Source organism: Arthrobacter sp. 05T47, from assembly GCF_056395825.1.
Map to the genome: position 1 here is coordinate 1 of NZ_JBFTKG010000003.1, position 56,509 is coordinate 56,509.

Sequence of the window (56,509 nt, forward strand, 5' to 3'; positions counted from 1 at the left end):
ATCGAACGGTACGGCGTTGCGGTTGACGGTGATGCCGATCCGGTGGAGCCGGTCTTCGGCCTGCTGGCCGTCCAGTTCCGAGTTCCGCAGGTCCACCAGGACCAGGTGCACGTCGGTGCCGCCGTTGACCACGGAGATCCCTGCCGCCGCCACGTCGTCCTTCAGGAGCCGGGACGCGAGGATCTTTGCGCCTTCGAGGGTGCGTTCCTGGCGTGCCTTGAATTCGGGGGAGGCGGCGATCTTGAACGCCACGGCCTTGGCCGCGACCACGTGTTCCAGCGGGCCTCCCTGCTGGCCGGGGAACACGGCGCTGTTGATCTTGCGCGCGTATTCCTCCCTGGCAAGGATCACGCCGCCGCGCGGGCCACCGAGGGTCTTGTGCGTGGTGGTGGTGACGACGTCGGCGTAAGGGACCGGGTTCGGGTGCAACCCGGCGGCCACGAGGCCGGCGAAGTGGGCCATGTCCACCATGAGGTAGGCGCCCACGAGGTCGGCGATCCGCCGGAACTCCGCGAAATCCAGCTGCCGGGAGTAGGCGGACCAGCCGGCCACGATCATCTTGGGCCGGTGTTCGAGGGCCAGGGCCTCCACCTCGGCCATGTCCACCAGGTGGTTGTGTTCGCTCACGTGGTACGGGACCACGTTGTAGAGCTTGCCGGAGAAGTTGATGCGCATGCCGTGGGTGAGGTGCCCGCCGTGGGCCAGGGCCAGCCCCATGATGGTGTCGCCGGGTTCCAGGAGGGCGAACATGGCGGCGGCGTTGGCCTGGGCGCCGGAGTGGGGCTGGACGTTGGCGTACTCGGCGCCAAAGAGGGCCTTGACCCGGTCGATGGCGAGCTGCTCGATCACATCGACGTGCTCGCAGCCGCCGTAGTAGCGCTTGCCCGGGTAGCCCTCGGCGTATTTGTTGGTCAGCACCGAACCCTGTGCCTCCATGACCCCGGCGGGGGCGAAGTTCTCTGACGCGATCATTTCAAGGGTGGACTGCTGGCGGCCCAGCTCCCTTGCCACGGCCTGTTCGACCTCGGGATCGACTACGGAAAGTCGCTCGTTCAACTGCTCAACCACGTTCGCTCCTTTGAAATACCACTGTTGCCATGACTGATATATCAGTGTGATGACAATGGTATGATTGGGATCACACCAGAGTCAATAGCAGGAAGCCAAGTGGAACCGGGTTTCCGTTTGGAATCCAGAAACGTTGAAATCCAGAAACGGAGCCGAGCCGTGAATGCACTGACCGTCCTGCCGCCCGCAGAGGACGAAGCACTCTCCCAGGCGGAGGCCGCGTACCGGCAGCTGCGCGACAAGCTGATCATGCTCGAAATCCGGCCGGGCGAACCCATCAACGACGGGCAGCTGGCCGCCGAGCTCGGCTTCGGCCGCACTCCCGTGCGCGAGGCCATCAAGCGGCTGGAAGTGGACCACCTGGTGGTTTCCTACCCGCGCCGGGGAACCTTTGCCACCACCGTGGACTTCACGGAACTGGCCGACGTCTCCGAAATCCGGGAACTGCTGGAGCCGCTGGCGGCCCGCCGGGCGGCAACCAGGGCCAACGCCGCCATGCGCCGCGAACTGCTGGAGGTCGCGAACACCATTGCGGAGCTGGCCCCGAGCCCTGCAGAGTCCAGGGAACTGATGCGCTATGACCTGACGGTGCACCGCCTGATTTACCGGGCCGCGGCCAACCCGCATCTGGAAGACACGCTGATCCGCTACGACAACCTGGCCACGCGCATCTGGTGCCTGGTCCTGGACAAGGTCCCCTCGGTCAGCGGCCACATCACCGAACACGTGGAGCTGCTTAAGGCAGTGGCCGACGGCGACGCGGACAAGGCCGGCGAGCTCGCCCTGCACCACGTCACCAGCTTCGAAGAGACCATCCGGAAGGTCCTCTAGAACGCGCACGCTTCCGGCGACATCGACGACGGCGGGAGGTTGCCGCCGTCGTCAAGAGCCCTTTGCTCCGAGCGAATCAAGGCGCGGCTGGCCGCGCAGGGCGCGGGCTGACCGCCTAGTGCCTGGCGATGCGGAAAATACCTCTCGACGCCCGAATACCGGTCGCGTCAGGTATTTCCCGCGTCGCTGAAAGGAATTCGCCTCGGGGTTAGCCGTTCTTCTTCCAGCGCTTCGGCCACTTCACGTTCATCAGGAGCATGCCAAGCAGGAGCCCGTCGACTGTCATGACTCCCGCCAGGAAGTAGGCCCACCCGGCCATCATGGCGTGCCCGCCGCCCGCGGGTCCGAAGTGCGCGTGTGTACCAGAATGCCCATGACAATCTCCTGACCTGGCCCCCCAGTCGCTCGATAGTTCCCCAAGTGTGACACCGTGCGGCCCCCGAGGGAACCGCAGTTCTGCCCGGCCCAAGCTTTTTGCAAGGCAACCGAACGGACTCCTACTGAATGCAACGCGGTCTCGGTCAATGCAACCGACATGACTCGGCCTGGACGCTTGCCGAACCCCCACGCCCCGGGCATCTGCACCGAATTGATTTTTGGGCTGGAACAAAAAAGCATTGACTGTGTCATGCGTCACCCCTAATCTGGTGCAACAGCGTTGCGCTGATTGCAACTCCAAAACACTTTGGTGGACACATGAGCAATGAATCTTCCTCCCCCGCCACCCTTGCGGGACCAGCCGGCCCGGAGTCGAATAACGGGCATGGCAGAACTTCCTCCGGGCAAACCACGTTGAGCGGCCATGCGGGCCCGGTCGGGCACGATCCCAGCGTCAGCAGGGAAACCCGACGCCGGGTAGTCACCGCCAGTTTCATCGGCAACTTCGTGGAGTGGTTCGACTACGCCGTCTACGGCTACCTGGCCGCAACCATCGGCGCCGTCTTCTTCCCCGAATCCAACCCCCAGACGGCGCTCCTGCTGACGTTCGCCCTGTTCGCCATCTCGTTCCTGGTCCGGCCGCTCGGCGGCTTCGTCTGGGGCCACATCGGCGACAAGGTGGGGCGCCGGACCGCGCTGTCGCTCTCCATCCTGATCATGTCCGGAGCAACCTTCTGCATCGCCCTCATCCCGGGGTTCAACTCCATCGGGATCTGGGCGCCGATCCTGCTGCTGGTGGTCCGCGTGGTCCAGGGCTTCTCCGCCTCGGGGGAATACGCAGGCGCCTCGGCCTTCCTGGTGGAGTACGCCCCGGCCAACAAGCGCGGCCTGTACGCGGCGGTGGTTCCGGCCAGCACCGCCGCGGGGCTGCTGCTCGGCTCCCTTCTCGCGGGGCTGCTGACCATCCTGCTCAGCACCGAGGCGATGCAGAGCTGGGGGTGGCGCCTGCCGTTCCTTCTCGCGGCCCCAATGGGCCTGATCGGACGCTACATCCGCACCAAGCTGGAAGACACCCCGGTGTTCCGCGAACTGGCACAGGAGGACCAGGCCATCAAGGCCCCGGTATCCAGCCTCTTCCGGAACCACTGGCGGATGCTGCTGAAGGCGGTGGGAGCCGTGCTGCTCAACGCCGTCGGGTTCTACGTGATCCTCAGCTACATGCCGACCTACCTGTCCTCGGAGCTGGGCCTCGGCGCTGCCGAATCGTTCCTCGCCACCACCATCGCGCTGGTGACCTACATAGGGTTCATCTTCCTGACCGGGATGCTCTCGGACCGCTTCGGCCGAAAAAAGGTCCTCATCGCCGCATCCCTGAGCTTCATCGTGCTGACCGTGCCGGCCTTCGCCCTGCTGGGCACCGGGAACTTCCTGGTGATCGTCCTGGTCCAGATCCTGCTGGGCGGCATGCTGACGCTCAACGACGGCACCCTGCCCAGCTTCCTCGCCGAAATGTTCCCCACCCGGGTCCGCTACAGCGGCTTCGCCGTCAGTTTCAACCTCTCCAACGCGCTCTTCGGCGGCACCGCCCCCTTCATGGCGACCCTCCTGATCGCCGCGACGGCCAATGAGCTGGCCCCGGCCTGGTACCTGGTCGGCGCCGCGGCCGTCTCCCTGGTTGCCGTCGTCCTCTCCCGCGAAACCAGCAAGGAACCGCTCAGCCACGAGTAGCCCTGCCGGCCCCACATCTTCCCTCCCAAGAAACCGAACCGCAGAAAGGCACCACCACCATGACCATCACCACCTCAGGCAACGCCTCGTCCATCGCCGAACTGGAGCGCGTGAAAGTCCTGCACAACGGGCAGAAGGAAAAGCTGACGTTCTCCAGCGCCGAATTTGAGCGCCGGCTCGCCGGGCTGCGCCGCATCATGGCGGAGAAGGACCTCGACGCCGTCGTCCTGACCAGCTACCACTCCATCAAGTACTACTCCGACTTCCTCTTCACTTACTTCGGCCGTTCCTACGCCATGGTGGTCACCAAGGACGACACCGTGACCGTCACGGCGAACATCGACGCCGGCATGCCGTGGCGGCGCAGCTACGGAGACAATGTGGTCTACACCGACTGGCGCCGGGACAACTACATCTTCGCCATCCAGGAGGCCCTGCGCACCCGCGGCATCGCCCCCCGCCGGCTCGGCGTCGAAGACGATTCGCTCCCGCTGGACAACCGGAACAAGATCCAGGCGGCGTTTGCAGGCGCCACCCTGGTGGACGTGGCCCAGGCCGCCATGCGCCAGCGGATGATCAAGTCGGCCGAGGAGATCGAGGTCATCAAGCACGGAGCCCGCATCGGCGACCTCGGCGGCGAAGCCATCCGCAACGCCATCACCGCCGGCATCACCGAATACGAGGTCGCCCTGATCGGCACCGAAGCCATGGTCCACGAAATCGCCCGGACGTTCCCGGATTCGGAAATCCGCGACACCTGGGTGTGGTTCCAGTCCGGCATCAACACCGACGGCGCCCACAACTGGGCCACCACGCGCAAGATCCAGGAACACGACATCCTGTCCCTGAACTGCTTCCCCATGACCTCCGGCTACTACACCGCACTGGAACGCACCCTGTTCTACGGCGAACCGGACGCCCGCTCCCTGGAACTGTGGAACATCAACGTTGAGGTCCACAAGCGCGGCCTCGAGCTCATCAAGCCCGGAGCCGTCTGCAAGGACATCGCCGCCGAGTTGAACGAGATCTACGTGGGCCACGGCCTGCTCGCCAACCGGACGTTCGGCTACGGCCACTCCTTCGGCGTCCTGAGCCACTACTACGGCCGGGAAGCCGGACTGGAACTCCGCGAGGACATCGACACCGTGCTGGAGCCGGGCATGGTGGTCTCCATGGAACCCATGATCACGGTCCTGGACGGCCAGCCCGGCGCCGGCGGCTACCGTGAGCACGACATCCTGGTGGTCGGCGACGACGGAGCCGAGAACATCACGAAGTTCCCCTTCGGCCCGGAATACAACATCGTGGGCGCCTAAGACGCCACGCCCACCCCTGAAGGGGCATCCCTGAAGGGCCGGTCCGCTGAAGGGCCGGTCCCCTAAAGGGGCGGTCTCCTGAATGGACGCTCCCTGAACGGGATAGCCAGAGAAGCGGCGCCACGTCCACCGTGGCGCCGCTTTCGGCCCCCATGCGGAATGATGGTAGACACCATGACCCCAGCAGAATCTCCCGAAACCACCGGAAACGGCGACACCAAAGGCACGTCCGTCATCGTCAACGCCATCGCCGTGCTGCGGACGTTCACACCTGATGAACCGCTGCTCGGCGTCACCGAGATCGCCAACCGGGTAGGGCTGCACAAGAGCACCGTTTCGCGGATCCTTGCCACCTTCGAGCAGGAACACCTGGTGGAACGGGACCCGGAAACCCGCCGCTTCCGGCTGGGACTGGGGCTGATCGCCGTCGCCGGGCCCTTGCTGGCCGAACTGGAAGAACGGCGCGTGGCCTACCCGGTCCTGCGTGAGCTCACCGAACAGACCGGTGAAACCAGCGCTCTCATGGTGTGGAACGGCGCCGAGTCAATGTGCGTGGAGCAGATCGCCAGCCACCAGCAGATCAAGCATGCTACCCCGCTGGGCGCCAGGTACACGGATGCCATGAGCGCCTCCGTCCAGGTCTTCCTCTCCGCCGAGCCGGCCGAACGTGTCCGTACGCTCCTGCGCAGCGGAGCCATCAGCTACCCGGGCCTGGACGACGCCGGCCTGGACGGCTACCAGATCAAGCTCAAGGATGTGGCCGCCCGCGGTTGGGCCATCAACTACGGCGAATCCTCCATCGACGAAGTGGGCGTGGCGGCCCCCGTCTACGACCACCGCGGCGGCGTCGTGGCCGCTGTCCTGATCTCGGCACCCCGGTTCCGCGTCTCCCGGGAACGGCTGCAGGGGCTGGGCGAAGCCTGCGCCACCGCGGCAGGGAAGATCACCACGCGGCTGGGCGGACGCGCTCCCCGCAGCACGGACTAACCCGCCACCGGCCGGCGCAATACGGACCCAGGCGCCTCAGCCGAGCCGGGCCAGCCGGGCGGCCAGGTGCAGCGCCGCGAGCCGGCCGGTGCCCCGCGGGTCGCCGCCGCACAGTTCGAAGATCCGCTGCAGCCGTTGATGCATCGACTGCCGTTCCACGTGCAGCTCCCTGGCCGCCTGGGCGGTGTTGCAGCCGGAATCCAGCCAGGTGGCCAGGGTGCCGAGCAGCCGCGAATTGCGTTGCGCATCGTAATCCAGGACCGCGCCCAGCTGCTGCCGCACGAAGTTGCGCCGCTGGTCGGCGTCCAGGCTCCCCACCGCGAGGCGTTCGACGGCGAATGCCTCGGAATCGATCACGGGGCAGTGCTGTTCGGAGGTCCCCGCCTGTGACCGTCCCAGCGCGCCCGCCAGCTCCAAGGTGAGCCGGGTTTCCGAGAGGGACAAGGGGGCATTCTTAATCCCCTCAGCCAGCGGACCAACGGCAACGAGCGTCCCTGCCAGTGCCGGAAGCGCCCGCAGCCCGGCCAGGAGCGCGTGCCGGCTCTCCCGCGGGCTGTCGCCGGAGAGGACGGCCACCGCCAGAAGCTCGGCGTTATCGACATACGTGGCGCTCGGCTGCGCCCCCCGGGACAGCAGCTGCTCCACGGACGCCCGCAGCTGTTGGAGCATGTCGGACCGGACCACGAGCGCCACGAGAGGTGCGGCGGGCGGAATCCCCGCCGCGGAAGCCAGCTGCTGGAGCCGCCAGGCCTGGCTGCCAGAATCGACCGCGCGCAGCAGCGCCGCCCCGGCGACTTCCTTGAGGCCGGGGGACATCCGCTGCAGCAGGGCGAGGGCCAGAATGTCCACCGAGCGGTTCCCTGCCGTACGGGCAAGGTTCTCGTCCTCACCCGCGGGAACCCGGAGCAACAGCTGCGCCGCAAGGATGCCGCGGATCGGAACGTCGATGCGGATCAGGCGGCCCTGCTCCTGGGGGCCCACGGCTGAGCTGCCGGCCCCGGCGGAGTCGGCGGCCTCGCCCTGCCCCGGCGCTGCGCTGGCCAGGGTGGCACCCGTGGTGGACGTCAAGGTCACCTCGGCATTGGCAATGCCGGCCAGCACGGCGAGAATCCGGTCCAGGCTGCCGCCGTGCGCCAGCTCGACGGCCATGGCGTGGCTGGCCTCGTCCGCCCGCCGCAACTGGGACACGGAGTCACTGACCAGCATGGAGTTGATGGCCTGCATGACACCAACGAAGGGCACCACCCTGCGGAGTTCGATCAACGGCAGTCCGGCCGCTTCGGCGGCCGCCACCATGGATGACGGGAGTGACGGAAGGGCGTCTCCGGTCTCGATGGCTACCGCCGCGACACCACGCTCGGCCAGCTGGCGGACGTAATTGACCCGCCGCTCCTCAGAGGCGAGGGCCAGGGCTTCCCCGCCGGTCAGCAGCAGCTCCCCGCCGGCAAGCAGGGGAGCGATGTCGATGATTTCGCTGGAGTGGATCCACCGCAGCTGGGCCTGGGCTGCGGCCCGTGCCCCGGCCCGGATGACGGGGTCGGCTGCGGCCAAGGTCGGATGGGTCAGGGCGTCTTCAAGGCGAATGGACATTACACTCCGTCGCATAGCTCTACGTTTGTTTAGACACATTGTATATAGTGGGATGTGGCCTGCGACACATAATCTTGAGGAATCCCACACACCCCTCGGAGGCTCCCAATGCGTCAAAAAACCCCAGCGGCCCCCGCCGGCACCGCGCCGGTGGCCAGCGAAGACCACGAAGCCTGGCTTCACCCCATCCCCGAATCCGAGCGGACCCGCAAAGTCTCCGGCCAGTTCTGGATCTGGGCCGGCGCCAACCTCGCCCCGATCAACTGGGTGCTCGGAGCGCTCGGCATCCAGCTCGGCCTGGGATTCGCCGACACCGTCACCGTCCTGGTCCTCGGAAACCTGATCGGGATGCTGCTCTTCGGGTGCTTTGTCCTGCTGGGACAAAAGACCGGAGCGACCGGCATGGTGCTGGCCCGCGCCGCCTTTGGCCGCCGCGGGAACTACCTGCCGGCAGGCATCCAGGCCCTCCTGGTCATCGGCTGGTGCGCGGTCAACACCTGGATCATCCTGGATCTGGTCATGGCGCTGTTCGGAACACTGGGATGGGTTGACCCGGAGGCCCACAACTACGCATGGAAGATCGGCATCGCCACCTTCATCATGGCGACCCAGGTGGCCATTGCCTGGTTCGGCTACAAGGCAATCGCCGCGTTCGAGAAGTGGACCGTCCCGCCCACCATCATCATCCTGACCGTGATGTCGGCCGTGGCCTGGTTCGGCATGCAGATCAACTGGACCTACGCCGGCCCCGCGGGCCACATCCTGGAAGGCTCCGAACGAATCGCCGCGATGAGTGCCGTCATGACGGCCATCGGCATCGGCTGGGGCATCACCTGGTTCACCTACGCCGCAGACTACTCCCGCTTCGTCAGCACCTCGGTCCCCAAGCGCAAGGTCTACCTCGCCTCCGTGCTGGGCCAGTTCATCCCCGTCGTCTGGCTGGGCATCCTGGGTGCCAGCCTGGCCACCAACACCGGTGAAATCGACCCCGGCAAACTCATCGTCCTGAACTTCGGTGCGCTGGCCCTCCCCGTCCTGCTCATGGTGCTGCACGGCCCCATCGCCACCAACATCCTGAACATTTACACCTTCTCCGTCGCCACCCAAGCACTGGACATCTCCATCAGCCGGCGCAAACTGAACCTGTTCGTCGGCGTCTTCTCCCTTGCCGCGGTGATCTTCTTCATCTTCCAGGAAGACTTCGCCTCCGTGCTGGACGCCTGGCTGATCGGGCTGGTCGCCTGGGTGGCCGCCTGGGGCGGGGTAATGCTGGTCCACTACTTCTGGATCGAGAAGCGCTGGCCCGGCAACCCGGCCAGGCTTTTCGACGCCGTCGGCACGAAGCGCCTGCCGGGCGTGAATCCGGCTGGCATCGCCTCGCTGATCATCGGCATCTTCGCCACCTGGCTGTTCATGTACGGGCTGGTGCCGGTCATGCAGGGACCCATCGCCGTCGCCCTGGGCGGATGGGACTTGTCCTGGCTCGCCGGGGGACTGTCCAGCGCCGCGACCTACGCGGTTCTCGGCCCGCGGTTCCACCGCAAGTTCCTTGACACTGCCGCCCCCGGCGAGCAGGCCCTGGAGGCTTCCGAGCCTCACGCGACCGACCTCCCGGTCACGTCCACCACCCGCGCCGCCATTTAGCAGGAGACCGACCCGTGAACTTCCCCGCTTTCGCTGACACCGCCCACCCCATCACCTGGCCTGAGGGCCACCGAGCCGCAGCGTCCTTTACCTTCGACGTCGACGCTGAATCCTGCACCATTGCGCACGACCCGAAGAGCACCCGGCGCATGTCACTGATGACGCACCAGTCCTACGGGCCGAAAGTCGCCGTCCCGCGGATCCTGCAGATCCTCGAGCGCCAGGACATCCAGGCGACGTTCTTCGTCCCGGGTTTCACCGCTGAATGCTACCCGGACGTGGTCCGCCGGATCGCGGACGGCGGCCACGAGATTGCCCACCACGGCTACCTGCACGAACACATGCAGGGCATCGACGCCGCCACCGAAGCGCGGTACCTGGACCGCGGCCTGGACGCGCTTGCCAAGGCCGCCGGCGTCCGGCCGACGGGCTACCGCGCACCATGGTGGGAGCTCAACTGGCACTCCGCAACACTGCTTGCCGACCGCGGATTCCTCTATGACTCAAGCCTGCTCGACGGCGACGCCCCCTACCGCTTCAGCGTTGCCGAAGGGGACCCCCGCGACCTCGTGGAGATTCCCGTCGACTGGGCCCTTGACGACTGGGAGCAGTACGCCTTCTACCCCGGCGTGACCGGCAGCGGGGTCATCGAAAGCCCCGCCAAGGTCCTCGAAATGTGGACGCTCGAGGCGGAGGCGCACCACGCCGCGGGGAGCTGCTTCGTCCTGACCAACCACCCCTTCATCTCCGGCCGGCCGTCAAAGGCCGTGGCACTGGAACAGCTGATGGAGCGGGTTAAATCCATGGACGGCATGTGGGTCACCACCCTGGAGAAGATCGCCCAACACACCCGCGACTCCGTCCAGGAAATCCACAGCCATGCCCGCATTGCCGTACCGGAATTCCCGGATACCGGCGCACGATTCACTCCCGCGACAGTGCGGCAGCCGCAGGGTGCCACGGGCGGCTCGAAGTAAATCAAGGCAGCCAACATCCAGACAGCCTAAATCCAGGCAGCCTAAATCAAAGGGACCGGTCCGGCCCCGGGAAGCACATGTCCCCGGCCTGTCACCTCATCAGCAGGTGGCCGTGCCGGGGACTTGTGCATTTAACCGGTCTTGGCCATGGCGTAGGCGGCAGTGGCGTAGGCCAGGGCGCCTGACATTTCGGTGAGCAGTTCGGGGTTGGTGTTGGCGATGGTGTCGCAGGCCTCGTGGTAGCAGGGGTCCAGGTCTTTGCCGGCTGTCCCGCCGTAGGCCTGGGCCTGGGCCTGGGTTTTCCGTTCCACGTCGCCGGTGAAGAGGCCGCCGCCGGGAATGCCGGCCGAGAGGAAGGCGTCGTAGTCGGACCCGCCGTCAAAGGGCGTGGTCTCCGCCGGCAGGGCGTTCTCCCGGAAGTAGCGGAAGAAAATCTCCTCCATCGCCCCGGACCCGTCGGGGCCGGCGTGGCCGTAGTCCGAGCCGTCCCCGTCGTGGACGGAGCGCACGCCGTTGGGCGAGGCCGCCATGTCCACGTTCAGGTTCGCCGCGGTCTGGCGGACCTCGGCCTGGCTCAGCTCGTCGACGTAGTGCTGGGAGCCGTAGAGGCCGTCCTCTTCTCCGCCCCAGAATGCGAACCGGACCCGGTTGGCCGGGCTGATCCCGGCCTCCTTCAGCCACCGCGCGGTTTCCAGGACCGCGGCCACCCCACTGGCATTGTCATTGATCCCCGGGCCCTCCTTCACCGAGTCCAGGTGCGCGCCGACTACTATGGTGCGCCCGGCATCGCCGCCCGTCTCGGCCAGGATGTTGAAGGACTCCACCTTCGGTTTGCCACGGCCCTCGCCCCGGAATGAGAACGCCTGCCGCACGGGGGCGTACCCGGCCGCGCGCAGCTGTTCCTCGACGTACCGGGCCGACTCCTCATACCCGGACGTCCCCGATGCTCGGTTTCCTCCGTTGGCGTCGGCCACCCGCTGCAGCGCCTGCATGTGTCCCACCATGTCCCGGGACCTGAACGCCGCCAGCACCGTCCGGGCATCCACCGCGCCCACAGGATCCAGCCGCGGCACGGAAGAACTGGGACTGGCCGACGCGCTGGGACGGGCGGACGCGCTGGGCACGGCGGGCGTGGCGGCCTTGCTCGTCGGGCTGCCGGACGGCGTGCCGGCCGCGGTCTCGGAAGTACAGGCCGACGTCGTAAGCACCACCAGGGCCAGAAGCGAGGGGATCAAGGGCTTGCGTGGGGTGGGCTTGCGCAGTTCGACCTTGCCGCGGGTGATCTCGAGTCGAGCGGTCTTACTGAATGTGATTTTGCTGAGGGTGATCTTGTTGCGGGTCATCATGCTGGGAGCCCATCACTAGTCGGTCCACGTTCGCTGGCTTCGGCTCGATTGGCAAGACGCTCGCCACTGGCGCTCCAGTAAGTCGCGGCCACCATCGCCCGGCAAATACTCCTATCAGGTCGAACCATTGTCGGTCCTAAGGCGCCATCTCCCATAGCTTCCAAAGCTGTGAATATGCTGAGGAAACCGGTTGCCGGTCCCGCCGGTGCTAGGAAGGCGCGTACGCCGGCGGCGGAACAGGCGCGCACGCCGGCGGCGGAACAGGGGCGTTCGCGTGCCCGGCGAAGCATGCCCGAAATGCCACCTCGAGCCGCAGAATTCCGGGGAGGGAGCGGGCCCGAAAATCAGGTGTTTCTTAATGCAATACACCTGTTGACTAGTGAGCAACTTCACAGTTAGAGTTGCGAAACCGAAAAGCCGCCGGAAAGCGGATTCGAGAGTTCCAAGTGGAATTGATGGCGTGCGCGAACCGCCGCTGTCAGTTCTTCCCGCTTCCCCGCGCTACACGCAATCGCACGCACCGCACCACTCCCGCAATCCCGACACGCCGTCTTTCGGCGTGCCCGCGTCCATGAGAGGCACTTCCCCCATGACAGCATTCCGATCCACTCCCTTTGACCGCAGGCAGCTCCTCAAAGCGGCGGCGCTGACGCCCCTTGCAGGTCTGGCGCTCTCCGGCTGCGGGACTAAGCCGGCCGAAACTGCGGCCGCAAACAAGACGGTGACGGTCACGTCCTACGGTGGCTCCTACAACGACCAGCTGACCCAGACCATCCTGGATCCGTTCTCCAAGCAGTCGGGGATCCAGACCACGCTGCTGGCCAACACCAGCCTGGCCGCGCTCAAGGCCCAGGTTCAGTCCGGCGACGTGCAGTGGGACCTCGTGGAGATCACCGCGCCGGAGTATGAGGTGGCCGTGGCCGAGGGGCTGCTGGAGAAGTTCGACTACGACATCATCAGCGACAAGGGCCTGCCCGGCTACGCGAAGGCCGAATACGGCATCAAGTACCTGAGCTTCCTGTTCGTCATGGCGTGGGACCAGAAGGTCATCTCGGACGCGCAGGCCCCGAAGGACTGGGCCCAGTTCTTTGACCAGGGCAAGTACAACACCAAGCGTTCGGTGTACAACCAGCTCTCCGACAGCTCCGTCCTGGAAGCCGCGCTGCTTGCCGACGGCGTCCCGTTCGACAAGATCTACCCCCTCGACGTCGACCGGGCGCTCAGGGTCCTGGGCCTGCACCCGGGCAAGGACCGGCTGCTCTACCACGCCGCCAACCAGGAGCCCATCCAGCAGCTCACCTCCGGCGAGGTCTCCCTCTCCACCAGCTTCAACAACCGGATCAACGCGGCACGCAACGACGGCGCGAAACTGAACTTCTCGGCCGAAAACGCCGTCCTGGCGGGCGACTACTTTGTGGTGCCGAAGGGGGCCAAGAACAAGGAAGCGGCCTTCAAACTGATGAACTTCATGTCCAACGACGCCGAGGCCGGCGCCGCGTTCGACAAGGTCACCAACCTGACCCTGGCCAACACCCCGGCCCTGTCCAAGCTGCCGAAGGAAATCGCCGACACGCTGCCCACCAGCCCCCGGCTCGCGGACAAGATCCTGGTCCGCGACGACAAGTGGTGGTCGCAGAACCTGAAGAAGACCGAGCAGCAGTTCAAGCTCTGGCAGGCCAGCTGAGATGACCAACGCAACCCTGGAACGGACCCGGCCCCGCGGCCGCGGTGCGCCGCCTTCCGCCGAATCAGCACCACGACGGCGGCGCACCGGCTGGTGGCTGCTGCTGGCCCCGATCCTTGCCTTCGACGTCGTGCTGTTCCTGACGCCGCTGGGCAAGCTGGTCGGCGCAAGCTTCGCCGACAACGCCTACCAGCGGGTCCTCGAGGACCCGCTGGTGCTGCGCGCACTCGTCAACACCCTGACCATCAGCCTGGCGAGCACCATAGTGACCGTGGTGCTCGGCTACATCATCGCCATGGTCCTGTGGCGGGCCGGCAACGTCACCCGGGTGATCCTGTTCGCCGTCGTCCTCCTGCCGTTCTGGACCGGCATCCTGGTGAAGAACTTCGCCTGGGCGGTCCTGCTGCAGGACAACGGCATCGTGAACGCCTTCCTGCAGGGAATCGGGCTGACGGGTGCGCCGATCCCGTTGCTGCACAACCGGTTCGCCGTGATCGTCGGCATGGTGCACTGTCTCCTGCCGTACGCGGTGTTCCCGATTTTCTCCTCGCTGGCATCGATCGATGACCGGCTGGGACTGGCGGCCCGCTCGCTTGGGGCGCGGGAGGGATCGGTCTTCCGGAGGATCACGCTGCCGCTGAGCATGCCCGGCGTTTCCGCCGCCGGGCTGCTGGTGTTCATCATCAGCACGGGCTTCTTCATCACGCCCGTGGTGATGGGCGGGCCCGGCGACATGATGATCGCCAACCAGATCGACTACTACGCCCGACAACTCACGGACTTCTCCGGGGCCGCTGCACTCGCCGTCATCCTGACCGTGATGGTCAGCATCCTCGTGGCGCTCTACCAGCGCGTCCTCAAGGCAGGAGGCCAACATGAAGACAACTAATCCGCAGCACCGGCTGCTGGTGCTGCTATCCATCCCGGCCTTCCTGTTCCTCGTCATTCCGACGGCGATTGTGGTGCCGGTGGCATTGAACGACAGCCGCTACATCACCTTCCCGCCGGAGGGGATCTCCTTCGCCGCCGTGGCCGGGTTCTTCGCCGACCGGGCCTGGACCTCCGCCCTGACGGCAAGCCTGCAGTCGGCGGCGATCGCCGTCGTGATCGGTGTCCTGCTGGGCGCCACCGCGGCGATCGGCCTGCACGGGCGCAAGTTCACCGGCCAGCCCGCGGTAGTGGGCCTCATCCTCGCCCCTATGATCGTGCCCACCGTGGTGCTCGCGCTGGCGTTCTACCAGTTCTTCATCTCAGTGGGCATGGTGGGCAGCATTGTTCCCATCGGCCTGGCGCACGCTGTCATCGCGACCCCGTACGTGTACCTGACCACCCGCGCCAGCCTCGCCGGACTTAACCCGGCCCTGGTCCGGTCGGCGCAGAGCCTGGGGGCCGGCCCGCTCGCTGTCCTGCGGCACGTGTACCTGCCCATCATCCTGCCCGGCCTCGTCTCGGGGGCGCTCTTCGCGTTCTCGGTCTCGATCGACGAGACAGTGATGTCCCTGTTCATGCAGTCCCCGGGGGCCACAACCTTGCCGGTGAAGATGTTCACGGATATCCAGTTCAACCTGACCCCGAAGATCGCGGTGTCCTCCGCCCTGCTGGTCAGCGTCGCCACAATCGGGCTCCTGCTACAGGTCCTGTTTGTCCTCAAACGCCGCTCTACAACCCGGATGCTGCCGCTGGCCGTGTCCGCCCAAACGTAAGGAAAGTCGATGACCGCTTCAGTGATTTCCGCGGAGTCAATTCCCGGAACGGGGAGGGCCGCCCAGGGCGCCATTGAGCTCCGCCAGGTCAGCAAGCACTACGGCGACGTCGTTGCCGTGGACGAGTTGGATCTGACCGTCCAGCCCGGCGAATTCGTGACCCTCCTGGGGCCCAGCGGTTCCGGCAAGACGACCACCATGATGATGGTTGCGGGGTTTGAAGAACACAGCGCCGGAACCGTCCTGATTGACGGTGCGCCCGTGGACTCGCTGCCGCCCCGGGACCGCAACCTCGGCGTGGTGTTCCAGAACTACGCCCTGTTCCCGCACATGAGCGCACTGGAAAACGTGGAGTTCGCGCTCCGCATGAGGAAGGTGCCGCGGGCCGAACGGCGCCAGCGCGCCTCGGATGCCCTGGACCGTGTAGGCCTGGGCAAGATGGGCGACCGCAAGCCCCGGCAGCTTTCCGGAGGGCAGCAGCAGCGCGTGGCGCTGGCCCGGGCGCTGGTCTTCAACCCGGCGGCCCTTCTGCTGGATGAGCCGATGGCGGCCCTGGACAAGCGCCTCCGCGAGCAGATGCAGGAGGAGATCAAGACCCTGCAGAAGAGCCTGGGCATCACCGTGCTGTTCGTGACCCACGACCAGGACGAGGCCATGGCCATGTCGGACCGGATCGTGGTGATGAAGGACGGCAAGATCGTCCAGTCCGGCCCGCCGGAGGAGGTGTACAACCATCCCACCACCGACTGGGTGGCGAGTTTCCTCGGCGATACGAACCTCATCCCGTGCACCGTTGTCGAGCGGAACGGCGAGGAGGCCGTGGTCGATCTCGGCGGCCTGGGCCTGGCGCGGGTCCGGGACCGCGGGGCAAGCGGCGAGAACTATGCCGTTTCCATCCGTCCCGAACACCTGAAATTCAGGACGCGGGCCTCGGCGGGCAACGGATGCGCCGCGACCCTGGTGTCCTCGACGAACCTGGGCGCCACGGTCCGCCACCGCCTCACGGCCGGTGGCCACGAACTCCAGCTCCGTGAACTGAGCTCAGACCGATCGGACCGGTCTGACCGGGGTGCCGGGGGTGCCGGGATCCTGCCGGATGAGGAGCTGTGGGTGGGCTGGGACGCAGACAAGGCCCAGCTGCTGGTCCTGGAGTCCTGATCCCCGGTGGACATGTCCATTCCGGACGGGGGACATGTCCGTTCGAGCTCCACCCAGCCACGGGACATGCCCTCCTCCGGCGCCCAGGGATGGACATAAACCCACTATGTCCATCCCTGGGCCACACCGGGGGACAAGTTCCTTCCAGACGGGGGGACATGTCCACTCGAGCCCATTCCTTGAAGGGGACATGTCCGTTCAAGCTCCGCCAAGCGAAGGGGACATGTCCACTCCAGGCGCCACGCGCACCCTGCGGCAAAGTCCGTCCTCAACAGGGCCGGCCCTACAATTGTCACAATGATGCCAGGACAAATATCCGCAGCCGACGGGAAGAACGTGCTCAGCGTCGGCGCGGGCATCATCACATCGGTCTGGCAGCCCGGCTCGTTCGTTGACGTCGACGACGCCAAAGACGCCATGCGGGCCGTGGCACAGATCAGCGGCGGAATCCCGATGCCGATGCTCTCCGAAATGACGGACGTTGAAATCAGCGCGGCCGCCAGGTACGAGTTCGCACAGACCACAGGGGTGCTGGCCATTGCGGTGCTGGGATCCAGCACCGTGGATCGCGTCGTCGCCGCGGCCATGAGCCGGCACACCAGGTATCCACACGAATTCTTCACGTCCAGGGACGAGGCCATGGCATGGCTGCACAACTTCGTTTCCGGCCGCGGCGAGCCCGGCGGCTACGGGGACGGCATTTCCGCCCTGGCGTGAGACCACCGGGGTGAGAGACCACCACCGTGAGAGACCCCCGGCCTTAATGAACACCGGCCTGAGACACCCGGGTGAACTTTCCGGCCGGTCAGGTGCGCTTAAGCCTTCTCCGCCGTCGTGACCGTGGTAGCCGCCTCGGCCTCCTTGACCTGCCGGTCGGTCGCGGCCCAGCTGGCCAGGAGATGAAGTGCGTCCTCCGTCGCTGAGCCGGGCTCGGCGGTGTAGACCAGCAGTGACAGGCCGGCGTCGGCCGAGACGTCCAGGGCCTCGAACATCAGGTGGAGTTCCCCGACCACCGGGTGGCGGAAATGCTTGAGGCCCGTGTAGTGCTGGCGGACGTTGTGCGCGGCCCACAGCGTGCGGAATTCCTCGCTGCGGGTCGACAGTTCGCCCACCAGGTCGCTCAGCCCGCGGTCGTAGGGGTCCCGGCCGGCCTCGGTGCGCAGGATCGCGACGGTGTCGTTGGCCGCACGCTCCCAGTCCGGGTAGAAGCTGCGCGAGCGGTGGTCCAGGAAGATGAACCGGGCATGGTTTGCTGGGCGGACCGGACCCGCATACATGTCCGAATACAGGGCGTAGCCCAAGGGGTTCGCCGCGATGATGTCCATGCGCCCGTTCCGGACAAATGCCGGCGCGTTGGTGATTGCGTTCAGTGTCAGCTGCACGCTGCGTCGGACAGATTCAGCGGGACGGGGACGACGGCGGGTTCGGCTTCCCGGGGCAGCTGCCCGGGCCAGATCGAAAAGGTGGGCCCGTTCGGCGTCGTCGAGTTGCAGGGCCTTCGCCACAGCATCCAGCACGTTCTCCGAAACCCCTGACAGGTTTCCCCGTTCCAGCCGCGTGTAATACTCGACGCTGACACCGGCCAGCATCGCGACCTCCCCGCGGCGCAACCCCGGGACCCGGCGCTTGGCGCCGTAGACCGGCAGCCCCGACTGCTCGGGGGTGATCTTGGCCCGGCGCGAGGCAAGAAATTCGCGGGTCGCGTCTCGATTGTCCATGCCATCAACGTTAGGCCTTGCCGCCCCCTGAGGGAGACCCTGCCAGTACCCCTATCAGCAGGGACTCCCTCTGTGCTGCGAAGACCGGTTTGATGGATGGTGTTCCGTTGAACAACCCCCAACGATCAACAAGCAGGAGATTCATTGCTTACCGTCAACGCTTACGCATCACCGTCCGCGACCGAGCCGCTCGCCCTCACCACCATCGAGCGCCGTGACGTGGGCCCGCACGATGTCCTGATCGAGATCAAGTACGCCGGGATCTGCCATTCGGATATCCACACCGTTCGCGGCGACTGGGGCCCGCAGACCTACCCGCTGGTTCCCGGCCATGAGATCGCCGGGATCGTCACCGAGGTCGGCTCCGCCGTGACCAAGCACACCGTCGGCGACCGCGTGGGCGTCGGCTGCATGGTCAACTCCTGCGGCGAGTGCGTCAACTGCCAGGCCGGCGAGGAACAGTACTGCCTGGCCGGAAACACCGGAACCTACGGCGCCGTCGACCGTGACGGCACCATCACCCAGGGCGGCTACTCCACCCACGTGGTGGTGGCAGAAGACTTCGTGGTCACCATCCCCGCGGGCATCGAGCTCGACGTCGCCGCGCCACTGCTGTGTGCCGGCATCACTACCTACTCGCCGCTGAACCACTGGGGCGCGGGCCCCGGCAAGAAGGTCGCAATCGTGGGCCTGGGCGGCCTGGGCCACATGGCCGTCAAGATCGCCCACGCCATGGGAGCCGACGTCACTGTCCTGTCCCAGTCGCTGAAGAAGCAGGAAGACGGGCTGCGCCTGGGCGCGGACCACTACTACGCCACGAGCGACGAAAACACTTTCACGGACCTCGCCGGCACCTTTGACCTGATCATCAACACGGTCAGCGCCCCGATCGACATCAGCGCCTACCTGCAGCTGCTCTCCCTCGACGGCGCCCTGATCAACGTCGGCGCGCCCGCGGAACCGCTTCCGGTCAATGTGTTCTCCCTGATCATGGGCCGCCGTTCCTTCGCCGGCTCGGCCATCGGCGGCATCCGCGAAACCCAGGAAATGCTCAACTTCTGCGCCGAGCACGGCCTGGGCGCCGAGATCGAGGTCATCCCGGCCGCGAAGATCAACGACGCCTACGAGCGCGTCCTGGCCTCCGACGTCCGCTACCGCTTCGTGATCGACACCGCGACCCTGAACTAGGACGCGGCCGCAGGTCGAACCGGCGAATTCAACACCCGAGCAAAACACCCTGTGAGGAAATGACAGTGGAAATCCAAACCAAGAAGCCAAGCGTCAAGGGGCCGGCGCAGATGTTCAGCGGCGACGTCTGGTTCGACGTCATCGCGGCCCCGCAGCCCGAACCGTCCCGCATGCGCGTCAACGCAGTGCACTTCGCCCCGTGCGCCCGCACGGCCTGGCACTCGCACGCCGTCGGGCAGACCCTGCACGTCACCGAAGGCGTCGGCCTGGTCCAGGCGCGTGGCGGCGAGGTGACGGTGATCCGCCCGGGCGACACGATCTACACGCCTCCGGGCGAATGGCACTGGCACGGCGCGGCGCCGGAGAATTTCATGACCCACCTGGCGATGTGGGAAGCCCCCGCCGACGGCGTCGAGTCCGAGTGGGGCGACCTCGTCACCGACGAGGAGTACAACTCCGCCCAGTAGCCCAATCGCTGCAACACGGTTGCCGCAACTGGCACAGTCACGGCAACTAGCACAGCCGCGCTAAAACCCCCGCCGCCGGTGTGGAGCCCAACCGCCCTTGAGGGGCCGGGCCCGCACCGGCACGCCGGGGGGTTTTGCGCGGTTGCTGCCTGGTCGGAGGTTTAATCGGCGGCGGGTCGGCCCCCCGAAAGCCGGGCGCTTTAGGCGGTGCCCCGGCTACGACCCGGGCGCGGCCGGGACGATCCAGAAACCCGCGACTTCACCGGTCCCGGGTCCGGTCATGGCGCGTTCGGCCCGGGCGTGCACCGGGCCGGCCGCAAGGTCCACCTGTGCTTGCACGGCCTTCCCGCATTCGATGGTCAGTTCAAGGTTCCCGCCGTCCCGAAGTTCGTCCTGGGTGATCGAAAGATAGCCCTTCGGCGCACCCGTGCAGGCAGCCGTCACCGTATAGGTCCCCTTCGCCAGGGCGCTGACCGACGTGCGCACTCCGGCGCCGCCCATCCCGCCGGCGCCTTCCAGCACGATCCCGGCCGGCCGGGCGCCGAGGACTGCTTTGAGCTCATCCAAGTTGCGCGTCTCTGCGGTGGCGATATCCGGGCCCGCCGGGACCGGCGGAGGTGCGGCCCGGCCGGTCCTGCTGGGGGCCGCCGTCGGCTCCGTTACGTCGTCGGGATACTCACACCCGGCCACGCCCGCTACCGTGCCCGCCACTGCCAGCAGCAGCGCCGCGGCGCGCATCCAGTGCGTTCCCTGGCTGGCTGCCCCGCCGAATGGCCTGCGCCGTGACTCCCGCTGTGATTTTCCCAGTGGCTTCCCCAGTGACATGCCCCGCCGAATGGCCTGCGCCGTGACTCCCGCTGTGATTTTCCCAGTGGCTTCCCCAGTGACATGCCCCGAGCCTACTGGCAACGGGGCTATTGGTGCTGAAAGGAGAAGGCTGTCACGTAGTAGATCGTCGACGCGAGAGCCAGCGCGGCGATGCCATAACCGATCACGAACACGGCGAGAACCGCTGTGGCCACGACGGCGGCGCGCGTCCGGTGTTGGTGGGGCGAGATCGCGTGTTGGTGGGGTGTGTTGGTGAGGGCAGGGGAATTACTGCCCCGGCGCCCGGTAAGACGGCGTCTTGCTGACTGCCTCGTCGAGGTCCTCCGGCGTCATGAGGGGCTTGAGGTGCAGGTCCACCGCGCCGGTGGAATTGATCATCAGCGACAGTGCTACAGCGCTGGACTGCTCGGGGATGTCGAAGACGCCCACGACGTCGGTCTCGCCGAAGGCGTAGTAGAAGCTGTCGAGTGAGCCGCCCACCGATTTGAGGGCTTCGACAACCGCGTCACGCCGCTTAGTGCCGCCCTCCCGCATGAGGCCCTTGATCCCGTCGCCAACGTAGTTCGCTTCGAACAGATATTTGCTCATGGTCATTTTCCTATCCTGTGACGCCCAGGACATCGGCCTCCCGAATGCGTGGCCGCTCCCGACGACGGAAGGTCCGGGGCTGGTCCCCAGAGTGGGGCTCTGCCCACATGCTAGGCCTTCCACTGCACCCGTACAACGGTTCATTTGCAGGCCTCAGCCGCGCTGCGGGCAGTCCGGCCCTACCGCTGCCCGGGGGGACAGGAACATAATCGCGGTATCAACCCCGTACGGACAATGGAGGCGATCGACGTGTCTGTTTATACGCTTGGAATCTGGCTGGTGCATCCCGGTCGCGAGAACGATTTTGTGCAGGCCTGGCGGGATCTGGCCAGGAAAACGAAGGAGGATTTTCCCAACGCGAAAGCCGTGCTGATGCACGACCGCGACGTCAAGAACCGGTTCATCAGCACCGGTCCGTGGGATTCCCTGGAACAGATTGAGCAGTGGCGGGATTCTGCACTTTTCAAGCAGAGCGTCGAGGCAATGAAGGACATGCTGGAGCATTTCGAGTCACGCACCCTGGACGAGGCAGCAAGTATCGGCTGGGACGCAACCGACATGTGACGTCCCGCAGGCTAGCCGGCCTCGAGCGCCTCATAGACGGCGGCCAGCAACACATCGTTCCGGCCCCAGACGGGATCGAAGATTTCCACGTACCAGGCATCCGCAAGGACCAGGGCCAACGTCTCATTGGACTCCGCCGCCCAGTCCCGGAGCTGGTCTTCGCCGGCGGGCCCCTCGCTGCTCCCCAGCACGGTGACGACGGCGTCGTCCTGAACGGTCACCGGGATGGAGGCGCTGCTCGCCTCGCCAGGGGCATGGGCGACCGTCACCAGGCCGGTCCGGGTGGACAGCGCCAGAAGCGCCGACGCCGTCTCCGGGCTGCAGAATGCCGTCACGTAGGCGCGCTGCGCGAGGCCACCGACCTGAACACCGGGCTGCGATTCCTTGGTGAAGAGCCCGTTGCGGTTGAGCCGGGCAAGCTCTCCGGCGATTGCCGTGGTCTCGTCGTCGAACCCAGGCGTGAAAACTCCCGGCTGGTATTCGCTGTTGCCCTCCAGCCAGCGGGCGGTCAGTTCGCCGGCTGCCGGGATGGTGGTGGCCTGCCGCCAGACTTCGCGGTCCGCGAGAAGCCGGCCGAAGCTGTCCCGTTCCGTCGTGAACCTGTCCTCTGACATTCAGGCCTCCTTTGCGGCGGGCGGCGGGGTGGGCGACGGCGTGGGCTGGGGCGTGGTTTCCGCTGCGGAATGGGGTGTGGGCTGCGTCTGCGGGGCGTGATGCTGCAGGAGCAGGGACAACCGTTCGCAGCTGACCCGGAGCGCCTCCAGTTCACGCCGGCTGTAGTCCTCGATGATCGCGTTGACCCGCCCGGCGAGGTCCTCGTCGTCGACCTCGAACTCATGGTGCAGCGTGACCTCGGTGAGCCCGTCGGCCGGCCGGACCTCCCAGTCGCCGCCGAGTTCCCGGAGCGGGGTTTCGAGTTCCAGCTGGTGGAACTCCGCACGGTGGCTGGCGGCATCGAACACGCGCCAGCTGTGGCTTGAACTGAGCGAGCCGTTGGAAACAACCGACGTACGGAGCTCGTGGGCCACGTCGTCGCCGCTGACACGCTCGGAGTAAACCGTCAGTCCGTCGAGGTACGGCCAGTGCGAGGCATCGCGCAACATGCTGAAGACAAGGTCGGCCGGGGCGTTGATGCTGAGCCGGTGCGTGGTCCGGTGCGTCCTCTGGTGCGTGCTCACTGACAAGTTCATCCCTCCTTTGTCGTGCTGTCACCGTGCAGGTCTTCTTAGCAGGCTAGGCCAGTTGGGGCCCGCCGGGAACAATTCCGTCCCAGCGCGTCACGCAGGGCAATCTTCGGTAACACTGGGGCCTCCGCCGGCCGCTTCCGTGGACGCCGGATGAACAGGTATTACCGCCTGTATCCCTTGGTTTCACCGGGTTTCACGGCGCTTTGACCGGGATTCCGGCGCCCCGGATAGTTGCTGGCATCAGCACCACAGACCACCCCTTTCAAGGAGAATACATGTCCGGTCTTTCATTCAAGTCAGGCGTCAGCCTCGCGTTGGCGGCCAGCACCGTCCTGGGCCTCGCGGCCTGCTCCGATCCCGGTGCCGCCGCTGCCGGCGGCACGCAGGCGGCGCCGTCGTCCTCCTCTGGTGTGAAGCAGTTCAACCTCTCGCCGCAGCAGGACCGGATCAAGGCAACGGTGGATTCCGCGGCCGCCGCGCTGGTCCCGGAGGCCGTAAAGAAGGACGGGAAACTGACGGTGGCTGTGAGTCCGTTCGCGGCGCCGCTGGCCGTTTACGCCACTGACAACAAGACCCCGGTGGGCAACGAGGTGGATCTCGCCGTCGCACTGGCCGAGTCGCTGGGCCTGGAAGCGGACATTGTCCCCACCGCGTGGGCCGACTGGCCGCTCGGCGTCGATTCCGGCAAGTACGAGGCGGTGCTGTCCAACGTCACCGTCACGGAGGAGCGCAAGCTCAAGTTCGACTTCGCCAGCTACCGCGAGGACAAGCTCGGTTTCTACGCCAAAGCGGACAGCAGCGTCACCAAGGTCGAATCGGCCCCGGACGTCGCCGGCAAGCGCGTGATCGTCGGCTCGGGCACCAACCAGGAAGCGATCCTGCTGCGCTGGGATGAGGAGAACAAGAAGAACGGGCTCAAGCCCGTGGAATTCCAGTATTACGACGACGACTCCGCGTCCCAGCTGGCCATCCAGTCCGGCCGGGCGGACCTCACCTTCGGCCCCAACGCCACGGCAGCCTACAAGGCGGCCTCCGACGCCAAGACCAAGCTGGTGGGACTGGTGGACGGTGGCTGGCCGTTGAAGGCCAGCATCGCCGCCACCACCAAGAAGGGCAACGGATTGGCCGCCGCGGCCCAGGCGGGGCTGAACCACCTGATCCAGGACGGCACCTACGCCAAGATCCTGGACCGCTGGGGGCTGTCCGCGGAGGCCGTGGCGAAGTCGGAGCTGAACCCGGCCGGCCTGCCGAAGAAGTAGCCAGCCAATCGATTGCTCCGTAACCGCCCTTCTGGGGGCTGGAAACGGCGGTTACGGAGCAATCGATGGTGCTTGTTTGGGCCTAAGCTTCCCTAGGCCTGTGCTGGGACCGAGCTGGCCTCGATGCCGGCGGCTGCGCGCACCGGGGTGGCCAGGCCGAGGTTCTCCCGCAGTGTGCTGCCCGCGTACTCCGTGGGGTACACGCCGCGCTCCTGGAGCTCCGGTACGAGGTGGTTGACGATGTCGTCGAGTCCGGACGGGATGAGCCACGGCGAGATGTTGAAGCCATCGACGGCGCCGGTCCGGGCGTATTCGGTGAGCCGGTCCGCGACCTCGGTGTAGGACCCGGTGAAGGTGGAGTCACCCCGGCTGGTCTTGGCCGAGACGAATTGCCGGATGGACAGGCCCTTTTCCTCGGCCTCGGCCCGCCACTGGTCGGCCAATTGGCGGGCCTTGGCGCCGTGGAAGCCGCTGCCGCGGGTTTCGGAGGTCTCTTCCACCACGGGGTCGATGTCCGGCAGCGGGCCGTCGGGATCGTAGCCCTGCAGCTCCCGGCCCCAGAACTGCTCGAGGTACGCGATGGCCTGCTGCGGGCCGATCTGCTGGCTCCGGACCCAGGCCTTCTTCTCGAGGGCCTCCCGCGGTGTGGCGGCGAGGATGAACTCGCTGGCGGGCATGATCTTCACGTCCTGGGCGCCCCGGCCGGCCCGGAGCGTGCGCTCCACGATGTCGCGGCGGAAGTCCAGGGCGTCGTCGAGCTGCGGGTGCGCGGAAAAGATGACGTCCGCCTGCCGGGCGGCGAAGTCCCGGCCCTCGGGCGAGTCTCCGGCCTGGAACAGCACCGGGCGGTACTGGGCGCTGCGCGGCAGCCGCGGGGTGACGTCCACGGTGTAATGCTGGCCCGCGTGGCGCACCCGGCGGACGGCACCCTCAGCCGACCACCGGGGCGCCGAGGCTGACGGGGCGATGGCGGCGTCGTCCCCCGCATCCCAGATCCGCTTGGCCGTTTCCACGAAGGCCTCGGCATGGGTGTACCTGTCCGCGTGGTCCAGGTAGCCGCCGCGGCGGAAGTTGGCGCCGGTCCAGGCGTTGTCTGTGGTGACGATGTTCCAGGCCGCGCGGCCGCCAGAGAGCAGATCCAACGTGGAGAGCCGGTGGGCCAGGTCTGCGGGGTCGTTGTAGGTGGTGTTCTGGGTTGCGACCAGACCGATCTTCGTGGTCACCGCGGCGAGGGCCGCCAGCGCGGTCTGCGCGTCGGGGCGGCCGGCGACGTCGAGGGCGTGCGGGCGGCCGAGGTGCTCGCGCAGCCTCAGGCCCTCGCCGAGGAAGAACGCCGTGAACAGGCCGCGCTCGGCAGTCTGGGCGATGCGACGGAACGACTCAAAGTCGGTCTGGGAGCCGGACTCGGCCGCCTTCCAGACGGTCCCGGAGTTGACGCCCTGGAAGAAGACGCCCAGCTGGATCTGGCCGGACGGTTTGAATTCAGAGTGCGTGAATTCGGTGGCGGGGTTGGTGCTCTGGCTCATGATGGGCTCCTTAGTTTTCCTGGCCGGCGCTGGTTGCGGCACTTGCCCCGGCGGCATAGCGGCTGGCGGGCCGCGCCAGCCCCAGCTGATCGCGGAAGGTGGCGTCCGGGGTGTTGGCGGCCAGGAGCCCGCGCCGGCGCAGCTCAGGCAGCACGCGCTGCGAGAGTTCCTCGATATCCGTGTCCAGCACGGCCGGGTGCAGCCGGACGCCGTCGGCCCAGGCCAGCACCTCGGTGAGCAGTTCGGTCAGCTCGGCCGCCGTTCCGACGAACCGCGCCCGCGGGCTTTGCCACACCGCGTGGCTGTCCAGTCCGGCCAGCCTGTCGGCGGCGGCCAGGCCGCGGGAGTCCAGCACGACGTCGAGCTCGGCGATCAGCGCAGGCTCGCTCCCGCCGGCGGCGAGTCCTGCCCGCGTCTCCGCGAGCTCGGCGGCCAGCAGCTCGGGAGCCGGGGCCGAGACCAGGAGCGCATCGGCTGCCCCGGCCGCGACTGCCTCCGGGCTGAGAAGCCCGGCCGGGGCCAGCACCGGAAGCTGGCCCTGGAGCGGCCGCGGAATGATCGACGGTCCCTTGACGGAATAGTTGCCGTTGTCGACGTCGATGTAGTGCAGCTTGTCGACGTCGAGGTAGCGCCCGGTGGCGACGTCACGGATCACGGCGTCGTCCTCCCAGGAGTCCCAGAGCCCGCGGCTGACCTCGATCGAATCGGCGGCCTCCCGTCCGAGCCCGTCCCCGCGCACAGTGTCCCGTCCGACGGCGGCGGCATCGGCGGCGCTGGTGGAGGAGGCCACCAGCCAGCCCGCCCGGCCGCCGGAAACGTAGTCCAGGCTGGCCAGCTGGGTTGAGACGTGGAATGGCTCCGTGTAAACCGTGTCCACCTCCGGAATGAGGGCGAGGGAGCGCGTCACGGGACCGGCGAACGCGGCGCGCTGCAGGGCGTTGAGCCGGGCAGCCGTGTCGGGACGCTGGTCGGGCAGGCCGGGCTCGGCCTGGCCCGCCGGCAAGGGTTCCGGCAGGCCGGGGTGGCCCGGCAAGGCTTCCGGAAGGCCGGGGTCGGAAAATGTCGCCGCGTGGAACCCGGCAGACTCGGCGGCGAGGACGGTGCCGCGGAGGTGTTCCGGGGTCAACACGGAGGCGGGCGCCGTGCGGGAAAACCGCCACGCGGACGGGTGGCTGCCGGCGCCGTCCAGCTCCAGCAGAAGGAGGCCGCGACCCCGGGGCTCGTTTTTGGTGGGCGGGGTGCTCATGAGGGGTCCTGACGTTCGTAGGGGATCTGTTCGCCGGCTTCGATGGCCACCGACAGGCGGTTCTCGGCCGGCGGCAGCGGGCACGTGGCGAGGTCCGTGTAGGCGCACGGCAGGTTCACGGCCCGGTTGAAGTCGAGCAGGACCGTGCCGTCGGCGCCCGGTGCCGGCACCGTGAGCGAGCGGTTGGCCGCATAGGTGGTCTTGCCCGACGTCGCGTCCGTGAACAGCACGGACAGCGTGCCCGGTGCGTGGCCGTTGAAGGCGGTGAGGCTTAGGTCCTCACCGTGCAGCCGGAAGCGGATTTCCCCCGGCGCCTCGTAGACGTGCTGGATTCCCTCGACCGCCGCGCCCACGGTGGTAGCGCGTGGTTCGGCGAACGGAACAAATATTCCGGAAACGGCATATTCGGTGCTGGGGGCGTAGGTCGGCGTGCCGCGGTAGCCGGTGAGCAAGGGGTTCAGGGGATGTCGCGGCCGCACTACATAGCGGCCGCCGCGTTTGGCGAGCTCGATCACCGTGTGCCCGGCGCCGTCGTCCTCCACGCGCAGATTCAGGCCCTCTCGCTCGGGAACCGGGCCGAGGATCACCGTGGCCCCGGTCCCATCGGGATTCAGTTCCTGCCCGTCGCGGAGGACGCGTTCGCCTGCCCCCAAAACCAGGCGGACGGCGTCGTCCTCAACGCTCCACGTGCCCGGCGCGCCGTCCAGCCGGGCGGGAGCGGAGTCCAGCCAGTGCAGGTGCGTGACGGCGAGGAAGCCGTGGGGGTCGGCGCGGTGCCGTTCGTGGGCGGCGTGCCAGTCCGCCCAGACGGCTTCGAATGCACGGGCGGCTTCGAATTCCCAGTCGGCTTCGAATTCCCGCTCGGCGCTGCTGCCGGGAATGGTCCGGCTCTCCGGGGTACCGGCGCCCGGGAATTCCAGGTCAGAGCGGCCGTCGGTGTCAGTGGGTGTAGACATGGGAGCTCCTGTGCTTGTTGTGGTCGGCGGCGACGCGGGTCGCGGCGTCGGGTTCGGTTGAGCCGGCTGCCTCCGGACGGCCGGCGTACGGGTCGCCGTCGGCCCACAGCGTGGTCGGCGCTGCGGCGCGGACGGCCGGAATGACCTCGAGGGCGAAGCGCTCCAGGATGTCCAGCTGCTGGCCGAAGGGCAGGGTGGTGGGCAGGGAGATCGACTGCAGGTCGTGGCCGTAGAGCGCGTGGTAGCTGAGGATCTTCTCGATCACCTGCTCCGGGCTGCCCACCAGGGCCGGACCTTCGGCGACCGCGTGGTCGATGTCCCGGTAGGGGGAGTTGTTGCCGGGAACATTCCGCCCGGTCGTGAGCGCCTCGTAGACCGGGCCGAACTGCCGCTTGGCCTCCTGCGTGGTGTCCGCGAGGAACACCCCGCCCGCGCCGGAGCCGGAGCCCAGGTACTGGTGCCGGGGATCGTGGCCGTGGCGGTCGTATTCTTCGCGGTAGTGATCGATCAGAACCTTGTAGTTCTCGCGGGGCTGGATCGCGTTGGCAGTGAACAGCGGATCGCCCCACTGTGCCGCCAGGGCCGCCGAGGCCAGGCTGGTGGCGGATCCGTGCCACACCCGGGGCGCTCCGGCAAAGGGCCGCGGCGTGGTGGTGGTGGGCTCGGTCAGCGCGGAGCGGAACCTCCCGGACCACGTGACGTTCTCCTCGGTCCAGAGCCGCCGAAGCAGCCCGTACTTTTCCGCCAGGAGCTCCCACTGGTCCGCCAGGTCCAGGCCGAACAGCGGGTACTGCAGCACCTCATTGCCCTTGCCGATCACCAGTTCCAGCCGGCCGCGGCTGAGCTGGTCGATCGTGGCGTAGTCCTCCGCGACCCGCACCGGATCCAGCACGGAGAGCACAGTCACGCCGCTTTGGAGCCGGATTTTGGTGGTGACCGCGGCGATGGCTGCCAGCACGGTGGTGGGGGAGGATGAGATGAACTCGCCCGCATGGCGTTCCCCCACCGAGAAGCTGTCGTAGCCGAGTTCCTCGGCCCGGCGCGCGGTCTCCACCACCTGGTTGAGCCGGTCCGCGGTGGAGACGATTTCCCCGGTGATGGGGTTCTTCAGGTGCGGGATGATGTCGAGGACCTGGAACTTCACTTGGTTTTCCCCGCCTGGGCAGTCCCGAAGTTGGCCTCTGTGACCGTCTTGGACTCCGGAAGGGCTTCCTCGGAGAGTCCCCAGCGGTCCAGGACCTTGGCGTAGGAGCCGTCCTTGATCGCGGAGTTCAGCGCGTCCGTGATGGCCGGGGCCAGGCCGTTGCCCTTCAGCGTGGTGGCCGCGACCAGGGTCTCGGACGGCCAGCCGGCGTTGACCTTGCCCACCACCTTGAGGTCGTCCCGGGTGTTTTCGCGGTACGTGACGGACGGGTAGGGCGCGAGGTTCAGGTCGGTGCGCCCGGAGGACAGGGCCAGGATGGTGTCCGCGTCCGAGGAGTAGTACTGCAGCGCCGCCGGTGCCTTGCCCTTGGCCTCGAGCTCCTTGTTCCAGGCGATCAGGATCTTCTCCTGGTTGGTGCCCGATCCCACCGAGATCTTCAGGCCGGAAATGTCATCGGAGCCCTTGATGTTGTAGCCGGAGCTCTTCTTGGCCTCGAAGCCCATGTACGCGGCGCGGTAGCTGGAGAAGTCGAAGAGCTTCACCCGTGCGGCGTTGATGCCCACGTTGGAGAACACGACCTCGAAGTCGCCGGACTGGGTCTTCAGCGGCCAGTTCTCCCAGGAGGTCACCTGGACATCCAGCGCCAGGCCCAGCTTGTCCGCGACCAGCTGGGCCAGGTCCACTTCGACGCCGATCGGGGTCTTGTCGTCCGTGGCGTGGAAGGACAACGGAATGGCGCCCGCGGTGGTGGCCACGGTCAGCTTGCCGTCCTTGCCGATCAGCTCGGGCACCTCGGCGGCCAGGGCCGCATCCTTCTCCGCCCGGATCCGCTGCTGGTCCGGTGAGGTGTTGTAGACGACGCCGTTGCGTGCCGCCGTCGTTGCCGGCTGACCGCCTGCAGCGGCGGAGGCTCCGGGATCGGCGCAGGCGCTCAGCGCCAGCGTGCCGGAAAGGGTGCCGATCAGGACGACGGCGGGAAGCGCCGCACGCTTCCGCCGGGGACCAGTACTGGGGCGGGCGGAGCGGAGGGCGGTGCGGATTGCCATGGATGTTCCTTAGATGTTGAAAGCGGGTTCGATCACTTTGGAGAAGAAGCTCCGGGTGCGCTCTTCCCGCGGGTTGGTGAAAATCTCTTTGGGCGTGCCTTGCTCGACGATCTGGCCCTGGTCCATGAACACCACGGTGTCGGCGACGTCGCGGGCGAAGCCCATCTCGTGCGTGACGATGATCAGCGTGGTGCCGGACTTGGCGAGCCCGCGGATGACGTCCAGGACCTCGTTGACCAGTTCCGGGTCCAGGGCCGAGGTGGGCTCGTCGAAGAGCAGGATCTTGGGGTCCAGGGCAAGTGCCCGGGCGATCGCGACGCGTTGCTGCTGGCCGCCGGAAAGCTGGCGCGGGTAGGCGCCGGCCCGGTCCTTCAAGCCCACCCGGTCCAGCAGTTCCAGCCCGCGTTCGCGGGCCTCGGCCTTGGTCAGCCGGGGCTTTCCGGCCCGCGGCGCGACGACGGGCGCCTCGGTGACGTTTTCCAGTGCGGTCAGGTGCGGGAACAGGTTGAAGTTCTGGAACACCATGCCGATCTCGGTGCGCTGCTTCAGGATCTCTTTTTCGCGCAGCTCGTGCAGGCGGTGGCCGCGGACCTCATAGCCCACCAGTGTGCCGTCGATCGCGATGAACCCGGCGTCGACCTTCTCCAGGTGGTTAATGGTGCGCAGGAGGGTGGATTTGCCGGATCCGGACGGGCCGACGATCACGGCGACGCCGCCGGGTTCGACCGTCAGCGTGATGCCCTTGAGGACTTCCGTGGCGCCGAAGGACTTGCGGACCTTGGTGATCTGGACCAGGCCCCGGGTGGGCTCGGCGGTCCCGGTTGGTCCGGTGGAGCCGGTGGTTTCCGCTGTGAGGACTTCGGTGCTCATCGGGTGCCCCTTTCCTGGGTGGTTTCCCTTGTGGCGGGCGCATGCGTGGCGAGGAATTTGCGGGCCTTCTGCAGCGGGGTCAGCGGCAGGGTGCGGACGGCGCCCTTGGAGTAGTGGCGCTCGATGTAGTACTGGAAGACGCTCAGGACCGAGGTAATGACGACGTACCAGAGGGTGGCCACGAGCAGCAGCGGCAGGACCTGCTGGGTCCGGTTGTAGATGACCTGGACGGTGTAGAACAGCTCGGAGTAGGCCAGGACGTAGACGATCGAAGTGCCCTTGACCAGTCCGATCACCTCGTTGAACGCCGTGGGCAGGATGGCCCGCATGGCCTGCGGCAGCACGATCCTGGTGGAGCGCCGCCAGGCCGGAATGCCCAGGGCGGCTGCGGCCTCGAGCTGGCCCTGGTCCACGGAGAGGATGCCGCCGCGGATGATCTCGGCGGAGTAGGCGGCCTGGTTCAGGGTCAGGCCAAGGACTGCCGCGGCGAACTGGCTGATCAGGGTGGTGGTCTGTGCCTCGAAGAAGCGCACGTCCGTGAAGGGGATGCCTAAGCTGATCTTTTCGTAGAGGTAGCCCAGGTTGTACCAGAGCAGCATCTGCACCAGCAGCGGTGTGGAGCGGAAGATCCAGGAGAAGGTCCAGGAGACGGAGACCAGCAGCGGGGACGCGGAGAGCCGCATCAGGGCCAGGATGAATCCCAGGATGAAGCCCAGCGCCCCGGAGATCGCCGTCAGCTTGAGGGTTTCCAGCAGGCCATTCACGATCGACTGCGCGGTGAACCATTGCGCCACCACGCCCCACTCCCAGCGCGGGTTGGTGGCCAGGGACCAGGCGATGCCCACCACGCCCAGGGCGACGACGGCGGTGCCCACCCAGCGCCACGGGTGGCGGGCCGGGACCAGCCGGTAGTCGGCGTAGTCGGTGGCGGCCTGCCGGCCCGCCGAAGCGGTGCCGGAGGTTCCGCTGCCGATGGTTCCGCTGCGGCCTGCGCCGGAGGGGTCCGTGGTTTCGGCGCCGGGTGTTCCGGCGGGGGCCGGTGTGGTCTCGGGTACGGATTCGATGCCGGCGGACGCCGGCCCGGGGGTGGACTGCGCCACCGGGGTTGCTGTTGAACTCATGCGCCACCTCGCTTCTTCCAGTTGCTGTGGGGGGTACGGTTGGCTGCCAATCTAGGGCCGTGCGAAAACGCGCAGCAAGGCGGCAAGTTGCATACGTTCACGCAGGTTCGCACGGCGTCACACGACGAATTCTTGCCCCGATTTACGCCGCGTTACGCGCGGTGAACGGCCGTGACCGGCGCCTCGACCGGCCCGGATTCCGGTGCCTAGCATGAGGGCTCCGCACCAGAGCCGAGGAGACCGCCATGCCAGTGACAACCCCATCCGTGGTCCTCATCGGCGGCGGGCCCCGCACGGCAGGGTTGCTGGAACGCCTCGCCGCCAACCGCCCGGAACTGCTCGCCGGCGCGCTCCAGATCCACGTCGTGGAGCCGCACACCCCGGGCGCCGGCAGGATCTGGCGCTACGAGCAGCATCCCGGGCTGATGCTCAACTCCGCCGCGGCGGACGTCACGATGTTTACCGATGCCTCCGTCCAGTGCGAGGGACCGGCGGTCGAGGGCCCCGGCCTGGCGGACTGGGCTGCCGGTGTCCTGGCAGGCTCCATCACCGATGTTCCGGAGCTGCCGCACGAACTCCGGCGCCAGCTGGCTGCCCTCACCGGCTCGACCTTCCCCACCCGGCAGCTGCAGAGTGTCTATCTGGAATGGTTTTTCCGCCGCTCCGTCGCCGCCCTCGGTCCGGATGTCACCGTCACGGTGCATCGGGACACGGCCACCGCCGTCGAACCTGTGCAGGGCGGGCCGGAGCCGGCCAGCCGTCAGGGCACCGAACGCTACCGCGTCCGGTTGGCCGGCGGCGCGGTGCTGCGCGCCGACGTCGTGATCGCCGCCTTGGGGCATACGGATTCGCGGCCGGATGAGGAGTCTGCCGCGTGGGCCGGTTTTGCCGCCCGGCACGGCGCGTTCCACGCGGCACCCAGCTACACCACCGACGTCGACTACTCACCGCTCGCCGCCGGCCAGGACGTCATTGTCTCCGGCATGGGCCTGGCCTTCGTGGACCTGCTGGTGCTCCTGATGGAGGGCCGCGGCGGCAGGTTCGAGGAGCTGCCCGACGGCGGCCTGCGCTATCTGCCCTCCGGCGCCGAGCCGAGGCTGTGGGCAGGGTCCCGCCGCGGCGTGCCCTACCACTCCAAGATCACCTCGGCGCTTCGCGGCGATGCTGCGGGGGAGCCGGCGTTCTTCACCGCAAAGGCCCTCGCCGGGCTGCTGGATGCGCCCGGCGAACTGGACTTCCGCGCCCAGCTGTGGCCCCTGATCGCCAAGGATGCCGGCTACGCGTATTACCGCGAGCTGTTCACCGGCTACCCGGAGCGGGTCCGTATCGGCTGGCAGGAATTCTCCGAACGGTTCTCGGCCGCGGACTGGTACAGCCAGGACCGCCACCGGCTCGTCACCGAGTCCGTCCCGGACACCGAGCTCCACCTGGACCTCGAGCGGCTGGACCACCCCTTCGCCGGCCGCGCCTTCACCGGCCACGCGGACATCCAGGCCGCCGTAGCCGCGTACATCGGCCGCGACCTCGAATTGCGCACCGGGCAGGACCATTCGGAGACCCTGGCGCTGTTCACTTCCCTGCTCAAGTCCTACATGGACCTGGGCCGGCTGGTGCCGGCCGAGCGGCTGAATGCGCGGTCCCAGCGCGAGGTCCAGGGCTGGTGGCACGGTTTCTTTAGCTTCGTCGATTCCGGGCCGCCGCCGCGCAGGCTGCAGGAGATGCTGGCGATCCACCGGGCCGGGCTGCTGCAGTTCATTGGCCCGGGGCTGGAGATTGACGCCGCGGAGTACTCGGGCCGGTTCGTGGCCCGCTCGGCCCAGGCCGGCATCACCGTGTCAGCGGCAGCCGTGATCGAGGCGCGGCTCCCGGCGCCGTCGGTGGCCCGTTCCGCGAACCCGCTGCTGCACCAGTTGCACACCTCCGGGCTCGGCACCGAGCAGCAGCTCCTGACCGCGGACGGTACGCACGCCACCAGGAGGCTCCTGGTGTCCGCCCACAACGAGCTGGTCAGTCCGGTCGGGGAGCGGCGCGAGAGGCTGTTCGGCGTCGGCCCCGGCACCTCCGGCTGGGGCGCCGGAGCCTTTGCCCGGCCCGGCACCAACGCCGCGCCGTTCCGCGAAAACGACGCCCTGGCCCGACGTATCCTGACCCTGCTGGGCGGCGACATCAAGAACCAGGACATCAACGGCCAGGACATCAAGAACCAGGACGCCACCCGCCAGGACATCACCCATCGAGCGACAAGCGGGTCGGCGGTGCCGCAGGCTGCCGCCCACGGAAAGGACCGGGCATGACCCCGTCATCCCTACACGCCACGCCCATTGACGGCCGTCCGCTGGACAGCTCCAGCCTGACAGTCCTCAACCTCCCCATGGACGATCCGCGGGTCCGGCCGCTCCTGGACGAGCTCGCGCTCGAATATGACACCCGCTACGGCAACCTCTTTGGCCGGGGAGCCGCCGCGGAGGAACTCAACCGCTACCCGGCCGGGGAATTCGCCGGGCCCGGCGGGGCCCTGCTGATTGTGCGCGAGAACGGTGAATCCGTGGCAGGCGGCGCGTTCCGCCGGCACGGCCCACAGACCGCCGAGTTCAAACGGATCTGGACGCATTCGGCGCATCGTCGGCGCGGACTCGCCCGGATCGTCCTGGCCGAGCTGGAGGCGCTGGCCGCCCGCCGCGGCTACCGGAAGGTCTACCTGACCACCGGACCCCGCCAGCCGGAGGCGAAACACCTCTACCTGAACACCGGCTACGAGGCACAGTTCGATCTCTCCGCCGATCCGGAGACGATCGGAGCGCTGGCATTCACCAAGGACCTGCCCCTCAGTTCCCCGAGGGGCTCTGCCTAGGCTTCCTGTGCCGCGGCATCCCGGAGGGGGCGCCGGGCCAGCCACGCCGCCACGATCGCGCCGGAGATGTTGTGCCACAGCGAGAACACGGCGGAGGGCAGCGCGGTCAGCGGGCTGAAGTGTGCCGTGGCCAGGGTGGCGGCCAGGCCCGAGTTCTGCATGCCGACCTCGAAGGCCAGTGCCCGGCGGGCCTTGTCATCCAGGCGTCCCAGCTTGCCGGCAAGGTACCCCAGGCCCAGGCCGAAGCCGTTGTGCAGCACCACGGCGAGGAACACGATCCCGCCGGCGGCGACGATCTTGCTGGCACTGCCTGCCACCACGATCGCGACGATCAGTGAAATCACGACGGCGGAGGCCCACGGCAGAGCCGGCAGCACCTTGGCGACGAGCTTCTTGAGGAACAGGCGGGCCAGCAGGCCCGCGATCACCGGCAGGAGGACGGTCTTGACGATGTCCTGGACCATGGCTCCGGCGTCAATCTGCAGGTAGGAACCGGCCAGGAACAGCACCAGCAGCGGCGTCACCACAGGGGCGATGAGGGTGGAGACCGACGCGACGGCAACCGAGAGGGCGACGTCGCCCTTGGCCAGGAAGGCCATCACGTTGGACGCCGTACCCGAGGGGGCGCAGCCCACCAGGATCAGGCCCACGGCCAGTTCGGGTGGCAGGTTCAGGGCGACGGCGATCAGCCAGCCAGCCCCGGGCATGATGACATAGTGCGCCACGATGCCGAGGACCACGGCCCAGGGGCGCTTGGCCACTGAGGCGAAATCAGGCGGGGTCAGCGTCAGGCCCATGCAGAACATGATGATGCCCAGCAGGAAGGGCACGCTGGGCGCGAGGGGTTTGAACGCCCCGGGGAGCAGGAAACCGGCGAGCCCGGCCACCACCACCAGGATCGGGAAGACGGTCACAGCGATCCGGGCGATCTTGGCCTCGGCGGCGAGGGCGGGATTGGCCGGGGCGTCAGCGGCGGCGCTCGCGTCCCGGGCGGTATTCGGAGTTTTAGTTGCCTCAAGCATCCAAGAATGGTGCCACCGGGGCGCGCGGACTGGCCACTTCGTGACCACCTGTCAGACAAATATGTCAGATTTATTGCCGGCGGCAAGAGGCCCGGCCGGTAGGGTTCATGGGGTGGGTGAGCCCTAAAAAGGCGAACTCCCGCCCCGGTGCGACGCCGCCCACATTCTCCAAATCCCCCACATTCCTGAACTGCCGCAGTGCCTTTAACTGCGACAGCAGCTGTGCCTTCTTCGCCGCTGTGCCCTTTTGACCACGAACGGAGCCATCAATGGCCACCAGCACCGCAACGGGGGCCCTGGCCCTCACACCCGAGCAGCTGAAATCGGTCCGCGGCGCCCTGGCGTCGCCGCGCCGGCTCAAGACCGAGGTCCTGGGCGGGCTTGTCGTGGCCCTGGCCCTTATTCCCGAAGCGATTGCCTTCTCGATCATCGCCGGCGTGGATCCGAGGGTTGGCCTCTTCGCGTCCTTCACCATGGCGGTGACCATCGCCTTCGTCGGCGGCAGGCCGGCGATGATCTCGGCGGCCACCGGCGCCGTCGCCCTGGTGACTGCCCCGCTGGTGAAGTCGCACGGCCTGGATTACCTGGTGGCGGCGGTGATCCTGGCCGGAATTTTCCAGATCGTCCTGGGCCTCTCCGGCGTGGCCAGGCTGATGCGCTTCATCCCGCGCCCGGTCATGGTGGGCTTTGTGAACGCCCTCGCCATCCTGATCTTCATGACGCAGGTGCCCGAGCTGATCGGCGTGCCCTGGCTGGTTTACCCGCTCACTGCGCTGGGCCTGCTGATCGTGTTCGGCCTGCCCAGGCTTACCAGAGCCGTGCCCGCACCGCTCGTGGCCATCCTGGCCCTGACGCTCATCACGGTGAGCGCCGCCGTCGAGGTTCCCACGGTGGGGGACAAGGGCGCGCTGCCGGATTCGCTGCCCACCCTGTTCGTGCCGAATGTCCCGTTCACGCCCGAAACGCTGCAGGCCATCTTCCCGTTCGCGCTGGCCATGGCCTTCGTGGGGCTGCTCGAATCGCTCATGACCGCGAAGCTGGTGGATGACATCACGGACACGCGCTCCTCGAAGACCCGTGAGGCCTGGGGGCAGGGTGTGGCGAATATCGTCACCGGCGTCTTCGGCGGCATGGGCGGCTGCGCCATGATCGGCCAGACCATGATCAACGTCAAGGCCTCCGGCGCCCGCACGCGGATCTCCACCCTCCTGGCCGGCGTCTTCCTGCTCATCCTCGTGGTGGCACTCGGGGATGTTGTGTCCCTGATCCCGATGGCCGCGCTCGTGGCGGTCATGATCTTCGTCTCAGTCGCCACCTTCAACTGGCACAGCATCCGGCCCGCCACCCTCAAGGCGCTGCCCAAGAGCGAAACCGCGATCATGGCGGCCACTGTGGCGGTGACCGTGGCCACGCACAACCTGGCGATCGGCGTCGGCGTCGGCGTCCTTGTCGCGATGGTCCTGTTCGCCCGGCGGGTGGCCCACTTCGTCACGGTGGAGCGTTCGGTGACGGAGGACGACGGCGGCCCGCTCGCCACCTACCGGGTGGATGGCGAGCTGTTCTTCGCCTCCTCGAACGACCTCTACACCCAGTTCGAGTACGCCCTGGACCCCGCACGCGTGGTCATCGACATGCGCGACTCCCACCTGTGGGACGCCTCCACGATCGCGGCCTTGGACTCCATCACCGAGAAGTACCGCCAGCACGGCAAGCACGTGGACATCGTGGGCCTGAACGAGGCCAGCATCCTGATGCGCCAACGCCTGGCCGGGAAGCTCGGCGCAGGCCACTGACCGGCGCGGCGATACCGGCCGGGCCCCGCAATTAGGTCAAACGATTGGGTCTTTTTGTTTGCCGTCGGGCGTCCTAGCGTGGACCTAAGTGGTTGCCCAGCCGGGGTGGCCGGACCACGGAGGAATATCCCATGACGACGCATGTAGCCGACTGCAGCGTAAGCAATTGCTCCTTCAATGACCATTCCCATTGCAACGCGGCCGCCATTACCGTCGGCGGCGCTGAAGATCATGCCTCCTGCGCCACGTTCATCGACATCGGCGTGCACGGAGGGCTCCCCAAGGTGCTGGCCGACGTCGGCGCCTGCCAGCGGACCGAATGCGCCCACAACGAGCACCTGATGTGCAAGGCGTCCGAGGTGCACGTGGGCCCCGGCGTCGACAACGCTGACTGCCTGACCTACGCCCACCGTTAAGCCGCACGCAAGCGCGACCCCACCCACCTAAGGACTATCACCTCTCCCCAGTCATCCGGGAATTAAGTCACACAAGTTTGACGTTAAGGCTTACCTAAGTAAGGGTTAGCTAAGTAGATGCTGTCTAACGTCAAACAAAGGATTCCTCTGTGGCGCCCACAATTCCCGCGGCTGTTAACCCCGTGCCAGCCGGTGCCAGGACCGGGCACAGTGCCCCGGCCGGCCTGGTCGAAGATGTCACCGACCACCTGTTCAATTCCCGCAATGCCGCCGCGTACACAGTCCAGGTTCTGCAGGGTGTGACGACGGTGGCCGCCAAGGTGGCCCGCTGCACGCGCCCCTTCACCGGGGCCACGCCCGGCGAGCTGAAGAGCCGGGTCGAGGCCGTGGATCTGGGCACACCGCTGGCGGACACCGCGGCCGCCCTCGAAGAGCTGGAAGGTGTCTACCTGCGGGATGCCGTCTATTTCCACGACACCAAATACGCGGCCCACCTGAACTGCCCGGTGGTGATCCCCGCACTTGTTGCCGAGGCCGTCCTGTCCGCCGTGAACTCCTCCCTGGACACCTGGGATCAGAGTGCCGGCGCCACGATGATCGAGCGGAAGCTCATTTCGTGGGCGGCCGGGCAGCTGGAGCTGGGCGGCAATGCAGACGGCGTCTTCACCTCGGGCGGCAGCCAGTCGAACTTCCAGGCGCTGCTGCTGGCCCGCAACCAGAGCGTGGAATGGCTGAAGCTGGACCCGGAGAATGACGGGCTCCGTTTGCCGTCCCTTTTGGAGAAGCTGCGGATCTTCACCTCGGCGGACAGCCACTTCAGCATCCGGAAATCCGCATCCATGCTGGGACTGGGGTACGACGCCGTCGTCTCCGTCCCCTGCGGACCGGAGCACCGGATGGACCCGGCGGCCCTTGCCGGCGCCCTGTCCCGTGCCCGGGATGCCGGACACGTGCCCATGGCCGTGGTGGCCACGGCCGGCACCACCGACTTCGGGGCCATTGATCCGCTCGCCGAGCTGTCCGCCGCGGCCCGCGAACACGGTGCGTGGTTCCACGTCGATGCCGCGTACGGCGGTGGCCTCATGGTCTCCGGCCGGCACCGGCACCTGCTCAACGGGATCCACCGGGCGGACTCGGTCACCGTCGACTTCCACAAGACCTTCTTCCAGCCGGTCAGCTCGAGCGCTCTGCTGGTCCGCGACTCAGCCACGCTCCGGCACGTCACCTTCCACGCCGATTACCTGAACCCGGCCTCCGCCGTCGACCGGCCCAACCAGGTGGACAAGAGCATCCAGACAACCCGCCGGTTTGACGCCCTCAAGCTCTGGCTGACGCTGCGGATCATGGGCGCCGCGGCGGTCGGTGCGCTCTTCGACGCCGCCATTGACCTTGCCTCGGGCGTGGGTGAGGACCTGGCCGCGGACCCAGACTTCGAGCTCGCCGCCACACCGCAGCTCAGCACTCTCGTGTTCCGCTACCGGCCCCTCCAGCCGGACGGCAGCCGCCTGTCCGACGACGCCGCGGACCGCCTCAACCAGGACATCCGCTCCGCCGTCTTCGCCTCCGGCGAGGCCGTGGTGGCCGGGACCACGGTGACCGGCAGGCACTATCTGAAGTTCACCCTGCTGAACGCCGAGGCCAGTGTGGAGGACATCCGCAGCATCGTTGACCTGCTCCGGGCCACCGGGGAAGCGCTGCTGGCAGATGCGGAGGTGGCCGCATGAGCTCCGGAAACGCGCGCGTCTACGACTTTGCCGCGATCGGCGTCGGGCCCTTCAACCTCGGCCTCGCCGCCCTGAGCGAGCCAATCGACGGGCTGGACGGGGTCTTCCTGGAACGCCGGGAATCGTTCGACTGGCATCCGGGCATGATGCTGGAACCGGCGCACCTGCAGGTCCCCTTCATGGCAGACCTCGTGACCCTGGCGGACCCGACGTCGCCGTACTCGTTCCTGAACTTCCTGAAGCAGACCGGACGGCTGTACCGGTTCTACATCCGGGAAAACTTCTATCCGCTGCGCGCCGAGTACAACCAGTACTGCCAGTGGGTGGCCGGGCAGCTGGATTCCGTCCGGTTCGGCACCGAGGTCCGGGAGATCAGCTACGACGCCGGCGTGTACCGGCTGGCGGTGGACGGCCCCGGGGGTCCCGAGGTGCTGCACGCGCGGCGGCTGGTGCTCGGCACCGGTACCTCGCCGCACATCCCCGCGGCCTGCGAGGGCATTGTGGACGCCGGCGGACTGGTCCTCCACAACGCCGAATACCTGCCGAGGAAGGCCGAGCTGCAGCAGCAGCGCAGCATCACGATTGTGGGCAGCGGCCAGAGCGCCGCGGAAATCTACTACGAGCTGCTGCAGGAGATCGACGTCCACGGGTACCAGCTGAACTGGGTCACCCGCTCGGGCCGGTTCTTCCCGCTCGAGTACACCAAGCTCACCTTGGAGATGACCTCGCCGGAATACGTGGACTACTTCCACGCCCTCCCGCAGGAGCAACGCGACCGTCTCATCAAGACCCAGAAGAACCTGTACAAGGGCATCAACTCCGAGCTCATCGACGCCATCTACGACCTCCTGTACGCCAAGAGCCTCTCCGGCATGGTCGACACCCGGCTGCTGACGCACTCGGCGCTGACCGGCGCGTCCTGGGACCCGGCCGCCAGTTCGCACACCCTGCAGCTGCGGCACGAGGAGCAGGGCGCCGACTACTCGCTGGACACCGGCGCCGTGGTGCTCGCCACCGGATACGGCTACGTCGAGCCGGATTTCCTGGCCGGGGTGCTGGACCGCATCGCCCGGGATGACCGTGGCAGGTTTGCCGTCGAGCGCAACTACAGCACCGGCGTCGAACCCGGCGAGATCTTCGTCCAGAACGCCGAACTCCACACCCACGGCTTCATCACGCCCGACCTCGGCATGGCCGCCTACCGCAACTCGTGCATCCTGCGCGAAATCACCGGCCGCGAGATCTATCCCGTGGAGCAAAGCATCGCGTTCCAGCAGTTCGGAACGCAGGAGCCCGCCAGGTTCCAGGGCGGCGGCCGATCTGCTGCTGTCCGTGAGCCGGCGGGGGTGCAGGCATGAGTTTCACGTTCCGCTGCTTCGACCCCGAAGCCGACGCGCAGCTCCTCCACGGCTGGGTCACCCAGCCGTACGCCTCCTTCTGGGGGATGCAGTCCGCCACGGTGGAGGACGTGGTGGAGGAATACTCCAAGATCCAGTCCAGCGGGCATCACCACGCGCTGCTGGGGCTCGACGACGGCGTCCCCGCCTTCCTGATGGAGGAATACCTCCCGTCGCTGTCGCCGCTCGCCGGCCTGTACGCCGTCCAGCCCGGGGACATCGGGATGCACCTCCTGGTCGGTCCGCCCGCAGGTCCGCCGCGCACCGGCTACACCGCAGCGGCGATGGAAACGGTCCTGGACAGGCTCTTCACCAAGGACAAGGTGGAGCGCGTGGTGGTGGAGCCGGACGCCCGGAACCACAAGATCCACGTCCTCAACGAGCGGCTGGGCTTCCAGCCTGCCGGAGAGGTGGCACTCCCGGACAAGCATGCTCTCCTCAGCTTCTGCACGCGGGAAGCATTCCACCGCGCTCGAGCCGCCCTTCATTCATCCCCGATCCGCCAGGGAGCAACACTGTGACCACCGCTGAACTTGAATCCGTCCAGACTGCCGGCAGCACCGACCTCTCGCCGGACGGCCTGGCCGCCGGCACCGACCTCTCTCCGGGCGGCCTGGCCGCCGGTAACGCCACCGCCCACCTGACCCCTGAACGCTGGGCCGCCGCCAACCGGCACCTGATCCGCAAAGCGCTCGCGGAGTTCTCGCACGAACGGATCCTCACGCCCGAACCCGTGGGCGCTGAACCCGCTGGCGCCGAACCCGGCAGCGTCGAACCCGGCATTGCCAAGACCGGCTCCCGGGAACCCGCTGAGTACCGCGTCACCAGCGACGACGGCTCCGTGGAATACCGGTTTACGGCCCGGAAACTGGAGCTGGACCACTGGTCCATCGCGGACATGCCCATCCGCCGCCTCGAAGCGGGGACATATCCCGATATGTCCAAGCCCGGGCCTGAAGAAGGGCCATGTTCCGCGGTGGAGGGGACCGAACTCGATGCCCTGCGCTTCATCACCGAGTTCCGGAAGACCCTCGGAATCCGCGAGGAGATGCTTCCGGTCTACCTTGAAGAAATCAGCAGCACGCTCGCCAGTCATGCGTACAAGCAGTGGAGGGGGCAGCCGTCCGCCGCTGAACTTGCGGCAGGCGTGACCGGCGGAGCCGACCCCGCCCTGGACTTCCAAGCCATCGAGCGGAGCATGACCGAAGGCCACCCCGGCTTCGTGGCCAACAACGGGCGGCTGGGCTTCGGCATCGCTGACTATCACGCCTTCGCCCCGGAGGCCGGTGCCGCCGTGCAGCTCGAGTGGATCGCGGTGCACCGGACCCGGGCCGTCTTCACGTCCGCCGAGGGGCTCGGCTACCGGGACCACCTCGACGCCGAACTGGGGGCGTCCGCCGTCGAGCATTTCGACGCCGAGCTGCGAGCCCAGGGCCTGGACCCGGCGGAGTATTTCCTGATGCCGGTCCATCCGTGGCAGTGGGCGAACAAGCTCACCGTGACGTTTGCCGCCGAAATAGCGCAGCAGCACATCGTCCACCTCGGGATCGGGGCGGACGACTACCAGGCCCAGCAGTCCATCCGGACGTTCTTCAACACGGTTTCGCCGGAGAAGTGCTACGTGAAGACGGCCATGTCGGTGCTGAACATGGGCTTCATGCGGGGACTGTCACCGCAGTACATGAAGGCCACCCCGGCCATCAACGACTGGCTCCGGGAACTGATCCTCGGCGACGCCGCCCTGCAGAAGCGCGGGCTGGGACTGATCCGCGAAGTCGCCGCGATCGGCTATCACAACGGCTACTACGAGGCCGCTGCGGCGAAGGAATCGCCGTACCGGAAAATGCTGTCGGCGCTGTGGCGGGAAAGCCCATTGCCGCTGCTAAAGGAAGGGCAGCAGCTGGCCACCATGGCGTCCCTGCTCCACGTCGACGGCGCGGGCAAGCCGATGGTCTCCGCGCTGATCGAGCGTTCCGGCCTGGAACCCGTGGAGTGGCTGCGCCGCTACCTCGAGGCCTACCTGGTCCCGCTGGTTCACTGCCTGTACGCCTACGAACTGGCGTTCATGCCGCACGGGGAAAACGTCATCCTGATCCTGGAGAACGGCGTTCCGGTCCGTGCCATCATGAAGGACATCGCCGAGGAAATCGTGGTGATGGGTGACCGCCTGGACCTGCCCGAAGAAGTGGCACGAATCAAGGTCGAGATCCCCGACAAGGAGAAGGTCCTGGCCATTTTCACGGACGTCTTCGACTGCATTTTCCGGTTCCTCAGCGCGTTGCTGGAGGAGGACGGCAAGCTCAGTGGCGAGGACTTCTGGCGCACGGCCGCGGACGTCGTGCGCGACTACCAGGCTGAGCATCCCGAACTCGCGGCCCAGTTTGCCCGGCATGATCTGTTCGCCCAGGATTTTCCGCTGTCCTGCCTGAACCGGCTGCAGCTGCGCAACAACCAGCAGATGCTGGACCTGAGCGACCCGTCCGGCGGACTGCAGATGGCCGGCCGGCTGGGGAACCCGCTGGCACGGTTCGCCTGACTGGGCGGGCCTGGCCTGCTTCCGTGCCGGACTGCGCCGCCGGAATTCCCCACCAGGCGAAACCAGGTATTCCCACTCGTGTGCCCGCCCTCGACGCCGAAATTCCCCACCTTTGAGGTCCCCGCTCGGCGTGTCGGGCCGAATCGCCGGTGTGTTCCGGCGTCGAAGCCTCAAAAGTGGGGAATTTGCGCACCGAGATGAGGAGACCCGGCAAGGTGGGGAGACGCGGAGAGGTGGAAGGCGCTGCCGGGCGAAACCAGGGATTCCCACTCGTGTGCCCGCCCTCGACGCCGGAATTTCCCACCTTTGAGGTCCCCGCCCGGCGTGTCGGGCCGAACCGCCGGTGTGTTCCGGCGTCGCGGCGTCAAAGGTGGGGAATTTCCGCGCCCAGATGGTGAGACTCGGCAAGGTGGGGAGAATCCACGGAGGCACGGAGGCAAGAATCCGCGGAGGCCGGGAGGCAACGGAAGCGGGGCCCACGGGTAGCCAGGCCCCGGGTCAGTGGGCAGCGGGTCGCAGGGTTGCAGAAGGCACGTCGCGGCACCCGCTGCTTTCTGCCCCCGCCTGTGCCTGCCCGCGCTAGCCCTGCGTGAGCCGGTACCGCTCGATCTGCTTGAGCCGGCGGAGGAGGCTGTCGCGGCGGGGGTGCGGGACGGCGTCGGCCGGCTCGGCGGTGAGTTCGATGTGCTCGGTGCCGTACTGCCACAGCAGCAGGTCATCGAGCAGCCGGTCCGGGCCGGGGGAGTAGCGGTGGTCCAGCGCCTGGCGGACCTCGGTGATCCGGTTGGCGCTGAGCAGCCCGGCGAGCTGCATGGTCTGGTTGAGGCCATGGGCGGCCATGAGCTCGGCGGCCCAGCCCCAGTCGTCATCGACCTTCCGGTCCACGTGTGGCAACAGGGTCCGCCAGACGTCGCGGATACGGTTGGGCGTCAGCGGCGCGGCACCCTCGCCGTCCACGTCCCAGTAACCGCGGACCTCTTCGTAGCGCTCGTGCAGGTCCGAGAATGCGCTTTCCACGGTCTCCAGCATGGCGGCGGTCGCGGTGAACTGGCGGTCGAAGTGCGGGGTCCAGGCCCGGGGGTCCTCGGCCTTGAACCGGATGTCGTGCTCGATCTCGCTCCAGGCGTGCGCGAAGACCGTGCGGATCTGGCACTCGAAGAAGTAGCTGCCGTTCGGCGGGACCTCCGGGTTGAAGGCCTGCTGGTACTCCTTGACGGCCTCGTTCTGGATGGTCCGCAGGATCAGGTGCCGGCTGGAGTAGCCGTAGGTGCCGGACTCGATCGAGCCGATGTCCTTTTCGCGGTCACCCCGGCAGTCAAAAAGCTGGCGCTGGCGCTTGATCAGGTTGGCCGCCACCGCGTTTTCCGCCGGCAGCTTGGTGATCACGCGGATCCCCACCATGTCGTTCAGCGTCCGGAACGGATCCGGGAATTTCAAAACTGGGGGACCGCCGGGCTCCAACGGTTTCTCGGTGCGGGAGATCTTCTCGCGGAAGGATTCCACGGTCTTGGTGCGGCCGGTGACGAACAACGGCGTGACCTCGGTGTCCTTGAGCATGGTCCGCAGCGTGAGCAGGACCTCCCTGGTGACCAGCTTCAGGGCAGGCCGGACCCGCTCGTAGAGTTCCACGTTCTCCTGCACGGATTCGCGCAGGCTCAGGTCCAAACGGTCCCAGTTGCTCGCCATGGACCCAGCTTACGGGGCACCACCGACACCGGCCCGCAAGCGCTCCCGCAGGCTCTCCCGCATCGGCCCCAGCGGGCTCTCCGGGAGCGGCCGTCAGCGTGCGGCGTGCAGGGGGCCCGCCTGCGGGGAGCCGCTAGGAGCCCAAGGTAGGCTCTGCACATGGCTGAAATGCGGCGACGGGCTATCATCGCTGCCGCAGCGGCGGTGACTCTGGGGGCAGTCTCCGCCGCCTGTTCACCGGGCCCCAAGGAGGACGCAGTGAAGAGGCAGAAGTACCAGTACGGCGAGGACCCGAGCCAGTGGGGTGAGCTCTTCCTGCCCGAGGTGGCCGCGCCCAAGGGTGTGGTGGTGGTGATCCATGGCGGGTACTGGCGTTCGCAGTACGGTGCGGAGCTTGGGGAGCCCCTCGCCAAGGACCTAGCCGCGCACGGCATGGCAGCCTGGAACCTGGAATACCGGCGGGCCGGCAACGGCGGCGGCTGGCCCAACACTTTTGCCGACGTCCTGGCCGGAATCGACAAGCTGGGCGAGCTCGCCGGTGAGCACGGACTCGGACTTGACCGGGTGGTCGCCCTTGGCCACTCGGCCGGCGGCCACCTTGCGGTCTGGGCGGCCGGACGCAGCAGGCTCGCCGGGCTCGGAGCCCCGGATGCGGACCGGCAGCTTACGCGTCGGGGCGACGACGACGGCGCGGTGCAGCTGACCGGCGTCGTCAGCCAGTCAGGGGTGCTCAACCTCGCGGCCGCCGAGCGGCTCAACCTCAGCAACGGCGCCGTCAGCAACTTTCTGGGCGGGTCGTCGGAGAAGTATCCCAAACGGCATAAATTCGCGGACCCGATGAGCGCGGTGCCGCTGGGCGTGCCTGTATATGCCGTGCACGGAATTGAGGACGACACCGTGCCGGTCAGCCAGTCCGAGACCTATGTCGGGGCAGCCAAGGCGGCCGGCGCGCCGGTCCAGTTGCTGAAGGTCCCCGGCGACCACTTTGCCCTCATTGATCCGAAGGCACCCGCCTACCGGAAGTGCCGCGAGCTCGTGCAGCAGCTGCTGGTCTGAAATCGGCCCGGCCCTCCAGCCCGCAGGCAGCCCTCCAGCCCGGCCCGCGGGCCGCCGGAAGCGAATAGACTTGACGCAGGTGCGCCGGGAAGTCTGGTCGGCATAGTTCCGTCGACCCTACTTTGAGGACTCCATGAGCGCCCTGCCACCTATTCCCACACCCCGTCGCCTCTCGGTTTTTGGACGCGGCAGCTACGCCGAGGCCCTGCGGATCGGCGAAATCCTGCGGAAGGAAACCGTAGGTGGCGCCCTGCTGGTCGCCGCGGCGGTGATCGCCTTGATCTGGGCCAACTCCCCGGCGTCGGCGAGCTACTTCGCGCTCCGCGACTTCAGGCTCGGCTACGAGCCCTGGCACCTGGACCTGAGCCTGGGCGCGTGGGCGGCCGACGGGTTGCTGGCCATCTTCTTTTTCCTGGTCGGCCTCGAACTGAAGCGCGAGTTTGTCGCGGGCGACCTGCGCCAGCTGAACAAATCCGTGGTCCCGGTGGCCGCCGCCGTGGGCGGCGTCGCCATTCCCGCACTCATCTATGCAGCGGTCAACCTCGCCGGCCACGACGCCCTGGGTGGCTGGGCCATCCCCACTGCCACGGACATCGCCTTCGCCGTCGCCGTGCTGGCGATCATCGGTTCCCACCTGCCCAGTGCGCTGCGGATCTTCCTGCTCACCCTCGCCGTCGTGGATGACCTCCTGGCCATCACCATCATCGCGATTTTCTACACCAGCGAGCTCCATCCCGTGCCGCTCCTGCTGGCCCTGATCCCGCTGGGCCTCTACACGTTCCTGGTCCAGAAATACCCCCGGTTCTTCGGTCTGCACGCACTGGCCGCCTGGGTGATCCTGCTGCCGCTCGGGGCCGCCACCTGGGCGCTGGTCCACGCCTCAGGCATCCACGCCACCGTGGCCGGCGTCCTGCTCGGTTTTGCTGTCCCCGTCCTCCGTTCCCGGGCCAGCGGCGGACCAGAGGCCGGGCCGGGCCTTGCGGAGACCTTTGAACACCGGTTCCGTCCCATCTCGGCTGGAATCGCGGTCCCGGTCTTCGCGTTCTTTTCCGCCGGAGTGGCAGTCGGCGGCCTGACGGGCCTCGGCGCCGCGCTGACGGACCCGGTGGCCGTGGGGATTATCCTGGCTCTCGTGCTCGGAAAACCCGCCGGAATCCTCGGAACCACCTGGCTCATCACCAAGGTCACGCGTGCCCGGCTGGACAGCTCCTTCAAATGGATCGACGTCTTCGGGCTCTCGATCCTGGCCGGCATCGGTTTCACGGTGTCGTTGCTGGTTGCCGAGCTGAGCTTCGGCCAAGGCACTGTCCACGATGACCATGCGAAGGTGGGGATCCTGGCGGCCTCCGTGATAGCCGCGCTCCTCGCGACCGCCGTGCTGCAGGCCCGGAATAAGCACTACCGCCAGACGGAGGCGGAAGAGAGGATTGACTCGGACCACGACGGCATCCCGGATGTGTACCAGCAGGACCGCGCCGCAGGATAGTTGTGGGGCCGGATTTAAGGGAGACTGGGGCGTAGGGGGAAGGCGCTGCACGCAGCCCGCTGATACCCCAAGGGGTATCATGATCTAGCTGAAATACGCACTGAAATATGCACCGGCCTTCCGGTGCCCCCGAAAGGAACAGGCATGAAGAGCATCTCCGTAAAGGACCTGGCCGCCCTGGGCGACGACACCGAAATCGTCGATGTCCGCGAGGAAGACGAATTCGCCGCCGTCCGGGTTCCCGGCGCCAGGAGCATCCCGCTCTCGCGCTTCGTCCAGTCCCTTGCCGAGGTTCCGGCCAGCGGAACGGTCTATGTCATGTGCGCCGCCGGCGGCCGCAGCGCCCAGGCCACCGCGTACCTGGAGGACCAGGGCTACGACGCCGTCAACGTCACCGGCGGGATCATGCAGTGGCACGACGAAGGGCACCCCGTCAACCGGGGCTGACCGTAGCGGGCTGACCTAACGGAGGGGCCATGGAAGTCATCGTCATCGAGACCCGCCAGCTCGGGGACCGCAGCTATCTGGTCCACGACGGCTCAGTGGCGCTGGCAATCGACCCGCAGCGTGACACGGACCGCATCGAGGCGGCCGCCCGCGACGCCGGGGTCGCCATCACGCACGTCGCCGAAACCCACCTGCACAATGACTACATCACCGGCGGGCTGATCCTGGCCCGCGCCCACGGCGCCAGCTATCTGGTGAACGCCGCCGATCCCGTGGCGTTCGAGCGCACCCCCATCACGGACGGCCAGAGCGTCCGGGTAGGCTCGCTCACAGTCACGGCGGTCGCCACGCCCGGCCACACGCACACCCATATGTCATTCATCGTGGACGACGGCGGGAAGCGGGCCGTCTTTTCGGGCGGCAGCCTGCTGTACGGCTCGGTGGGCCGCACCGACCTTGTGGCCGAGGCGGACACCGTGGGCCTGACCCACGACCAGTACGCCTCGGTCCGGCGCCTCGCCGCGGAGGCCGGCCATGACGCCGCACTGTTCCCGACCCACGGATTCGGCTCGTTCTGCTCCTCTGGACCCGCCACCGGAGCCCGGTCCTCCACCATCGCCGAGCAACTCGCCGCCAACCACGCCCTGACGGACCCGGACGAGGACCACTTCGTCCGCCAGCTCATTGCCAACCTCACGGACTACCCCTCCTACTACGCCCACATGAGTCCGGCAAACGTCCGGGGCCCGGGTCCGGCGGATCTGGCCGTTCCCGCGTCGCTTGATCCCGCCGAGCTCACCCGGCGGCTGGAAGGTGGCGAGTGGGTGGTGGACGTGCGGCGGCGCGTGGCGTTCGCCAGCAGCCACCTCAAGGGCAGCGTCAGTTTCGAGTACGGCTCCGGTTCCAGTTTCACCACCTACCTGGGCTGGGTGCTGCCGTGGGGTGAACCGCTGACCCTCGTGGGCTCGCGGGACGATATCGAGAACGCCATCCGCGACCTCTCCCGGATCGGCATCGAATCCCCGGACGCCGCGCTCGGAACTGAACCGCACACCCTGGCCCCGCAGGCCGCCCTCGCCTCGTACCCGCGTGTGGGCTGGGAAGGCGTGCTCGCCGGCCGGGGCGCCGGTGACACCGTCCTGGACGTGCGCCGGGCCGACGAATTCGCCGCTTCCCGTGTGGTGGGCGCGGTCAACGTGCCGCTGCACGAACTGCTGCTGCGCCTTGACGAGGTCCCGGCCGGGAAGCTCTGGGTGCACTGCGGCTCCGGGTACCGTGCCGGGATCGCCGCCAGCCTCCTCCAGCGGGCCGGGCGGGACGTGGTCCACATCGATGCCCGGTTCGCCGAGGCCGCGTCCGCCGGGATTGCCCTGGACACCCCGGCGGCCTGAACGCCGGCATCCAGTCCGGCGGCTGGAGGTAACCAAACGACGCGGAACGGATTCTCTGGCAGAGTATGAGCATGCTCACAGTTATAGGCGAGGGGCTGGTTGATGTAGTCCAGCGATCCTCCGGCGTCCAGGCCCATGTCGGCGGCAGCCCCCTCAACGTGGCGGTAGGGCTGGCCCGGCTGGACCATCCGGTCCAGTTCATCGGACGCTATGGCCGCGATGCCTACGGGGAGGCCCTGGCCGCGCACCTGAAGTCGAGCTCCGTGCTGCTCCCGCTGGGTCCCGACGAGCTGCCCACCAGCGTGGCCGCCGCGTTGATTGACGACGCCGGCGCCGCCACCTACACCTTCGACCTCGCCTGGGAGCTTCCCGGCGTCGCAGCGCGCCTGCCCTTCCTGCTGCAGGGAACCACACTGCTGCACACCGGCTCCATCGCCACCATGCTGGCGCCCGGCGCCGCGGACGTGCTGGCCGCCGTCGAACGCGCCCACCCGTCCGCCACCATCAGCTTTGACCCCAACTGCCGCCCCAGCATCATCCCGGACGTGGACTTCGCCCGCGGGCAGGCCGAAAAGTTCGTGACCCTCGCCGACGTTGTCAAAGCCTCCGACGAGGACCTCGAATGGCTCTACCCGGGTGCTGACCCGCTGGACTCGGCCCGCCGCTGGCTGGCCCTGGGCGGCTCGGAAGGGCCGGCCATGGTGGTGGTGACCCGCGGCGGCGAGGGCCCCTGGGGCGTCAACGCCGCAGGTGCCGCCCAGTTCCCCGCCCCCGAGATCAACGTCGCGGACACCGTCGGTGCGGGGGATTCGTTCATGGCCGCCCTGCTGTCCGGCGTGGTGGACCTGGGCCTGGACGGGGCCCAGAACCGCAAGGCCCTGCGCGAACTGTCCGCCGAAAGCCTCCGCGATCTCCTCGCCCACGCCTCCCGGGCAGCGGCGGTCACCGTGTCCCGCGCGGGCGCCAACCCGCCCACGCGCGCGGAGATGGCACGGATGGAAACGGGCGCGCAGCCCCTGCAGTAAGTGAAAGGCAGCCATGACACGCCACGATGTTCCGGTGTTCCCGGTCCGCAGTGACTCTTTCACGGAGGGCCAGACCCTCCCGCCTGCCCAGCGCAGCGGCCGGATGCGGGCAGGCGGCCAGGACCAGTCGCCGCAGCTGAGCTGGAGCGGCGCCCCGGCCGGCACCAAGGGCTACGCAGTGACCATGTTCGACCCCGACGCCCCGGGGCGCGGCGGCTTCTGGCACTGGGCCGTGCTGGACGTCCCCGCCGACGTCACGTCGTTGCCCGCCGGGGCTGGTGCCGAAGGCGGCAACGTCCTTCCCCCGGGGGCCATCCAGTTGAAGAACGACGGCGGGTTCCACGGCTACCTCGGGGCCGCACCGCCTCCCGGGCACGGGCCGCACCGGTACGTCATCACCGTCCACGCACTCGACGTTGCGCGGTCCGGGCTGAACGAGGGCACATCTCCGGCCAGCCTGGAATCGAAGCTGTCGGCTCACATCCTGGGCCGGGGCACGCTCACCGGCATCTTCGAACGGCACTGAGCCCCTCCGCCGTCGGACTCGCCGGAAACTCTCCAGTTCGCCGGAAATTTCCGGCGAACCCGACGCGGTCCGGCGAACTGGACGCGACCCGGGCGGATGCGGACGCGGGAGCCGGCCGCCGCGGTCCACGTAGACTGGCTCTATGCGGCTGGTAGCAAGTGACATCGACGGAACGATCCTGGGCCATGACGGCAAAATCAGTGAACGGACCGTCCGCGCGTTCCACGCCTGCCGCGACGCCGGGCTGGAACTGGTGTTCGTTACCGGTCGGCCGCCGCGCTGGCTCCACCCCCTGCAGGACCAGCTGGGGCACACCGGAACGGTCATCTGTTCCAACGGCGCCGTCGTGTGGGACCTCGAGGCAGACCGCATGCTCTCGGCGAGGACCCTGGACCTGGACGCCGTGTTCGAGATCCGGCGCATCATCAAGCAGCTGCGTCCGTCCGCCTTGTTTGCCGCCGAGACCCTCACCGGCTTCCACCTGGAACCGGGCTTCATTGAAAACGGCTCAAGCCAACTGCTCGCGGAATTCACGCCGGCCCCGCTGCACACCACCCTCGCCGAGGGGGACTCTGTGGTGAAGTTCCTGGCCATTCTCCGCGAGGGCACCGCCGACGAATTCCTCGCCGACGTGGCGCCCGCCGTCGCCCATCTGGCCGCCGCGACGCACTCGGCGCCGAACATGGCCCTGCTGGAGCTCTCCCTGCCCGGCGTGAACAAGGCCGTGACCCTCGCCGAATATGCGGCGTCCCTGGGCATTGGCGCGGCGGACGTGGTGGCGTTCGGGGACATGCCCAACGACATCGAGATGCTCCGCTGGGCCGGACACGGCTACGCGATGGCCAGCGGCCACCCCGAAGCGATCCGCGCCGCAGGCCAGCAGGCCCCGCACTTCGACGACGACGGCGTCGCCCAGATCCTCGAGGCCAAGCTGGCCGAACTCGGCGTGCGGCTGACCTAAGGGCGCCGCAGCCGACATCCCGGCCCCGTCCGGGGCCGAGGTCCACGTCCCGGCGTGCCCGCCGGCGTCCTGATGCACGTCCCGGCCGGACACCGGATTCCCAGCGGACGGTCAACTGGCGTTCACCTTGCCCTTCTAGGCTGAAGTCTCGCGACAGTTCGTATGACCGATAGTGGGGACATCATGGCCAGGCACCGCATCAACAACACGGACGATCAACCCCTGCGACCGGCGGAGCCGGACCCGCACTGGAGGCAGCTGCGGCAGGGCGACCGCGTCAGCGTCCGGCTGGCCCCGGGCGTCGAGACCAGCGGCCTCGTGGACGCAGTGACGGCGGACCACAGCGTCGTCTGGGTGGACCTCGACGGCGGCCGCGGCCGCACACTGCTGCACTGCGCCGACGGCGTCGAAATCCGACCGCACGACTCCTGACACCGGCCCCGCCGAGCCCCTTTGCCCGCTGCCGTCCTCCCGCCTGCGGCCCGGTTCGACCTCACGGGCCGGCAGGTCCAGGCTCAGGTACGCTTCAGGAGTGACCAGCCCTCACCCGTACTTCGCCCCCCGCGGGAACCACGACGCCAGCCCGGAGGACGCCGCTACCCGTGTCTCCGGCGGTTCCCTGGCGCCCTTGGCGATGGCCCACCGGGGCTTCTCGCTGGACGGGCTCGAGAACTCGATGGCCGCGTTCCGCGCCGCCGTCGACCTCGGGTACCGGCATCTGGAGACGGATGTCCACACGACGGCCGACGGCGTTTTGATGCTCTTCCACGACCCCACCCTGGACCGGATCACGCAGGGGAAAGGCCGGATCGCGGACCTTCCGGCTGAGACCGTGGAGCAGGCCAGGATCGGCGGAACCGAGCCGATTCCGCGGTTCGAGGAGCTGATTGCGGCCTTCCCGGACATCCGGCTCAACATCGACGTCAAGGACTGGCAATCGGTGGGCGCCCTGGCCTCGGCGATCGAACGCCACGGGCTGCACGACCGCGTGCTGGTGGCCAGCTTCTCGGACCGGCGGCGCCGTGCGGTGCTGAAGCGGCTGAGCCGTCCCGCCGCGAGCTCGGCCGGCATCATGTCCAGCGCCGTGTTCGTCCTTCTGGGCCCGGTGCTGCCGGCGCGGCTGATGTCCCTCGTGGCGCGTCGGGCACTGCGCGGGGTCCACGCCCTGCAGGTCCCGGTCCGCTACGGCGCGGTGCCCGTGGTGACGTCCGGCTTCATCCGGCGGGCCCACCGGCACGGCCTGCAGGTCCATGTGTGGACGGTCAACGAGCCCGCGGAAATGCACCGGCTGCTGGACGTCGGCGTCGACGGCATTGTCACGGACCGCGCCGACCTGCTCAAGGCGGTCCTTCAGGAGCGCGGGACCTGGGCCTAGCTGTGCTCCCAGCCGCCGCGCCCCGTCCCCACGACTGGACACCACGACCGGACACCACGACTGGACACCACGTCCTGGGCGCGCGTCTTGTTGGCGCCCTTGTTGGTGCCGCGGCCACGCCGGACTGGCAGGATAGACCCATGCGCATCCTCATCGCCCCGGACAAATTCAAGGGCTCCCTCACCGCCACCGAAGCCGCCGCCGCCATTGCCGAAGGCGCCCTGCGCGTCTACCCGGACGCCGAGGCCATCCAGTTTCCGGTGGCCGACGGCGGCGAGGGGACCCTCGAGGCGGCCGTCGCGGCCGGTTATGAGGAAAGGCTCAACGCGGTCGTTGGCCCGATCCTGGCCCCGATCGGCGCCGCCTGGGCTATCCGCGCGGATGCCTTCGGCGGGGCCACCGCGGTGATTGAAACGGCCCAGGCATCCGGGCTGGCGCACATGGAGCCCACCCCGGCGAACGCGCTGCGCGCCCACAGCTATGGCTGCGGGCAGCTGATCGCCGCCGCGCTGGACGCCGGTGCCAACGAAATCGTCCTGGGCGTGGGCGGCTCGGCCATGAGCGACGGCGGCAGCGGCGCACTCCGGGCCCTCGGACTCAAGCCCCTGGACGCCTCCGGGAATGTCGTGCCCCTCGGCGGCGGATCGCTCGCCGACGTCGCGTCCGTGGACATCAGCGGCCTCGATCCACGGCTGTCCGAAGTAAAGTTCAGGATCGCCGTCGACGTCCAAAACCCGCTGTACGGCACCGACGGGGCAGCACACGTGTTCGGTCCGCAAAAAGGCGCCGACGCCGATGCGGTGGAGCTGCTCGACGCCGGCCTGCGGAACTGGGCCTCGGTCCTGCGCGAGTCGACGGGCCGGGACGTCAATGTGCCCGGCGCCGGCGCGGCCGGCGGCTTCCCGGCGTCGTTCCTGGCCTTCAGCACGGCCGCCCTGGAAGGCGGCTTCGAACTGGTGGCCGGCCTGACCGGGCTTGCCGCGAAACTCGCGGTGGCGGACCTGGTCATCACCGGAGAAGGCTCCATGGACAGCCAGTCGCTGACGGGCAAGGCTCCGATCGCCCTTGCCGATGCCGCCCAGGCCCTCGGCATTCCCGTGATCGTGGTTGCCGGCCGGATCCTCGTCACGCCTGAGGACCTGGCCCGGCACGGAGTGGTGGCCGGCGCGCAACTCCTGGACGTCGCCGGCAGCCCGGAGGACGCTGTCGCCAACGCCGCAAAATACCTTGCCTGGGCCACCAGCCAGGTCCTCGAAGGCGCGTAGGGCGTAGGGGCGGACCGGACCGCGACTGCGCGCCCGTTCCTCTGGTCCGGGTGAGTCCGCCCGGCTAGACTGGCCAAATTGGGGGCCCGTGACTCCCGGCCAGGGCCATGAGCACACATGGCCTTCCCAGGAGGACGATATGTCCACGAAGCACAACTCCCGCCGGGCGAAGCTCCAAGAGCGCCGGCTAGAGGTCGAACACATCAACGTCGTGGACCGGCGCGTCATGCGCAAGGCCCTCGGCGGCACCATCGTCGGGAACACCATGGAGTGGTACGACGTCGGCGTGTTCGGCTACCTGATCACCACCATGGGCCCCGTCTTCCTGCCGGAGGCGGACAAGACCGTGCAGAACCTGTTCCTGCTCGGCACCTTCGGCGCCACCTTCATTGCGCGGCCGCTGGGCGGGGTGTTCTTCGGCTGGCTTGGCGACAAGATCGGCCGCCAGAAGGTCCTCGCGATGACCCTCATCATCATGGCGGCCTCGACCTTCGTGGTGGGGCTCCTGCCCGGGTACGCCGTGCTTGGTATCTGGGCGGCCGTTCTTCTGGTGGTCACCAAACTCATCCAGGGATTCTCGACCGGCGGTGAGTATGCCGGTGCCACGACCTTTGTCAGCGAACACGCCCCGGACGCCCGCCGCGGCTACTTCGCCAGCTTCCTGGACCTTGGCAGCTACATGGGCTTCGCCATCGGCGCGGCCCTGGTAACGCTGCTGCAGGTGGTGCTCGGCGGCGACACGATGGAGGCGTGGGGCTGGCGCATTCCGTTCCTGATCGCCGGTCCGCTGGGGCTGGTGGCCATCTACTTCCGCATGAAGATTGAGGAGTCCCCGACGTTCCAGGCCAGCCTTGACGCCCAGGCCGCCGGAGAAGCCGGCGGGGACGGTGAGGCCGCGGCAAAGGGCCCGGTAGCGATCGTTGCATCCCATTGGCAGAACATCCTGTTGGCCATGATCCTGGTCGCGGCGGCCAACATCGTCGGCTACGCGCTGACGTCCTATATGCCGACGTATCTGACGTCGAATCTGGGCTATGACGAACTGCATGGCACGCTGCTGACCATTCCCGTCCTAGTGGCGATGTCTGCGGCCATCCCGCTCACCGGCCGGCTCTCGGACCGGATCGGCCGCCGCCCGGTGCTGTGGATCGGTTCGCTCGGGACTGTGATCCTGGCGGCCCCGGCCTTCCTGCTGATTGGCGTGGGGGAGATCTGGTCCACCCTCCTGGGCCTGGCTCTCGTCGCTTTTCCGCTGACGTTCTACGTGGCGAATCTGGCCTCTGCCCTGCCGGCGCTGTTCCCCACGGCCAGCCGGTACGGTGCCATGGGCATTGCGTACAATTTCGCGGTGGCAATCTTCGGTGGCACCGCCCCGTTTGTGATTGCCGCGCTCATCGCCGCCACCGGAAACGACATGATGCCGGCCTACTACCT

51 protein-coding genes (1 of these 51 cut by a window edge) are annotated in these 56,509 nt (G+C 67.7%); 34 read left to right on the forward strand and 17 right to left on the reverse strand.

The genetic code is table 11. The features are described 5' to 3' along the window. A partial coding sequence (gene glyA, locus AC1DEY_RS03755) for a serine hydroxymethyltransferase (protein ID WP_476866824.1) occupies positions 1-1,068 on the reverse strand: 1,068 nt, incomplete at its 3' end. A 159-nt stretch (positions 1,069-1,227) separates the two neighbouring features. Between glyA and AC1DEY_RS03760 the strand changes: the two genes are divergently transcribed. The 4 genes from AC1DEY_RS03760 to AC1DEY_RS03775 all read left to right on the forward strand — a co-directional run bounded on the left by AC1DEY_RS03760 (position 1,228) and on the right by AC1DEY_RS03775 (position 6,308). Further along, a complete protein-coding gene (locus AC1DEY_RS03760) occupies positions 1,228-1,899 on the forward strand; it encodes a GntR family transcriptional regulator (RefSeq protein ID WP_476866825.1) in 672 nt (223 codons plus the stop codon). Between the two features lie 696 nt (positions 1,900-2,595). After that, a complete protein-coding gene (locus tag AC1DEY_RS03765) occupies positions 2,596-4,005 on the forward strand; it encodes an MFS transporter (protein WP_476866826.1) in 1,410 nt (469 codons plus the stop codon). A 59-nt stretch (positions 4,006-4,064) separates the two neighbouring features. After that, positions 4,065-5,321 carry an aminopeptidase P family protein gene (locus AC1DEY_RS03770; RefSeq protein WP_476866827.1) on the forward strand — a complete coding sequence of 419 codons (1,257 nt, stop codon included), beginning with the start codon at positions 4,065-4,067 and terminating at the stop codon, positions 5,319-5,321. A gap of 174 nt (positions 5,322-5,495) precedes the next feature. Beyond that, the gene (locus AC1DEY_RS03775; RefSeq protein WP_476866828.1) at positions 5,496-6,308 is read left to right on the forward strand and encodes an IclR family transcriptional regulator; all 813 of its coding nucleotides are present in this window, start codon (positions 5,496-5,498) and stop codon (positions 6,306-6,308) included. A 36-nt stretch (positions 6,309-6,344) separates the two neighbouring features. On the opposite strand, the gene AC1DEY_RS03780 is transcribed toward AC1DEY_RS03775, so the two are convergent. Continuing rightward, positions 6,345-7,898 carry a PucR family transcriptional regulator gene (locus AC1DEY_RS03780; RefSeq protein WP_476866829.1) on the reverse strand — a complete coding sequence of 518 codons (1,554 nt, stop codon included), beginning with the start codon at positions 7,896-7,898 and terminating at the stop codon, positions 6,345-6,347. Between the two features lie 108 nt (positions 7,899-8,006). Between AC1DEY_RS03780 and AC1DEY_RS03785 the strand changes: the two genes are divergently transcribed. Then, positions 8,007-9,542 (forward strand): purine-cytosine permease family protein, encoded by a 1,536-nt coding sequence (locus AC1DEY_RS03785; RefSeq protein WP_476866830.1) that lies wholly within the window; start codon positions 8,007-8,009, stop codon positions 9,540-9,542. A 14-nt stretch (positions 9,543-9,556) separates the two neighbouring features. Then, complete coding sequence (locus AC1DEY_RS03790; protein ID WP_476866831.1) at positions 9,557-10,519, forward strand: polysaccharide deacetylase family protein; 963 nt, start codon at positions 9,557-9,559, stop codon at positions 10,517-10,519. A gap of 131 nt (positions 10,520-10,650) precedes the next feature. On the opposite strand, the gene AC1DEY_RS03795 is transcribed toward AC1DEY_RS03790, so the two are convergent. Continuing rightward, positions 10,651-11,865, reverse strand: coding sequence for a M20/M25/M40 family metallo-hydrolase (locus tag AC1DEY_RS03795; RefSeq protein WP_476866832.1), 1,215 nt, complete (start codon positions 11,863-11,865; stop codon positions 10,651-10,653). A gap of 589 nt (positions 11,866-12,454) precedes the next feature. Here AC1DEY_RS03795 and AC1DEY_RS03800 point away from each other — a divergent pair. From AC1DEY_RS03800 to AC1DEY_RS03820, 5 genes are all read left to right on the forward strand, one after another. Further along, positions 12,455-13,549, forward strand: a complete 1,095-nt coding sequence (locus tag AC1DEY_RS03800) for an extracellular solute-binding protein (RefSeq protein WP_476866833.1) — start codon at positions 12,455-12,457, stop codon at positions 13,547-13,549. Position 13,550: 1 nt separating this feature from the next. Beyond that, on the forward strand, positions 13,551-14,438 hold the full coding sequence (locus tag AC1DEY_RS03805; RefSeq protein WP_441408309.1) for an ABC transporter permease: 888 nt from the start codon (positions 13,551-13,553) through the stop codon (positions 14,436-14,438). Then, the gene (locus AC1DEY_RS03810; protein WP_476866834.1) at positions 14,425-15,252 is read left to right on the forward strand and encodes an ABC transporter permease; all 828 of its coding nucleotides are present in this window, start codon (positions 14,425-14,427) and stop codon (positions 15,250-15,252) included. The genes AC1DEY_RS03805 and AC1DEY_RS03810 overlap by 14 nt, the downstream gene beginning before the upstream one ends. Positions 15,253-15,261: 9 nt before the next feature. Further along, positions 15,262-16,410 carry an ABC transporter ATP-binding protein gene (locus AC1DEY_RS03815; protein ID WP_476866835.1) on the forward strand — a complete coding sequence of 383 codons (1,149 nt, stop codon included), beginning with the start codon at positions 15,262-15,264 and terminating at the stop codon, positions 16,408-16,410. Between the two features lie 297 nt (positions 16,411-16,707). After that, positions 16,708-17,127 carry a DUF7793 family protein gene (locus AC1DEY_RS03820; RefSeq protein WP_476866836.1) on the forward strand — a complete coding sequence of 140 codons (420 nt, stop codon included), beginning with the start codon at positions 16,708-16,710 and terminating at the stop codon, positions 17,125-17,127. A gap of 98 nt (positions 17,128-17,225) precedes the next feature. Here AC1DEY_RS03820 and AC1DEY_RS03825 read toward each other — a convergent pair whose 3' ends face one another. Next, positions 17,226-18,128, reverse strand: a complete 903-nt coding sequence (locus AC1DEY_RS03825; protein ID WP_441408305.1) for a helix-turn-helix transcriptional regulator — start codon at positions 18,126-18,128, stop codon at positions 17,226-17,228. 144 nt (positions 18,129-18,272) lie between these two features. Here AC1DEY_RS03825 and AC1DEY_RS03830 point away from each other — a divergent pair, with 144 nt between their 5' ends. Further along, positions 18,273-19,316 (forward strand): NAD(P)-dependent alcohol dehydrogenase, encoded by a 1,044-nt coding sequence (locus AC1DEY_RS03830; protein WP_476866837.1) that lies wholly within the window; start codon positions 18,273-18,275, stop codon positions 19,314-19,316. 59 nt (positions 19,317-19,375) lie between these two features. Then, positions 19,376-19,783: a (R)-mandelonitrile lyase gene (locus AC1DEY_RS03835; RefSeq protein ID WP_476866838.1), complete on the forward strand. Its 408-nt coding sequence runs from the start codon at positions 19,376-19,378 to the stop codon at positions 19,781-19,783. 216 nt (positions 19,784-19,999) lie between these two features. Here the strand turns inward: AC1DEY_RS03835 and AC1DEY_RS03840 are convergent, their stop codons facing one another. After that, positions 20,000-20,521: a hypothetical protein gene (locus AC1DEY_RS03840; RefSeq protein WP_476866839.1), complete on the reverse strand. Its 522-nt coding sequence runs from the start codon at positions 20,519-20,521 to the stop codon at positions 20,000-20,002. 357 nt (positions 20,522-20,878) lie between these two features. Beyond that, positions 20,879-21,199, reverse strand: coding sequence for a GYD domain-containing protein (locus tag AC1DEY_RS03845; protein WP_441408300.1), 321 nt, complete (start codon positions 21,197-21,199; stop codon positions 20,879-20,881). 234 nt (positions 21,200-21,433) lie between these two features. Between AC1DEY_RS03845 and AC1DEY_RS03850 the strand changes: the two genes are divergently transcribed. Continuing rightward, positions 21,434-21,763, forward strand: coding sequence for an antibiotic biosynthesis monooxygenase (locus tag AC1DEY_RS03850; protein WP_476866840.1), 330 nt, complete (start codon positions 21,434-21,436; stop codon positions 21,761-21,763). Positions 21,764-21,774: 11 nt separating this feature from the next. Here the strand turns inward: AC1DEY_RS03850 and AC1DEY_RS03855 are convergent, their stop codons facing one another. Continuing rightward, positions 21,775-22,377 (reverse strand): DUF6919 domain-containing protein, encoded by a 603-nt coding sequence (locus AC1DEY_RS03855; RefSeq protein ID WP_476866841.1) that lies wholly within the window; start codon positions 22,375-22,377, stop codon positions 21,775-21,777. Next, positions 22,378-22,941 carry an SRPBCC family protein gene (locus AC1DEY_RS03860; protein WP_476866842.1) on the reverse strand — a complete coding sequence of 188 codons (564 nt, stop codon included), beginning with the start codon at positions 22,939-22,941 and terminating at the stop codon, positions 22,378-22,380. 284 nt (positions 22,942-23,225) lie between these two features. Between AC1DEY_RS03860 and AC1DEY_RS03865 the strand changes: the two genes are divergently transcribed. After that, positions 23,226-24,209, forward strand: coding sequence for an ABC transporter substrate-binding protein (locus AC1DEY_RS03865; RefSeq protein ID WP_476866843.1), 984 nt, complete (start codon positions 23,226-23,228; stop codon positions 24,207-24,209). Positions 24,210-24,301: 92 nt separating this feature from the next. On the opposite strand, the gene AC1DEY_RS03870 is transcribed toward AC1DEY_RS03865, so the two are convergent. Genes AC1DEY_RS03870 through AC1DEY_RS03900 form a run of 7 tightly spaced genes read right to left on the reverse strand, consistent with a single transcriptional unit; the run spans position 24,302 to position 32,118 of the window. Then, positions 24,302-25,735, reverse strand: a complete 1,434-nt coding sequence (locus AC1DEY_RS03870; RefSeq protein WP_476866844.1) for an NtaA/DmoA family FMN-dependent monooxygenase — start codon at positions 25,733-25,735, stop codon at positions 24,302-24,304. A gap of 10 nt (positions 25,736-25,745) precedes the next feature. After that, complete coding sequence (locus AC1DEY_RS03875) at positions 25,746-26,981, reverse strand: LLM class flavin-dependent oxidoreductase (protein ID WP_476866845.1); 1,236 nt, start codon at positions 26,979-26,981, stop codon at positions 25,746-25,748. After that, positions 26,978-27,937 carry a DUF1684 domain-containing protein gene (locus AC1DEY_RS03880; protein WP_476866846.1) on the reverse strand — a complete coding sequence of 320 codons (960 nt, stop codon included), beginning with the start codon at positions 27,935-27,937 and terminating at the stop codon, positions 26,978-26,980. The genes AC1DEY_RS03875 and AC1DEY_RS03880 overlap by 4 nt, the downstream gene beginning before the upstream one ends. Then, positions 27,921-29,081, reverse strand: coding sequence for an LLM class flavin-dependent oxidoreductase (locus tag AC1DEY_RS03885; protein ID WP_476866847.1), 1,161 nt, complete (start codon positions 29,079-29,081; stop codon positions 27,921-27,923). Before AC1DEY_RS03885 ends, AC1DEY_RS03880 begins: the two co-directional genes overlap by 17 nt. Beyond that, on the reverse strand, positions 29,078-30,127 hold the full coding sequence (locus AC1DEY_RS03890) for an ABC transporter substrate-binding protein (RefSeq protein WP_476866848.1): 1,050 nt from the start codon (positions 30,125-30,127) through the stop codon (positions 29,078-29,080). The genes AC1DEY_RS03885 and AC1DEY_RS03890 overlap by 4 nt, the downstream gene beginning before the upstream one ends. Positions 30,128-30,136: 9 nt before the next feature. Further along, the gene (locus tag AC1DEY_RS03895; RefSeq protein ID WP_476866849.1) at positions 30,137-30,997 is read right to left on the reverse strand and encodes an amino acid ABC transporter ATP-binding protein; all 861 of its coding nucleotides are present in this window, start codon (positions 30,995-30,997) and stop codon (positions 30,137-30,139) included. Continuing rightward, positions 30,994-32,118 (reverse strand): amino acid ABC transporter permease, encoded by a 1,125-nt coding sequence (locus tag AC1DEY_RS03900; RefSeq protein ID WP_476866850.1) that lies wholly within the window; start codon positions 32,116-32,118, stop codon positions 30,994-30,996. The genes AC1DEY_RS03895 and AC1DEY_RS03900 overlap by 4 nt, the downstream gene beginning before the upstream one ends. Before the next feature lie 245 nt (positions 32,119-32,363). Between AC1DEY_RS03900 and AC1DEY_RS03905 the strand changes: the two genes are divergently transcribed. Then, positions 32,364-34,412, forward strand: coding sequence for an FAD/NAD(P)-binding protein (locus AC1DEY_RS03905; protein ID WP_476866851.1), 2,049 nt, complete (start codon positions 32,364-32,366; stop codon positions 34,410-34,412). Next, on the forward strand, positions 34,409-34,969 hold the full coding sequence (locus AC1DEY_RS03910) for a GNAT family N-acetyltransferase (RefSeq protein WP_476866852.1): 561 nt from the start codon (positions 34,409-34,411) through the stop codon (positions 34,967-34,969). Before AC1DEY_RS03905 ends, AC1DEY_RS03910 begins: the two co-directional genes overlap by 4 nt. Here AC1DEY_RS03910 and AC1DEY_RS03915 read toward each other — a convergent pair. Further along, entirely contained in the window at positions 34,966-35,991 is a 1,026-nt protein-coding gene (locus AC1DEY_RS03915) for a bile acid:sodium symporter family protein (RefSeq protein WP_476866853.1), read from the reverse strand. The genes AC1DEY_RS03910 and AC1DEY_RS03915 overlap by 4 nt on opposite strands. Before the next feature lie 269 nt (positions 35,992-36,260). Between AC1DEY_RS03915 and AC1DEY_RS03920 the strand changes: the two genes are divergently transcribed. The 6 genes from AC1DEY_RS03920 to AC1DEY_RS03945 all read left to right on the forward strand — a co-directional run bounded on the left by AC1DEY_RS03920 (position 36,261) and on the right by AC1DEY_RS03945 (position 43,857). Further along, complete coding sequence (locus AC1DEY_RS03920; RefSeq protein ID WP_476866854.1) at positions 36,261-37,784, forward strand: SulP family inorganic anion transporter; 1,524 nt, start codon at positions 36,261-36,263, stop codon at positions 37,782-37,784. Between the two features lie 131 nt (positions 37,785-37,915). Then, on the forward strand, positions 37,916-38,200 hold the full coding sequence (locus tag AC1DEY_RS03925; RefSeq protein ID WP_476866855.1) for a DUF1540 domain-containing protein: 285 nt from the start codon (positions 37,916-37,918) through the stop codon (positions 38,198-38,200). Positions 38,201-38,382: 182 nt separating this feature from the next. Then, the gene (locus AC1DEY_RS03930; protein WP_476867073.1) at positions 38,383-39,924 is read left to right on the forward strand and encodes a pyridoxal phosphate-dependent decarboxylase family protein; all 1,542 of its coding nucleotides are present in this window, start codon (positions 38,383-38,385) and stop codon (positions 39,922-39,924) included. After that, the gene (locus AC1DEY_RS03935) at positions 39,921-41,282 is read left to right on the forward strand and encodes a lysine N(6)-hydroxylase/L-ornithine N(5)-oxygenase family protein (protein WP_476866856.1); all 1,362 of its coding nucleotides are present in this window, start codon (positions 39,921-39,923) and stop codon (positions 41,280-41,282) included. The genes AC1DEY_RS03930 and AC1DEY_RS03935 overlap by 4 nt, the downstream gene beginning before the upstream one ends. After that, a complete protein-coding gene (locus tag AC1DEY_RS03940) occupies positions 41,279-41,842 on the forward strand; it encodes a GNAT family N-acetyltransferase (RefSeq protein ID WP_476866857.1) in 564 nt (187 codons plus the stop codon). Before AC1DEY_RS03935 ends, AC1DEY_RS03940 begins: the two co-directional genes overlap by 4 nt. Before the next feature lie 59 nt (positions 41,843-41,901). Further along, positions 41,902-43,857 carry an IucA/IucC family protein gene (locus AC1DEY_RS03945; protein WP_476867074.1) on the forward strand — a complete coding sequence of 652 codons (1,956 nt, stop codon included), beginning with the start codon at positions 41,902-41,904 and terminating at the stop codon, positions 43,855-43,857. Positions 43,858-44,436: 579 nt separating this feature from the next. On the opposite strand, the gene AC1DEY_RS03950 is transcribed toward AC1DEY_RS03945, so the two are convergent. Beyond that, entirely contained in the window at positions 44,437-45,543 is a 1,107-nt protein-coding gene (locus AC1DEY_RS03950) for a GTP pyrophosphokinase (RefSeq protein ID WP_441408284.1), read from the reverse strand. 258 nt (positions 45,544-45,801) lie between these two features. On the opposite strand from AC1DEY_RS03950, the gene AC1DEY_RS03955 reads away from it, so the two are divergent. From AC1DEY_RS03955 to AC1DEY_RS04005, 11 genes are all read left to right on the forward strand, one after another. Beyond that, positions 45,802-46,599, forward strand: a complete 798-nt coding sequence (locus AC1DEY_RS03955; protein WP_476866858.1) for an alpha/beta hydrolase — start codon at positions 45,802-45,804, stop codon at positions 46,597-46,599. A gap of 133 nt (positions 46,600-46,732) precedes the next feature. Continuing rightward, on the forward strand, positions 46,733-48,085 hold the full coding sequence (gene nhaA / locus AC1DEY_RS03960) for a Na+/H+ antiporter NhaA (protein ID WP_476866859.1): 1,353 nt from the start codon (positions 46,733-46,735) through the stop codon (positions 48,083-48,085). 144 nt (positions 48,086-48,229) lie between these two features. Beyond that, complete coding sequence (locus AC1DEY_RS03965; protein ID WP_441408281.1) at positions 48,230-48,532, forward strand: rhodanese-like domain-containing protein; 303 nt, start codon at positions 48,230-48,232, stop codon at positions 48,530-48,532. A gap of 29 nt (positions 48,533-48,561) precedes the next feature. Next, positions 48,562-49,923, forward strand: a complete 1,362-nt coding sequence (locus AC1DEY_RS03970) for an MBL fold metallo-hydrolase (RefSeq protein WP_476866860.1) — start codon at positions 48,562-48,564, stop codon at positions 49,921-49,923. A gap of 71 nt (positions 49,924-49,994) precedes the next feature. Continuing rightward, a complete protein-coding gene (locus tag AC1DEY_RS03975) occupies positions 49,995-50,948 on the forward strand; it encodes a carbohydrate kinase family protein (RefSeq protein WP_476866861.1) in 954 nt (317 codons plus the stop codon). Positions 50,949-50,961: 13 nt separating this feature from the next. Continuing rightward, on the forward strand, positions 50,962-51,474 hold the full coding sequence (locus AC1DEY_RS03980; protein ID WP_476866862.1) for a YbhB/YbcL family Raf kinase inhibitor-like protein: 513 nt from the start codon (positions 50,962-50,964) through the stop codon (positions 51,472-51,474). Positions 51,475-51,616: 142 nt separating this feature from the next. After that, on the forward strand, positions 51,617-52,435 hold the full coding sequence (locus AC1DEY_RS03985; RefSeq protein WP_441408277.1) for an HAD family hydrolase: 819 nt from the start codon (positions 51,617-51,619) through the stop codon (positions 52,433-52,435). A 183-nt stretch (positions 52,436-52,618) separates the two neighbouring features. Further along, positions 52,619-52,867 carry a hypothetical protein gene (locus tag AC1DEY_RS03990; RefSeq protein WP_476867075.1) on the forward strand — a complete coding sequence of 83 codons (249 nt, stop codon included), beginning with the start codon at positions 52,619-52,621 and terminating at the stop codon, positions 52,865-52,867. Positions 52,868-52,967: 100 nt separating this feature from the next. Then, a complete protein-coding gene (locus AC1DEY_RS03995; protein WP_476866863.1) occupies positions 52,968-53,810 on the forward strand; it encodes a glycerophosphodiester phosphodiesterase family protein in 843 nt (280 codons plus the stop codon). A 140-nt stretch (positions 53,811-53,950) separates the two neighbouring features. After that, positions 53,951-55,075 (forward strand): glycerate kinase, encoded by a 1,125-nt coding sequence (locus AC1DEY_RS04000; protein WP_476866864.1) that lies wholly within the window; start codon positions 53,951-53,953, stop codon positions 55,073-55,075. A gap of 139 nt (positions 55,076-55,214) precedes the next feature. Further along, positions 55,215-56,509, forward strand: partial view of an MFS transporter gene (locus tag AC1DEY_RS04005; protein ID WP_476866865.1) — the 5' portion only. 250 nt of this gene lie beyond the right edge of the window; the window shows 1,295 of its 1,545 coding nt (coding positions 1-1,295); the start codon lies at positions 55,215-55,217; its stop codon lies off the right edge, out of view.

What these genes read in the sequence shown, in the direction of transcription:
- AC1DEY_RS03985 (WP_441408277.1), top strand. Translation starts at nt 51,617, where the DNA reads ATGCGGCTGGTAGCAAGTGACATCGACGGAACGATCCTGGGCCATGAC.
- AC1DEY_RS03840 (WP_476866839.1), bottom strand. Translation starts at nt 20,521, where the DNA reads ATGCGCGCCGCGGCGCTGCTGCTGGCAGTGGCGGGCACGGTAGCGGGC.
- AC1DEY_RS03970 (WP_476866860.1), top strand. Translation starts at nt 48,562, where the DNA reads ATGGAAGTCATCGTCATCGAGACCCGCCAGCTCGGGGACCGCAGCTAT.
- AC1DEY_RS04000 (WP_476866864.1), top strand. Translation starts at nt 53,951, where the DNA reads ATGCGCATCCTCATCGCCCCGGACAAATTCAAGGGCTCCCTCACCGCC.
- AC1DEY_RS03795 (WP_476866832.1), bottom strand. Translation starts at nt 11,865, where the DNA reads ATGATGACCCGCAACAAGATCACCCTCAGCAAAATCACATTCAGTAAG.
- AC1DEY_RS03870 (WP_476866844.1), bottom strand. Translation starts at nt 25,735, where the DNA reads ATGAGCCAGAGCACCAACCCCGCCACCGAATTCACGCACTCTGAATTC.
- AC1DEY_RS03780 (WP_476866829.1), bottom strand. Translation starts at nt 7,898, where the DNA reads ATGTCCATTCGCCTTGAAGACGCCCTGACCCATCCGACCTTGGCCGCA.
- AC1DEY_RS03785 (WP_476866830.1), top strand. Translation starts at nt 8,007, where the DNA reads ATGCGTCAAAAAACCCCAGCGGCCCCCGCCGGCACCGCGCCGGTGGCC.
- AC1DEY_RS03925 (WP_476866855.1), top strand. Translation starts at nt 37,916, where the DNA reads ATGACGACGCATGTAGCCGACTGCAGCGTAAGCAATTGCTCCTTCAAT.
- AC1DEY_RS03900 (WP_476866850.1), bottom strand. Translation starts at nt 32,118, where the DNA reads ATGAGTTCAACAGCAACCCCGGTGGCGCAGTCCACCCCCGGGCCGGCG.
- AC1DEY_RS03825 (WP_441408305.1), bottom strand. Translation starts at nt 18,128, where the DNA reads ATGGACAATCGAGACGCGACCCGCGAATTTCTTGCCTCGCGCCGGGCC.
- nhaA (WP_476866859.1), top strand. Translation starts at nt 46,733, where the DNA reads ATGAGCGCCCTGCCACCTATTCCCACACCCCGTCGCCTCTCGGTTTTT.
- AC1DEY_RS03835 (WP_476866838.1), top strand. Translation starts at nt 19,376, where the DNA reads ATGACAGTGGAAATCCAAACCAAGAAGCCAAGCGTCAAGGGGCCGGCG.
- AC1DEY_RS03950 (WP_441408284.1), bottom strand. Translation starts at nt 45,543, where the DNA reads ATGGCGAGCAACTGGGACCGTTTGGACCTGAGCCTGCGCGAATCCGTG.
- AC1DEY_RS03905 (WP_476866851.1), top strand. Translation starts at nt 32,364, where the DNA reads ATGCCAGTGACAACCCCATCCGTGGTCCTCATCGGCGGCGGGCCCCGC.
- AC1DEY_RS03980 (WP_476866862.1), top strand. Translation starts at nt 50,962, where the DNA reads ATGACACGCCACGATGTTCCGGTGTTCCCGGTCCGCAGTGACTCTTTC.
- AC1DEY_RS03915 (WP_476866853.1), bottom strand. Translation starts at nt 35,991, where the DNA reads ATGCTTGAGGCAACTAAAACTCCGAATACCGCCCGGGACGCGAGCGCC.
- AC1DEY_RS03940 (WP_476866857.1), top strand. Translation starts at nt 41,279, where the DNA reads ATGAGTTTCACGTTCCGCTGCTTCGACCCCGAAGCCGACGCGCAGCTC.
- AC1DEY_RS03820 (WP_476866836.1), top strand. Translation starts at nt 16,708, where the DNA reads ATGATGCCAGGACAAATATCCGCAGCCGACGGGAAGAACGTGCTCAGC.
- AC1DEY_RS03810 (WP_476866834.1), top strand. Translation starts at nt 14,425, where the DNA reads ATGAAGACAACTAATCCGCAGCACCGGCTGCTGGTGCTGCTATCCATC.
- AC1DEY_RS03965 (WP_441408281.1), top strand. Translation starts at nt 48,230, where the DNA reads ATGAAGAGCATCTCCGTAAAGGACCTGGCCGCCCTGGGCGACGACACC.
- AC1DEY_RS03770 (WP_476866827.1), top strand. Translation starts at nt 4,065, where the DNA reads ATGACCATCACCACCTCAGGCAACGCCTCGTCCATCGCCGAACTGGAG.
- AC1DEY_RS03875 (WP_476866845.1), bottom strand. Translation starts at nt 26,981, where the DNA reads ATGAGCACCCCGCCCACCAAAAACGAGCCCCGGGGTCGCGGCCTCCTT.
- AC1DEY_RS03895 (WP_476866849.1), bottom strand. Translation starts at nt 30,997, where the DNA reads ATGAGCACCGAAGTCCTCACAGCGGAAACCACCGGCTCCACCGGACCA.
- AC1DEY_RS03975 (WP_476866861.1), top strand. Translation starts at nt 49,995, where the DNA reads ATGCTCACAGTTATAGGCGAGGGGCTGGTTGATGTAGTCCAGCGATCC.
- AC1DEY_RS03765 (WP_476866826.1), top strand. Translation starts at nt 2,596, where the DNA reads ATGAGCAATGAATCTTCCTCCCCCGCCACCCTTGCGGGACCAGCCGGC.
- AC1DEY_RS03910 (WP_476866852.1), top strand. Translation starts at nt 34,409, where the DNA reads ATGACCCCGTCATCCCTACACGCCACGCCCATTGACGGCCGTCCGCTG.
- AC1DEY_RS03805 (WP_441408309.1), top strand. Translation starts at nt 13,551, where the DNA reads ATGACCAACGCAACCCTGGAACGGACCCGGCCCCGCGGCCGCGGTGCG.
- AC1DEY_RS03935 (WP_476866856.1), top strand. Translation starts at nt 39,921, where the DNA reads ATGAGCTCCGGAAACGCGCGCGTCTACGACTTTGCCGCGATCGGCGTC.
- AC1DEY_RS03855 (WP_476866841.1), bottom strand. Translation starts at nt 22,377, where the DNA reads ATGTCAGAGGACAGGTTCACGACGGAACGGGACAGCTTCGGCCGGCTT.
- AC1DEY_RS03845 (WP_441408300.1), bottom strand. Translation starts at nt 21,199, where the DNA reads ATGAGCAAATATCTGTTCGAAGCGAACTACGTTGGCGACGGGATCAAG.
- AC1DEY_RS03890 (WP_476866848.1), bottom strand. Translation starts at nt 30,127, where the DNA reads ATGGCAATCCGCACCGCCCTCCGCTCCGCCCGCCCCAGTACTGGTCCC.
- AC1DEY_RS03815 (WP_476866835.1), top strand. Translation starts at nt 15,262, where the DNA reads ATGACCGCTTCAGTGATTTCCGCGGAGTCAATTCCCGGAACGGGGAGG.
- AC1DEY_RS03990 (WP_476867075.1), top strand. Translation starts at nt 52,619, where the DNA reads ATGGCCAGGCACCGCATCAACAACACGGACGATCAACCCCTGCGACCG.
- AC1DEY_RS03850 (WP_476866840.1), top strand. Translation starts at nt 21,434, where the DNA reads ATGGAGGCGATCGACGTGTCTGTTTATACGCTTGGAATCTGGCTGGTG.
- AC1DEY_RS03880 (WP_476866846.1), bottom strand. Translation starts at nt 27,937, where the DNA reads ATGTCTACACCCACTGACACCGACGGCCGCTCTGACCTGGAATTCCCG.
- AC1DEY_RS03800 (WP_476866833.1), top strand. Translation starts at nt 12,455, where the DNA reads ATGACAGCATTCCGATCCACTCCCTTTGACCGCAGGCAGCTCCTCAAA.
- AC1DEY_RS03775 (WP_476866828.1), top strand. Translation starts at nt 5,496, where the DNA reads ATGACCCCAGCAGAATCTCCCGAAACCACCGGAAACGGCGACACCAAA.
- AC1DEY_RS03920 (WP_476866854.1), top strand. Translation starts at nt 36,261, where the DNA reads ATGGCCACCAGCACCGCAACGGGGGCCCTGGCCCTCACACCCGAGCAG.
- AC1DEY_RS03865 (WP_476866843.1), top strand. Translation starts at nt 23,226, where the DNA reads ATGTCCGGTCTTTCATTCAAGTCAGGCGTCAGCCTCGCGTTGGCGGCC.